We start from the raw sequence: 51,201 nt of genomic DNA, 5'->3' as shown, positions 1-51,201 counted from the left end.
TGCTCCTGTCGACGGGGCTTTTGCCGGTTCCGGGGCCGCCGCAGGGAGCCTTGTGGATCGAGCCCTCCACGCACACATCGCCCAGCCGCAGGCCCATGATGCGGTCATACGCGGCGATCGCTTCGTCGGCGAGGCTGCCGAACACGCCCGCGGCGGCCCATTCGTCGCGCGCGTGCGCAGCGTGGTGTCCGACACCGCTTCGTCGAGGATCATCTCCGCGGTCTCCCATGAGCAGCCCGTCACGAGCCGGATGACGATGCCGCGCAGGCACAGCCGGTCGCACACGCGACGCCGGTGGCAGCCCAACCGATGCCGGTCAGGTGTCCTGGGCAACAACGGCTCGGCCGCCGCCCAGATGACATCCACCACCGCCTTGCTCAAAGCGCGGCATGATGACCAAGCACCTCCACCATGTCGTCGGTTGTAATCGCACCCGGGCATCACAGCCGGACCAACACGACGACTGGTGGATGGTCGCCTATCCACGCGGCCTCTAGGGCCTGTCAGACGCTCTCTTGTCGAGCGGTGAGCGCGATTGGCTGTTGTGCGACGGTCTCGCATCGGTGGATGAGGGCTAAGCGCGCGCCTGGGTGGACAGATCAGGGATCGGCAAGGATGCGTCGTGCGGCGCGGGCTGCGGTGTCGGTGCGGGTGCTGCCGGTGACGCGCCGCACGTCGGCGCTGGGAGGTGCTGCCTGGGTGATGGCTGCCCGCACGCTGTTGGCGACTGCTGCGCTGCCGCCGATGATGATGACCTGGCTGGGCCGGTATTGGCTGATGAGCATTGCCGTGGCTGTCGACAGACCGCTTGGGGCGGTGTATGCGACCGCGGAGTTGTCGGTGGCCGCAGCGAGTGCTGCCGCGACGCCGATGTCGGGCGGGGACCAGCCGTTGGCGATGACCAAGGTGATGCCCTCGGGTGCGGACGCGGGGTTGCCCAGCACGCGTCGTGCGGCCTGCGCGGCAGTGTCGACACGGTCCGTGCCGGTCAGCCGCGAGATGCTCGCATCGCCGGCTGCTGCAGCGATCGCATCGTGCACTTGCTCGCTGATCGCTGCGGGGCCCCCGATGAGGACGACGCGCGCCACGTCGTAGTCGCGCAGCGCTGACGCGGAGACATCGGGCAGGCCGTCACGCCGAACATAGAGCACTGCGGAGCGTCCGCTGCGCGCAGCCAGCGCCGCCGCAGCACCGATGTCGGGCGGCGACCATCCATTCGCCACGATCAGGGTGACCCGGCCGGCCGCCGCAGGTGGCCCCAGAATCCGGCGCGCGGTGCCCGCGGCGGTGTCGGCACGGTCCGCGCCGGTGACCCGCGAAATGCCCGAATCGGGCGACGCCACGCGGATCTGGCTGCGGACGTCACGTGACACCGCAGCAATGCCGCCCACGATCACCACCTCAGCAGGCGACGCCTCGCGCAGCAGCAGCGCAGTCTCAGCCGACAACTCGTCCCCCGCGGTGTACACCACCACCGCACCGTCGGTGCGCGCAGCGAGCACCGACGCCACACCCACATCGGGCGGGCTCCACCCATTCGCGACCATGAACACCGCAACACCCACATCAAGATCACCACCACCACCACCACCACCACCGCTTCCGCTGCTGCCGCCAGGGCCGCCGGTGCCGATCGTGGTGGCGCGTTGGCGGCCCTGGTTGGGCGCCGCGAAGACCCACGGCCGCGCCTGCTTGATCGCCAGGATGTTGGCGACGGTGATCTTGAACTCGATCTCGATGGCGAACGGTTGGTTGGATCCGGGGTCGTACAGTTCCTCGAATTTCTCGTGGATCGCGGTGAGGTGCTCTGCGAGCTGTTTCATCTGCGCGTCGCTCATCAGCAGGGTGCCCGGCTCTACCTGGTTCGAGGTCGCCAGGATCTCGTAGAAGTCGCCGCTCTTGTGCAAGAGGATCTCCTCCGGCTCCGAGCTCGCGTCGGGGTTCGTCACCAGGTCCTCGCCGAGCTGCGAGTTGAGGTAGTAGTAGCTGTTCAGGCCGCTGATCGGGTCGAAGCTTGCAGCGACGCCGTTGGCCAGTTCGTCGGAGTAGTTGGGGTGCACCAGCACACCCATCGCGGTGGCCAGATGGTCGATTCGATGAAACTCACGCTCGATAAACGCGCGGTAGTTCCAGAGGCCGGCGAAGACCTGCTTCATGGATTTGTCGATGCCCTCATTCTCGGTCTCGCTCTGCTTCTGTGTGTTGGAGTCGTACAGCCCTGCGCCGCTGAAGCCCGGCAGATCCTCATTGTTGGTGCTGGAGCGGTAGCGCAGCGATCGCCCCGCCGGGAGGACCTCGGCGTGCATGGCGGTCAGCGCGTCGATCATCCATTGCGGACTCTCGGCTTCTTCGATCACCTCCCGGAGGTCATCCAGCATCTCATCCTGGATCTCGAAGTCCGCCTGGAATCTGGGATGAATCAGGATCGCCTCGACGGCGGCAATCAGCTTCGTGCCGGCAGGCAGCGTGAATCGGTCCTCCTCGGCGCCCTGGCCTTTACCGAACACCTTCTCCGCGGCCAGGACGGCATTCTTCATGAACTCGTCGTAGAAGTAGAACGGGATGGCGAACCCCTCGGGCACCGTGCCCGCGGTAAAGCCCAGCGTCCCCAGCACGGCCACATTGGCCGCCTTGACCCCGAACGCGCGCCAGTCGTCGAAGCCGATGTCGCTGAGCGGGGTGATCTCGGTGACCGAGAGGTCGCGTTCGGGGACCTGCGCGCGGGCGGGCCGGGACGCGGCGTGGTGCGCATTCACCTCTGCCAGCGTCGCCGCCCGCAGCTCGTAGCCGTCCGCTGTCACCTCGTAGCGCACGTAGCTGTCGATCAACGCGTCGATCGCATCCTTCCCGAGCGCGTCCTTGATGTACGCGTTGGGCACGCTGTCTTGCACCGCGCGCAGGTTGACATGGGAGAGCGGCGTTTGCGGCACCGTGGTGATGATCCCGCCGACCCGCGGCAGCTCGTTGGGCAGCGACTCGTAGATCACGATGTTGAGCGGACTGGGACGCTCGCCCGGGTCCATCACACGCAGCAGGCCGAAGCCGACCTCGGAGTTGAGGGCCAGGAAGTCCGTGTCGGGGAAGACGTCTTCGTTGAAGAGGAGCGGGATGCGCGATGCCCTGAGCGTTTCCAGGCCGGCCTGGTAGCCCGGCAGCCGGTGGTTTGGGATATACATCGGCATGTTGTCACCCAGCAGCGGCATCGCGGCGGTGAGCATCGTATGGGCACGGTCCAAGAGGTCGAACGTGTACCGGCCGTCGTAGCGATTCAACCAGAAGTAGTAGACGCCTTGCGTGCCGTCGGCCGCGACCAGGTCGGGGTCGTAGACGATCTCACCGAGGATGGCCCAGGGCAGGTCCGGATTCGTGTGGCCGATCGCGTCCAGGAACAAGACGACCGGATGCCGCAGGTGGGTCGTCGAGTTGATGAAGTAGAGCAGCGGGTGGTCGGTGTCCATGTCGAGCAGCGCGAACTTCACATATTCGTAGTCGGAGCCCGGCTCGGTGTAGGAGAGCTCCTCGAATGTGTCGCCATCGGGAATCGCCACCGCTCCGTCATTCCGTAAGATCGCGGGCGCCGCGTTCAGCGGGTTCATTCTGCCCAGGGCCGCGAGCTCGGACAGGTCGTCGTCACAGTCGCCGTCGATGTCGGCCGGGTCGGTGATGTCGTACTGCTCCACCCGGTAACGCGTGTAGGGCAGGGCTTCCACGTTCTCGCCGAGCGTGGTCGTGCCGGTCTTCCCCCACGTCACCGCGACCGGCGTCCACACCTCAGCGCCGTCCCGCCGGTGCGTCACGTAGAGCACGAAATAGACATCGGTCGTCGACGGGACCACGATCGGCACCGAAGTCACCGCGACCACCGTCGGCGTCGGCCCTACTTCCAAACACGGGTCATCTATCGCGAAGGTCGAGCCGTCGCCCGGCGGGGACCAGCCGCTCTCGCCCTCATCGTTGATGGCGCGCACCTGCACGTCGTAGCTGGTGTCGGGGTCGAGGCCGTCGATCGTCGCCACGATGCCAGTGCCCGTGTGCGGCCAGTCAGCCCATCGGCTGCCCTTGCTGTAGCGCACCTTGTAGCCGCTGAAATCCGGCCGGCCGGTCATGCTGGGAGCGATCCACGACACATCCAGGCTGTCCGTCTCGCCGCGCGTCGGCGACACCGACGGCGCGGCAGGCGGGGGCGGCGGCTCGTCCACATCGGTGATCTCGATTGTGACCGTCGCGCTTGCCTCGCCGCCGCGGGAGTCGTCGGCGGTCACCGTCAGCACATAGCTGTTCCCGCTGGCCTCGTGGTCGTAGGTGACGCCCGGCGCCGTGCTGATCTGCCCGCTGGCGGAGTCGATCCGAAACGACCCGGCGTCAGTGCCTTCCAGCGAATACGACAGCGTGTCATCGTCTGCGTCGGTCGCGGTCACCGCCGCGCCGACGGCGACGCCGGCTCCGCTGTTCTCCTCCAGGAGGCGCGTGAGCGTCGCCGGATCGAACACCGGTACGTTGTTGGGCTCGTCGTTGTCGGTGATCGTTACGGTCAGCGATGCGGGCGACAGCGGCAGCGTCGAGGTCGACGATGCCGCGATCGTCACGGTCTCGTCGTCGTCGTCGATCCGGTCGTCGACCGGCGTCAGCCTGAAGCTGGCCGTCCCTGACACCGCCCTCGCCGCGATCGTGAGCGTCGCCGTCGCCGATCCGACCGTGTAGTCGTCGCCCTCCGTCGCCGTGCCTGCCGCCAGCGTGAGCGACACCACCGTGTCGGTGGTCAGTCCCGCGCCGTCCAGCGTCCCCTCGACCGTCAGTGTCGCCGCGCCTGCGCCTTCGCCCACCGCCGATGGCGACACCTCGAGCACGATGCTTGTCGCCGCCTGCTCGTCGTCAACGACGGTGATGAGCTGTTGCGTGCCGATCGTCGAGCCGCCCAGCGTCGCCGTGACCAGGATGGTCTCGCCAACATCTAACTCGCTGTCGTCCAGCGCGCTGACCGTCGTCGACACCGAACTCCGACCGGCGGCGAGGGTCAGCGTCTCGTCGGCCACCGTGTAGTCCGTGCCCTTGGTCGCTGTGCCCGCGAAGCCGAGGTTGATCGTCTTCTCACTACTGAACGTCACGCCGCCGCTGCTGACAGACACCGTTGACGATGACACGGCCGCTTCCGTAATCGACGCCCGAGTCGCCGACAGTGCCCAGTTCGGTACGTCGTCGTTGGTGATCGTCACCGTGGTCGTTGCCGGGCTGCCCTCGATCACCGCCTCGGGCAGCGTGCCGAATGCCACCGTTACATCCTCGTCAGCCTCCACGAGATCGTCATCTCCGGCGCTGAAGCTGAACGTCGCCGACATCGCGCCGGCTGCGAACGTCACGCTCGCTGGCACGCCCGAGTAGTCGCTGCCGCTGATGCCGCTGCCGTCCGTCACGTTCAGCGGGACCACGACTTGACCCGAAAGCGCCTGGTCCAGGCTGACCGTCACCGTCACCGACTCGCCCTCGCCGACGCTGTACGACGACGATCCGAAACTGACTGGCGCCGGCGCCTCACGTGTCACTGTCAGCGTGTAGATCCGGGTCACGACGCCATCCCCGGCGGTCACTTTGACCTTGATCGTCTTGTCGCCCACGACGAGGTTCACCTGCTGCCCGTCGGTCACGCTGTCGGCGTCGAGCAGGGGCATGTCGGCGTCGTCCAGGAACTCGACCGTGGCGTTGGCCGCATCGACCGCCGTGGCGGTCACCGTGATCGTGGAAGCTGAATTCGCCACCGACACCGCATAGGCGGTCGTCAACCGTTGGAAGCTGGGGGACCAGGTGGGGGTCGATGTCCCGGCGCTGATGCTGAGCGCGCTCAGGTCAGGGTTGCCGGGCATGTTGTAGGCGTAAAGCTTGGCTTTGCGCCAGTCCACCACCCACATGGTGGTGCCGTTGGACCAGATGCCACGGGGGTCGTTGTTTCCGGCCGCCGCCAGGTCGTCGAAGTCTCTGACGGCGTCCCGCTGCCCGGTGGCCAGTTCGTAGGCGTAGAGCTTGTCATCCTCCTCGTCCGCCACCCACATGGTCGTGCGGTCGGACCAGATACCCCTAGGGCTTCTATTGTTGGCAGCATTCAGGGTGTCGAGCTTCCTGCCGGCCACCTCCTCCCCGCTGGCCAGCGTGTAGGCGTAGATCTCGTCGTCCTCTGGATCAGCCACCCACATGGTCGTGCGGTCGGACCAGATGCTCACGGGGGCGGTGTTCCCGGCGGAGACCAGGCTGTCGATATCCTTGTCGGCATCCCGTCGCCCGGTGGCCAGTGCGTAGGCGTAGATCTCTTCGTCCGACCGGTCCGACACCCACATGGTCGTACCGTTAGACCAGATGCCCCTGGGGTTTGTATTGTCGGCCGCCTCCAGGGCATCGAAGTCCCTGCCGGCGTTGTGCTGCCCGGTGGCCAGCGCATAGGCGTAGAGCTTGTTCTCCTCGTCGTCCACCACCCATATGATCGTGCCGTTGGACCAGATGCCACTGGGATCGATGTTCCCGGCCGCCTTCAGCGTGTCGAAGTCGTCCTCGGCCTTCCAGCCGAAGGGAGCGTCCGAGCCCCGGTTGATGCTGACGGTGTAGTCCCTGGTGTTGCCGCCGTCCCTGTCGGCGACGGTCACGGTCACGACGTTGCGGCCTACGCTCAGATCCACCTGGTGTCCGTCGGCCCCGTTGGCATCCGTACCGCTGTAGGTAACTGCGGCGCCGACGTCGAGGGCGACGCCTGCAACGGTCACCTGTGTCACCGTGTTGGCCACGCCGAACTGGTAGGACGTGGTATCGGCGTCGAACCCCGCCACGCTCTTGCCGTCCACGCTCAGAGCGCTCAGGTCGGTGCTGAGCGGTTCGCGGGTCACGATCATCGTGGAGGTCCGGGTCACGACGCCGTCATCGGCCGTCACCTTGACCTTGATCGTATTGTCGCCCACGACGAGGTTCACCTGCTGCCCGTCGTTCACGATATCGGCGTCGACCAGGGGCATGTCGGCGGCGTCCAGGAACTCGACCGTGGCGTTGCCCGCATCGACCGCTGTGGCGGTCACCGTGATCGTGGACACCGAATGCTCCACCGACGCCGCATAGGATTTAGTCACCCGGTGGAAGTTGGGGGTCAACGTGGGGGTCAAGGTCCCGGCGCTGAGGCTGAGCGCGCTCAGGTCGGGATTGCCGGGCATGTTGTAGGCGTGGATCTTCCCGGCAAAACGGTCCGACACCCACATGGTCGTGCCGTTGGACCAGATGCCCGCGGGGGAGGTGTTCTCGACCGCCAGGGCGACGAAGTCCCTGACCGAGTCCCGCTGCCCAGTGTCCAACGCATAGGCGAAGAGCTTTGTACGGTCCGACACCCACATGGTCGTGCCGTCGGACCAGAGGTCACCGGACCGAGCGTTCCCGTCCCCCAGCGCGGGGTCGATGTCCTTGTCGGGGTCCCGCTGCCGGTCGACCAGGTTGTAGGCGTAGATCCCGTCAAACACGGGGTCCGAGATCCATATGGTCCTGCCGTCGGACCAGAGGCCATAGACCCAATAGGGCCCACGTTGCATCGGGAGACGGATGGCGAGGAAGTCGTTGTCTTGGTCCCGCTCCACATTCATATTCACGTCATCCGGGACGTCGGGCCGCACGTAGGCGAAGGCCTTATCGCTGTTGTAGTCCACCACCCACATGGTCGCGCCGTCGGACCAGATGCCCCTGATGCTGGTGTTGCCGGGATAGATATGGGTGTTGAAGTCCTCGTCGGGATTCCGCTGCTTGGTGGCCAGCGTGTAGGCGAAGAGCTTTTCCTTCCGGTTCTCATCGTCCCCCACCCACATGGTCGTGCCGTCGGACCAGATGCCCCTGGCTGCGACGTTCTCGGCTGCCTCCAGGGTGTCGAAGTCGTCCTCGGCCTTCCAGCCGAAGGGGGCGTCCGACCCTCGGTTGACGCTGACGGTGTAGTCCCTGGTGCTGACGCCGTCACTGGCGGTGACGGTCACGGTCACGTCGTTGCGGCCCACGCTCAGATCCACCTGGTGTCCGTCGGCCCCGTCGGCGTCGGTCCCGCTGTAGGCCACCGTGGCGTCGGCGTTGGCGGCGACGCCCGCAACCGTCACCTGCGACACCGTGTTGGCCACGCCGAACTGGTAGGACGTGGTCTCGGCGTCGAACCCCGCCACGCTCTCGCCGCCCACGCTCAGAGCGCTCAGGTTGGCATCGGTCGATTCGGCATCGGGGAGAACCTGCCTGACGCCGTTCCCCGCCTCGGTCTGCGCGACGCTGGGAGCCGCAGGCGTGTCGGCCCGGACGTAGTTCGACTGCTCGCTGGTTTCGTGCGAGCCGGTGTTCGAGTCGATCGTCACGAACTGGCCGGGGGCGTGGACAGCCAGGTTGCGCCGCAGCACCTCGTAGCGGGTGATGGAGGAATCGCCGGGGTCGTCCCATTCGGAGTCCTCAGCGGTGCTGGTCTGAGCGACCGCCATGTGGTCGACCGTGAGCAAGCAGAGGGCGGCCAGCAGAACGCCGACCAGCGCTGGACGGAACCGGAAGACGTTCGACACCGCTCAGTTGCTGTTGCCGACCGGAGATGTGGCCGAACCCGGCCTTCCGCGGCGCCTTGGAGCGGCATTCGACTTCGGACGAACAACAGAACCAGAAAAAGCCGGCGGTCCTTCGCACCAACGCGACAGCAGGCTTACCGAGCACATATAGAAGTCACTGTTTCGTCACATTGGCCTTACTATTCTATCACATTTGTCCCGTGTCATCGTTTGTTGCTCAGGTTCGGGTTTGATTTCCGGACAAGGAGAAACAGATGACCAGACCGTCGAACAGGTCCCCGGAGCAGAAGCTCCAGGTGGTGATGAGTGTGCTGCGGGGCGAGCTGTCCGCGGCTGAGGCTGGCCGCAAGGCCGGAGTCAGTGAGCAGTCGGTGCACAACTGGAAGCGGGCATTGCTGGACTCCGGGCGGGAGGGCCTGGCTCAGGGCCGCAAGCGCCGGACGTCTCGCGAGGTCGAGCTCGAAGCGGAGAACGAGGAGCTCAAGGCCGCTTTGGGCGAAGCCCATGTGGAGTTGCGGGTGTGGAGGAAAGGGGCGGAGTATCTCCCCCCGTCGAGGACCTCGAGATGATCCGCACTGGCGCGGGCATGCCCATCACGAGGTTCGCGGCTCTCATCGGCGTGCCCCGGCGGACCTATCAGCACCGGTTGGCCAAGCATCGCGCCGGTGACCCGCCCAAGGGGCCGTGGCCGGCGCCGGTCGTGGACCGGATCGAGCCGGCGGTCGCGAAGCTGGCCGCGGAGTGGCCGGCTTGGGGGCATCGCAAGATATGGGCGATGGGCCGCCATGCCGGCTGGGAGTTCGGGTCCCAATCATCGGTCAGACGGGCAATGGCCCGCCGGGGGCTGCTGCAGCCGGTCCGCTACCAGGCCGAGCGTCGCCAGCTGGCCAAGGCCCGCAGAGCTGTCTTCGCTGACGTCCCGTCGAGACCGAACCGGGTATGGCAGGCCGATTTCTCGGAGTTCGAGACTGGAACCGAGGGCACCTGGCAGCTCGGCGGCGTGGTCGACTACGTCACCAAGCTCGTGTTGGCGTGCCCGGTGAGCGCAACCCAGACCGCCGGGGACCTGTGCGCCGCGTTCGACGCTGCCGAGACCCGCGCCAGCGAACTGCTGGGGCACCGGCTCGTCGAGGACTGCACCGACGACGACACCGGCGAGATCGACCCCGATCGTGATCGTGACCGACAACGGCCCGGCCATGAAATCAGCGGCCGTCGCCCGCTGGTTCGCCGACCGCTCCCACTTCTCGCACGTAAGAACCAGGCACCGGTCGCCGCACACAAACGGAGTGATCGAACGCTGGTTCGAAGCATTGAAATACGAACGGCTCTACCGCCACGACATCGCAGACGGCATCGGCCTCGCCGACCACGCCGCCGACTTCATCGACGAATACAACCGAATCCGACCCCACGAGAGCCTCGACTGGGCCCGCCCCCTCGACGCACACCAGCAAACCCCCGACACTCAAACCGAAACCCCCGAAACCTGAGCAACAAACTTGACACGGGACAAAACTCATCAACCACCGCAACCGATGGCAACCCCCACCCCCACCTATCCACTGACCCTCTAAGCGCAGTCTTGACGCGAGCAAGCCAAGGACCGCGGGCCGAGGCCCCGACCAGGCCTCGTCGCGACCGACCTCGACCGCAACGGCATCACCGGCGTCGAGAATCATGCGCCCCGTGTGGGTCGCTTCGCCCGAATCGGGACGGGACCTGACTCGGAGCCTTCGGGCGCTGCTGCGGGCGGTTCCGGTGCGCACAGCGGCCGGTGTCGTCGGTCCGCTGCTGGGGTCCTGGCCGACGCAGGCAGCGAGGTCGTCGAGGTGCCCCCGCACATGACAGCGGCAGCTCGGCGTCGTCAGCGCACTGGCTCCAAGACCGATCCCGGCGACGCGCTGGCGATCGCCCGGGTCGGTCTTCGCGAGCACTGCCTGCCCCCGCCGCGGCCCGATGGAGCCATCGAGGAGCTGCGCCGTTTGGTGCGCTATCGGCGAGAACTCGTCGCTGACCGCACCCGGCAGATCAACCAGCTTCACGCCGATCTCGAACAGCTGCGGCCCGGCTACCACCATGGCCTGGGCCGCCTGGGCAGCCCCCAGCTCTGGACCGTGCTGCCAGATGGCTGCGCGACAACCAAGGCGCCCGAGCCCAGATCGCCCGCAGCCGCACCCGCTCCTGCACCGGGCTCGGGGACACCCGCCGCCTCTGTCAAATGCAAGGTGGTTCGCGTCGCCGCATGAGGCGCGCTTCAGTGCTGCTCACGGCTTTTTCGTCTCATGTACAGCCTGTTCTTCATGCGTCGGTTGTCGCGTGCACACGATTCGCAGCGCAGCGCGCGTGGATCTCGGTGCTCAATGCTGCGCGCGCAGTCGACGCAGCACCGCTGTTGGGGGCGGCCTCTGCGTCTGCGATCACTTGAGCGCATCCGGGCTCGACGATGTTCGGGCAGGCACGACGAGCAGTACCTCGCCTGAGGCACCCGGTCGTCGATACGTGCCCGGCAGTTGCGGCAATGCTCCGGATTGGGATCGGGATCGGGAGTTCGGCCGTGCACAGCGCCTCCCCAGATGCCGTGCAGCAGCGAACGGGGCTGCCGCGCTGCCCATGCCCGACAGTCGTCTCGTACCGCACAGGAGCTGCATATCTCCAAAGCGTGTCGGGTCTCGGCTCGGGTCGACTCGGGGAACCACCATTCGGGAGGTGCACCACGGCATGCCGCGAGTTGCACGACTGCGTCCGGCAACGGCTCGAAGACTGCCATGTGGACTGGCGGCGTCATCGTCGGCGCTCAAGCTCGCGATGAGAGCCGGTGCGACGGATCGGCGCGCGTATGGCCAGGAGCAGGGACACGTCAATCGCGACATCACCAATCCCTGTGCCCACCTTGCGCTTGCGCAATCTAGTGACAACACATCACACGTTCCTATTGGAATCGACGCAGATGTCATGCCGTTTACGCATGAGCGATCGGTCCGAAACGGGTGCGATGCCAGCGCTTCGCATTGCGGTTGTGCGCTGCGGCCGCGCAGGGCGACCGGTGCCTTCCTCTGGGCGCATCGTGTCGCCCAGCACCGACGGGCGCCGTCGTCGAGGCGCTGATGCCGGACCGCGGACTCAGCCAAGAGCCGATGAGATGGCCACTGAGATCGTCGAGGAGCGCTGATTGCCCGACGACTGGCTCGCCCGGATGGCGGCACACCAACGCCGTCGCCACGACTCGGACGCCTCGCCGCTGCCGGCGATCGCATCCGGCGCCGCGTCGTGAAGTTGGCGGTCCGTCCGGCTGACTGGGGTCGGGCATACACCATCGAACACCGCGAGAGCAGGGTTCGTCGCCACATCGGCTCGATGAGCATCCGGACAGCAGGACATGTCGTCACGCTGATGCGACGGATGCCGTCAGCTGGGAAGCGGCGGCCGTACTGAGGCGCCTCGCACCGATCGTACCGAAGGGCGGGGTCGAGGGAGCCTGTCCAGAGGTTGACGTGCAAGCAGCGAACGTGGAGCGAGGTGAGCTGTTTGAGGCCGGTGGTGTCGACGTTGACATAGCGCGGCCGCGGCGACTCGCCGAACTCGTTGACTGCCGCCAGGGTCACCGAGTCATGAGATGCCGAAGTCGCCTCGAGCCCCGACGTCGCCCGCCGAATCCAATCCACCACCGCTGTGTCATAGCCTGCCCCTGAAACACTTCCGAACAGGCACGCTGATCATGCAAATTGCTCGACAGACTGATGTGTTCCCGATTGGTACACCGTTGGGTTCGTGCGAGGTGCTTCAATCACCGGGATGAAGACCAGTGGGCGCACTGTGGGGTGGATGACCGGGCTGGGAGCAATCTTGTCGGTGGCCCTGTTGGCGGCGTTGGCGACGATGCCGGCAGCAGCCCAGTCAGCGGCACCGGAGCGTCCTTCGGGGCTGGTGGCGACTTCGGTCACCCATGACTCGGCCGCAATCAGCTGGAACGATCCCGGCGACAGCACGATCACCGGCTACCGGATCCTGCGCCGTGACCGCGACGTCGACGCGCCGGGGGTGTTCGCCACGCTTGTGGAGGACACCGGCACTTCGGCGGTGTCCCATGTCGACGATTCGGTGGAACCGGAGCGGCGCTACGTCTACCGGGTCGTCGCCCTGGGCGCGGGCGGCGAGTCGCCCCGGTCGAGCTACGTCAATGTCGACACTCCCTCAGAGCCCACGGAGCCCGAGCGCGAAGAGCCCGCTGGGCCTGAAGTGTCCGAGCCCGACGATTCCGAGTCCATCGTTTATGTTGCGTCTTTCGAGCTTGATGGGGTCGATGGAGGTCGCCTGGGCGACCGGCCCCAAGCCGTCGAGGTTCATCGTCCGATGCAGGTGCCTGCGGCGCCGACCTACCTGCGGGCCAAGGCGCTCAACGACGGCACGGTGTTTCTGACCTGGGATGCACCCGACGACGACAGCGTCACCGGCTACCTGGTCGGGTGGCGTCGGCACCAGCCGGGCGAGCGGTTCAGCGTGACGGTGGAGACCGTGGTCGAGACTCAAAGCACGGAAACCGCCTTCTCTCACACCGCAGGGGTGCACGACGTGCTGCACGCCTACTGGGTCAAGGCGGTCAACGCCGCTGGTGCAAGCGGGCGGTCGAACTACGACAACGCGACGCCTTTTGTCGGCCAGTTCTGGGAGGTCGGATTCCACCTGCCCATCGTCCATCTCACCTTCGACGACGGTCCGAGCCCGACGATTACCCCTCAGATCTTGGATCTGCTCGCCGAATACGGCGCTCGGGCGACGTTCTTCGTGAACGGAACACGCGCAGCACTCCATCCGGAGCTGATCGCGAGGATCACCTCGGAAGGACACAGCGTCGGCAATCACGCTTGGCAGCACGAACGGCTGACCGAACTCTCGCGCGAGGACTTCAACAGCACGCTCACCCGCGCCCAGGATCTGCTCGGCGAGCGCGGCGTGCCGTGTATGCGCCCTCCCTACGGCGACATAGACAGCCGCACGAGCGCATGGGCATCGTCGCTGGGGCTAAGGGTCGTCACATGGTCGTTGAACAGCGGAGATTCCGCAGGCGCCAAAGCTGACACCATGATCTCGAGGCTGACCGACAATGTGTCGTATTTCGACGTTGTGCTGATGCACGACACCGGACAAGAGACAGTCGAGGCTGTCAGAGAGCTGCTGAAGCGCTGGGCCCAACTGGGCTTCGAATTCAAACCAGTCTGCGAACCGCCGGCCACAGCAGCCGTTCCCCTCAACACAGTCACGACCGAATCGCCGACCGTGCCGGTTGCTGAGGACGACCTTGGTCCCGGTGTCCCAGAGGCCCCCCAGAACCTGACCCCCGAGGGCGTCGCACCCCTGGTGGCTGAATTCGAGGATCTTCCCGCAAGCCACACCGGATCAGATCCGTTCACTGTGCGTCTCGCGTTCAGCGAACCCATCGCCAACGGCTACATACAAGTTCGGGATCGCTCAGTGGAAGTCACCGGAGGCTTGGTGCTCACCGCATCCCGAGTCGAACGACGCAAGGACCTGTGGGAGATCACCATCTTGCCCCGCACCACCGACCACGTCACCATCGTCGTGGCAGCCGCCACGGATTGCGCCACATGGGCACACATCTGCACCGACGCCGGAAAAAAGCTCTCCTACCGGCTTCAGCTCACCGTCCCCGGACCCTAGATTCTCACCGGAGCCACCCACGGTGACGGCTCGTCGGACTCCGCGGCGCAATGCCGCCGCTCAACCCGTCGTGCATCGCGGCCACTACACACCGCGTCGTTCGCAACATCTGAACGAGCACTGCCCGTCGGACGTCGAATGGGGCTTCGAGGAACAGTGAAACGGCTGCTCACTGCGGCTGCCGCCACACTGATGGCCGCTGCCCTCGTCCTGCCGCCCAAGCCGAAACAGTCGCCAGCCGGGAGTTGCCCGCCGAAGCCGTTGAACGCACACAGCCCAGGCTCGTGATCCATGGGCACTCGCATCAATCGAATCGCGAACGCGCCAACGACCAGACCCAAGCCGTCGGTCTCGCCGCGGACGGGACTCCCAGGAGCATGGCGCAGCTCGCATTCGATACTCCGCCCGATGTGTCGTTCGTGTCGTGATGCGGCTTCGTGGCTTCAGGCCGCGGGCCTGCCGAGACACCCGTCGAATTTCTTGCCTCAGGCACCGACAAGACGCCCGGCTGCGTGACATGCCAGACAAGACGAACATGGCGGGCCTGGTGAGCAACGAGTCAGCGGGCCGACTGCAGTGACTGATCCAGAGGGTGACGCCGGACGCTCCCGGCAGGACCAGATCGACCCGGCTAGGGCCGCGGCGCTCACCGAGCTTGGCGAGCGCCGCGCGGCTCAGGGCATGCACGCGAGGGTTTATGTGCGCGACGGGATGACGGCCGCCATGGTCCACCGTGACGGTGACACAGGGGCAACGATCGACGAGGCATTGGTCGAAGGCGCCGATCTCATCGAGACGCTGGCCGCTGAGATCGCCGAGGAGATGGGGCTGCCCGATGACTGGCTCGCCCACACCGGCGGCAAACCGACGCCGCCGTCGGCACCACCCCCGCCCCCACGACGCGGCCGACTCGCAGCCGCCTGCGACCGCATCGTGCGCAGGGTCGTGAAGACGGCAGTCCGGCTGGCCGGCTGGGGTCGGGCATACGCCCTCGAACACCCCGACAGCAGGGTCCGTCGGCACCTCGGCCAGTTGGGCATCCGCACAGCCGGATGCATTGTCAAGGTGGCGCGGAGGCTGCCGTCACCCGGGAAGCGGCCCGATGACGGTCATCATGGCGTGGCGGGAAGGCGACACGACCTCCACGATCGATGATGTGCTGCGCGACGAGCCTGCGATTGTCGGTGAGATCGCAGCGGAGGTTGCTGCGGAGCGGGGGTTGCCACCGGATTGGCTGTCTCGCATCGGCGAGGTTCTGGCACCGCCCCCGGGAAGACCGCTCCTGACCCTGAGCGGACACCTGACGTGGCGGTCTGCGGGCGTGACATCTCCCGACCGTGAACGGTCGGGGTTCTTGGGGAAGCGCTTCCGGACATAGCGCCCAGCACGATGAAGGGTCCCGAATAGAAAACCCGATCGCATACGTATCGGGTTTCTCTGCCCTTGGCTTCGGGCTCAGGCATTGTGGTTTTCGCCCCGAAGGGACCTCAGGTTGCTACCCCAACAAGTTTGGCGGTCCACAGGAGGATGTGGGGGTGAGTTCTGCTGCACACCGGGCTACAAGTCGGCGTCAGTGTCTGCCGCACCATTGCGGGCGGGGGGCGGGGGGTCTGAGCTTTGCGCGCAACACGGCCTCGGGGCCTTGTGTCACATGGAATAGTAAAGCAGCTATACTATTTTGTGTGACACAAGAGACGGTCGTGCTCGCCGCTCCAGGCGGCCTTCGCCGCTGTGTTCGTTTCCTGCGCCGCCGGCTCGGCTGGAATCAGGTGCAGTTGGCCGCGGCCGTCGGTCGGTCCCAGCAGTGGGTGTCCAGCTTTGAGAGCGGCCGTACCGACGCGTCGCTGGGCGATGTGGTGGCTGCGCTGTCGGCGTTGGAGGCCAGCGTCATCGTGCGGGCTTCGGGCGCACCGCCCGAAGAGGTGTAGCGCATGGCGGGGTCGACGCACTGCCTCTACGTATTCCTGCACGGCGAATTGGTCGGCCGCGCAGTGCGTTCGTTGCGAGGAGCCGTGCACTTTGGGTACCTCGACGACTATCCGCTGTCAGCCGCGCCTGTGTCGCTGTCGCTCCCGGTCGGTCAGCACAGCCGATTGGACATCTCGCCGTGGATCGACGGGCTGCTGCCGGACAACCCGCGCACTCGCTCGCGGTGGATGCAGGAACTGGAGGCGACCTCCACAGCCCCGTTCGACCTGCTGAGCACCCAGGCTGGGCTGGAGTGCGCGGGGGCGGTGCAGTTTCACCCGGACCCGGTGTTGCCCGACCCGCAACTGGCGGTCCTCTCGAGAGTCTCGGATTCCGAGTTGGCCGCGATGCTTCGCCTCATCGCGCAAGACGCAGAAGACGCCCCCACTGAAGGGCTGGGAGAACTGCGGCTGTCGCTCCCCGGCGCCCAGCCCAAGATGGCGTTGAGGCTCACCGTCGACGGGTGGCATTTGCCCACCGGCTCACTCGCGACGACCCATATTCTCAAGCCCCAGCGAGGGCATCTGAACTCGGCCTTGCGGGACTCCATAGCCGTGAACGAGCATCTGTGCCAGACGGCGGCCGGGACTCTCGGGCTGGAAGCGGCACGCACATCGCTGGCAGCATTCGAGGACGAGATCTGCCTGGTCGCCGAGCGTTTCGACCGCCATGAACGCGAAAGCGAAGTGCATCGCTCCCACTTTGAGGACCTGTGCCAAGCGCTGGGGTTGCGCCCGGACCTCAAGTATCAGTCGGACGGCGGGCCGACACCCGAGGCAGTCATCGGGCTGCTGCGGCACGAGACAGGCAGCGACGACCCTCGCAAGTTCTTCTTGTCTGTGTTCTACAACTGGCTGATCGGCAATGCCGACGGGCACTCCAAGAACTACGGGGTGCTGTTGGACGGCCGCGTTCCCAGGCTGGCCCCCTTGTACGACTTGAGTTCGGCCGTCGCCTGCGTGACGCCCGATGCCCAAACGATGCGTCCCGCGATGCGCTTCAATGAGCCGAGCCCAACGACAGTGCAGCAGTGGTCACAGATCGCCGCGTGAATCACACCGGGTTTGGTGGAGGCTCTGTTCCTTGAGAGGATGGAGCGATGCCAGGAAATGGGAGATATCCAGCCGAGCTGCGTGAGCGTGCGGTGAGAATGGTGCTCGACAACGAGCGCTGCTATGGGTCGCAGTGGGAGGCGATCTGCTCGGTCGCCGACAAGCTGGGCCCGACCCCGGAGACGGTGCGGCTGTGGGTGCGCCGCGCTGAGATCGACGGCGGGACCCGGGCCGGGGTGACCTCAGCGGAGCGGGCTCGGATCAAAGAGCTCGAAGGCGAGAACCGTGAGCTGCGCCGAGCGAACGAGATATTGAAGGCGGCGTCGGCTTTCTTCGGGGCGGAGCTCGACCGCCAGTCGAAGCGATAGTGGCGTTCATCGACGCCCATCGCGACCGGTTCGGGGTCGAGCCGATCTGCGCTGTGCTCGCCGAGCACGGCGTCGGGATCGCCCCGTCCACCTATTACGCAGCCAGGTGCCGGCCGCCGTCGGCGCGGGCGCAGCGCGACGCCTGGTTGTGCGGAGAGATCGCTCGTGTGCATCGCTCGTGTGCACCGGGACAATTACGACGCGTACGGGGCGGCCAAGGTGTGGGATCACCTCAACCGCGTCGAGGGCATCACGGTGGCTCGCTGCACTGTGGAGCGGCTGATGCGCCAGCTGAGCCTCGAAGGGACCCGCCGAGGCGCCACGGTGCGCACCACCACCAGCGACCCCGACGCCTGCCGGCCCGCGGACCTGGTGAACCGGGATTTCACAGTGCCGGCCCCGAACCGGCTGTGGCTCGCCGATCTCACCTACGTGCGCACCCGCAGCGGCTGGGTGTACGTGTCGTTCATGATCGACGCCTATTCGCGCCGGGTCCTGGGCTGGCAGGCGTCGTGGTCGCTGCGCACCGAGCTGGCGCTCGATGCCTTGGAGATGGCCATCTCGGGGCGCCGCCGCGACGGCCACAGCATCGAGGAGGTGACTCATCACAGCGACCGCGGGTCGCAATATCGCCTATTCGCGCCGGGTCCTGGGCTGGCAGGCGTCGTGGTCGCTGCGCACCGCTGGCGCTCGATGCCTTGGAGATGGCCATCTCGGGGCGCCGCCGCGACGGCCACATCGAGGAGGTGACTCATCACAGCGACCGCGGGTCGCAATATCTTTCCATTCGCCGACATCGTCGCCTCGGTCGGAACCCGAGGCGATTCCTATGACAACCCCGCGGCCTCGGTCGGAACCCGAGGCGATTCCTATGACAACGCCATGATCGAGAGCTTCAACGGCCTGTTCAAATGGGAGCTCGTCTACCCCCGGGGACCGTGGCAAGGACTGCGCGACGTCGAGTTCGCCACCCTCGAATACGTCGACTGGTACAACCACCGACGCAGCCACAGCGCCCTGCTGCCCGGCCGCGGCAGCTACACCACCCCCGCCGAACACGAAACCGCCTACTACCGTCAAACCGTCACAGCCACCCCGGCCGTGACTCAACAACCCGAGTCTCTACTGAACCCGGGGTGATTCATTGTGCATGGCCGTGGGTTCCAGACCAGGCCACTGCTGTCGTCGAGCTTCGGTGGATTGTCAAGGTCCGCGCAGGCCTGGTCGAGTTGTGTCTGGGTCAAGCCGACCGGCGGGTGCTTGGTGATGGATTTCTCGCCTTCTGATCCGGACAGGTCGGTGTCCGACAAGTTCACCCCGTTGAAGTTGGCGCCTTCCATATTGGTGCCGGGCAGATTGGCGTTCGACAGATCGGCATCCAAGAGGTTCGAGCGGGAGAGGTCCGGCGAACTCCATCGGTGGTTGCAAGTGAACGGTCATGATGACCGTTGCCAACACGTGCAACCGACCGATGGAGGTGTCCAGTATGGCAGCGAGGCTGAGTTTGGATGAGCGGGTGTTCATCGAGTCGTCGCTGGGGGCGGGCCGCAGCGTCGCGGACGCAGCGCAGCGGCTGGGCCGTGACCGGTCCACGGTGCATCGCGAGCTGGCCCGCTGCGGCGGGCGGGGGGCCTATGACGCCCGCGCGGCGCACGCGTGGGCGTGCGCGAGGGCGCGACGAGAGCGAACGCCCAAGCCGGCGCGCGATCGGGTGCTGGCCGCCGCGGTCGATGAGCGCTTGAAGCTGAGGTGGTCCCCGCACGCGACCGCGGCGGACCTGCGCGAGGCGGGCATGAGCGTGTGCGCGGAGACGATCTATCGGGCGTGCTACGCGAACGACCCGCGCAGCGGCCTGGCGGCGGGCACCTGGGCGAAGCTGCCGCGGCGCTGCCGGCGCCGTCGGCCGCGCAGCGTCGCGCAGGCCCAAAAGCCCAGCCCGCTGGGGCAATACCGGCCGATAGCCGACCGGCCCGCCGACGTCGAGGACCGCACGCAGCCAGGCCACTGGGAAGGCGACCTCATCGTCGCCAAAGCGAACCTCACCGCTGCGGTCACGCTCGCCGAGCGCACCAGCCGCCACGCGGTCACCGCAGCGCTGCCCCACGGCTACAGCGCGCCCCAGGTCGCCGCCGCGGTCGCCGCGGCGCTCGCTCGCCAGCCCGCCGCGCTCGTGCGCAGCCTCACCTGGGACCAAGGCCGCGAGATGGCCCGCTGGGCCGACATCGAAGCCGCGCTCGGCATCGAAGCGTTCTTCTGCGAGCCGCGCTCGCCGTGGCAGCGACCCACCAACGAGCACACCAACGCGCTGCTGCGCCGATGGCTCCCCAAAGGCACCAGCCTCGACATCGCGCAGCTGCGGCTCTCAGTCATCGAGGACAACCTCAACCACATGCCCCGCCGACTCCACAACTGGGCATCAGCCGCCGACATCTACACTCAACTCACTTGCAACCACCGGTAGAGCTTGCCTCCGCTTCCAAGGCGATTGCGTTTGCCAACTTGGCCTCGGGGAGACCTGCATTGGCGAGGTTCGCGCCTTGGAGGTTGACGCCGCTGAGGTTCGCTTGCAGCATTCTGGCGTCAGAGAAGTTCGTGCCGATGAGCAGGGTGAGACTGCGCATGACTGCATTGCCGACTTCAGCGAAATTGCCTTTCTGACCGGTGATCTCGGCCAGTTCTTGGCCTCGGACGACCCATGGGCTGGTGAAGTCGGTGTATTGCAGTTCCGACCCCGACAAGTCAGCGCGCATCAGGTCCGCTCCCCAGAATCTGCTGCCTCGCATGTCGATCTTGGACAGGTTGCCGTCGCGTAGCTCCAGCCTCACGAGGTTCGCCTGCCGAAGGTCCGGCATGTATTCGGCGTCGGCTTCCAACTCGATGCGTTCTGGGGTGCGGCTGCCGATGACCTCCATGGCAGCTTGCACATCCGGGCGAAGCGTCACACTGCACGGGTCGTCGTCCGGGAACTCGTCGAGTCGAGGTTCGGGCAAGGGGAACCTCACGAACGCGCACAGCAGCTTCATGGTCCTGATGTGCAGCTGCTGGGGGTCTTGCGCAGTCAGGGCTTGGAGTTCGTAGATCGCCCCTAGGCGAGCCGAGACGCTGTCGCTGCTCAGTCGTGCGCTCGCATCGGCGAAGCGGTTGTGGAGCAGTTCTTCCCAATCCTTGTCTTCGGTGAGGTACCGCGTTCTCTCACTGATCTGGAGTGCATCACGCGCGACGCGAAGGTTCTCCCGCGACGTGCGCGATTCACGCTCCGCGACCTTGATCCGCCTCCAAGTGAGATAGATCGCAACAAGCGGCAAGAAGATCAGACCGAAGTTCCGAAACGTCGCGCTGTTCGTCTCGCCGCCGTTGGTCTCGCCCAGCCAGTCCCAGGTGGCCAGATGCCAGTCCCATCGGGCGACTCCGACAGCGAGCACGGCGAGCACGGCCCAGAACAGGTACTTCTCCCAGTGGTAGCGGATCGAGTTCCACATAGCGCCTGCCATCTTGCCCGTATTCGGATTCTCCCGACAGCATGGCCAAGATGCCGATCACGGTGGACGATCTGGACATGGTCCGCGCTGGTTTGTGCTCAGCACGTCCGTTGGAGGAGCTGGCTGGCATTGACGAACGAGGTTGCCATCGCACCGCGCGGTGCACTCGACAGCCTGAGAGGGTTACCTGTGACACCCCTCTGGGAGGCTCGCCGCCAGACGCTGATGGAGGAATCGCATGGCTGCGAAGATTGAACCTGCTGACCGACAAGGGCCTCGCCTGCGCACGGGTACGCGCATTGTGAGCGAGCCCTGCTGCGTGTGCGACAAGGAGTTGAGCGATGAAGATGCGTTGATCGTCACCGACTGCGATCCCGTCGATTTCATGGACGGCCCCGGAGTCCTCAAGGGCTACGAGATTCGATGCGAGCACTGCATCGCGTTGCTCCCCGAGCGCCCGGTGTGCACGCGGCTGATGAATGAGTGCCCCACCTGTGGAGCGCACTACTGCCGACGCCACGCGCTGCAACTCGCGAGCAGTGCCGGTGCGACGACTGTGGCTGCCTTGGCATCACTGTGCGATTTCTGCAACGCGATCCGAGTCGAGATCGGCGTGTTCCCAGCCGACGACTGAAGCCAACCCTCAACCGCGAAAGGAACCCGATGGCGGCCGACCCAGCAGAGCTGTCCGATGAGGACTTGGAGCGCCTGCGTGTTCACTGTGACGAGTTCTACAAAGAGCGCTCGATCAGCACCTATTTCAACACGCGCCTCGCCGTGCTCGCCGCCGTCAACGAGCACCGAGAGCAATTTGTCGAGTGGGCGAATGAGGGCGTCAGCTTCCACGGCCTGGACATCCAGATTCCGAGCGTCGAAACCGACGACGCCGCCTCGGACCCGCCGTCAGCGAACTCTGATCCGCTGCAGTGGTACATCCAGACTGAGACGATCTCATTGCAGCATCACGCCCTCGAAACACTGCTGAGGCTGTATACGGGCCTCGTCGACGCAGCCGACTGGCTGCACCCGCTGATGGCCGTCACGGACCGGGACCGCAACCTGCCCGAGCTGGTCGAGCAGCACATCACACGCAAGACCAAGCGCGCCATGCGATCCGATGTCAGCTACCTCCTGCTCGGGCAATCCGAAGTGCCCGACGACGAGGACCGACTGGCGGTCCTAGACAACCTGGTAGGAATCCTGAAGGTGCTCGCACGCAAATGGCTCGACGGCCGCCGTCCCTACAACGCCATCAAGCACGGTCTGCTCATCTCTCAGAGCAACGCATCGCTCAGCCTCGGACCGACCCCGGATGACATGGTGACCATCGCAGACGGTCCGAGCATCGCGTTCTTGAACCACACGAACTGGGAACGTCAGCCGACCGACGAGGACAGCGAGGGCGCAAAGACGCGGCAATGGACTATCGAGACGAAATGGATCAGATTCGAACAGGCGAGCAAGCTCATCGCGGTGGCTTGCGTGCTGATCGACTGCCTGTGGTCGCTGGCGGTCGCGCGCTGGTCCCAAGAAGGCACCGACAAGGTCCGGCTCGCCATTCTCGACCCCGACAAAATCAACCCGAGAATGCTCCTCACCGCCGGCAACGGACCGCCTGGGCACAACATGTCGCGGAACCTGTTCACCGACACCAAGACAGACTGAACGGCTAGCAGCACCCAGGGGCTTGATACCACTGACGACGAATCCGGCAGCGTTTCAGCGGCTCAGCGACAGAGCACGGACGCTGACGGGATGAGCGAGCACGCGGGGGCGAATCCGTGTCCTGCGTCGCGCGGAGGAATCCGCGAATTCTGCCGTAATCTCCCACGGGCTATGAATCCCACGCGAATCGGTCATGATCCGACCGTCGACGACCCGGAGGGCTAGTCGTGATGGCAGCGCCGGTGATCGGCACAGCAGGCCTCGTCTTGGGAGTCGTCGGCGTGATCCTTCTGTACATCACCACCTCCCAGAACAAGATCGAAGCAGAGTTGTCATACAAGATCGTGAGAGAGTTCACGGAACCTGACGGAGAATCGCTACACCCGTTCACCCGTGACGAGCACGAGCGACGCCTCGAAAGGTCGCGACGCCGCATCGCTTCGAATGATCGACGGCGGCAATTTGGGCTTGGTCTCGTCGCGCTTGGAATCATCGCTCAAGGTGTTGCACTATGGCTGTGAGCCATGCACGGTCGATAGCCCGCTGCAGCGCCGCCAGCTCTGGAGCTGATCCGGGTGCTTACCGGATCGAGAAGCCCACTCGGGACAAATGTGCAGACAAGAAACAGAACCGAAGCGTGCTGGAGGTCAACGCCCGCTGCCGGCTCGTCGGCATCCCCGACACCGCGCACGACTGCACGTTCGCCTGCCGGTCACCCTTGCAGTGGGCGATCGGCAACCTCCGCCACAAACACGACAAGCCCTCAGGAATCACCGACGAGCCCTACAGCGCTCATCCACGTCTCCGTCGAGAGCACCCGTATCATCAATGGGCTGCCGTCGCCGCTGACGCAGCAAGACTGCTAGCCCTGATTATTCATGAGAATGCCTGAGCGGGTGTTTTGGTGTTTTGGGTGTGCCGTCGGGCCGTGTTTTCGGTTCCGGTGGGGGCTGTGTTTGGGGTTCGGTGCTCCGTTGGGGGTCCGGGGACGCGTTCGGGGCGTGTAGGGGCGTGCGAAGTCATCGCTCGGCGGCCGGTCGGGGTCGCGGTGTTGGTGTCAGTTGTGGCTGTGGGCGGCGAGCAGGGCTTTGGCTGCGGGCCAGCGCTCGGGGAGCTGCAGGGTGGTGCGCCGCCCGGAGCGTGTGATGCGTGCTGGGGTGTGCCACAGCTGCCAGCGGAGCGTTTTGGGTGCTGCTTTGGCGAGGTCGCCGTGCAGGCGAAGCTGTTGGAACCAGGCGACGAGCGCGAGGCCGATCACGGTCAGCGCGGTCCACGCGGCGTTGGCGTTCCAGTCGGTGAACGGCATGCGCGCCAGGCCGGAGTCTTTGAGGCGTTTGACGGTGTCGGCGACGCGGGCGTGTTGTCTCATGATTTTGTCGAGTTCGACGGGGTGGCCTTGGGCGTCGGTGACCAATCCCCAGTAGCGCCAGGACGAGGACTCGAACAGCGTGCGCTGCGCGCCGGGGTGGAACGGTTCGCGTCGCACGATCAGCCTTGTGCCCGTGGGCCACTCGGCGAGGTCGACGCTAGCGGTGAGCTCGGCGACCTGGGCGCGGCAGCGTCGCTGCTTGGGGTTGCGGGCCGCGGGCCGCCACATGTCGGGATCGGTGCGGGCCGTCGCGATGGCTGCGGTGATCGCCTCGTTGGACCGCGCGGTCAGCAAGTACACGACGTTTCGGTCCCGCAAGGCGGTTGCGAGGTTCTTCGAGCAGCCCGCCGAATCGGCCCGCAGCCAGATGTCTCGATGCGCCGAGGCCGCATCGTCGCCGGGCCGATGCCCCGAAGCGACTGCGGCGGGAGGCTGCGCGATGGCGCCGTCGAGCACTTCGAGGTGGTTCGCGATGTTGTTCGCGGCGGCGTTGCCGGGACGCTGCGCGATCCACAGCGGCTCCCCGTCGCCGGTCGCGCACAGCATCGGACCGAACCCGAACCCGCCCTTGTAATGGGGCGCGGCGCCTTGCTTGGTCTCGGTGTGCACCTCCACCAGCGTGGAATCGACGTCGAGCATCAGCGGCCCCGACGAAACGGCGTCGCCGTTGCGGGCGTGCCACACCCGGGCGCGCACGTCGGCGGCCGCCGCCCACACCTCGGCGAGCGTCGACGAGTCGATGTCGCGCAGCGCCCGGTACAGCGTCGAGTCCGACGCGACGTCCCCGAACAGATCCGGCTGGGCACGCAGATGCTCGATGTCGCTGCACGACTCCCCGCCGCCCGCGAGCATCAACAGCCCATGAGTCAGCACCGTGCCCCGGTCATGGGCCGGCGCGCGCTCCCCGCGACGCCCGAACGCTGCCGACAAGGCTGCGCCCAAGCCCAGCGAGTCCGCGAAACCCCCCAGAACGAACAGACCGGCATGAGCCGCGACGCCCTTCGCGCCCCCGGTCATCCACAACTTCGCGACACTGTTAGCGTTCACCTCGGAGATGCCTTTCTTTTCTGCAACTCGTGTGCATCAAGAACACACATCGTTGCAGGTCAGAAAGGCTTTTCCACGGACGCGCACACCCCCCGGCCACAATTCTGGTGAATAATCAGGGCTAGTGGTGCCCGTATTGCGGGTTCTTACTGGCGGTGGATGGCCTCAAGCACGTCGAGGCGGTTGGCCCGGCGGGCGGGGAAGACGGCGGCCATCAGCCCGGCTGCGGCCGAGACCAGCAGGTAGATCGCCAGCGTGGCCCACGGCACGGCAAGGGCAGAGATGATGTAGCCGGGGATGGCCACGGCGGCGACCAAGCCCGCAACCACCCCGGTGGCGATGCCGACCAGCCCGCCGAAGACAGCCACGATGACCCCCTCCAAGACGATCGCGCTCCAGATCTGCCATCTGTCCATGCCCACGGCTCGCAGCAGCCCCAGCTCCCGGGTCCGCTCGAACACCGACAGAGCCATGGTGTTGGAGATGCCCAGCACCGCGATCAGCAGCGCGATGACCAGGAACACGTTGATCACCGCGAGCAAGGTGTCGACCTGCGTGATCCTGCTCTCGCGGTATTGGGCCCTGTTCCGCACGTCGAGTTGCGGGTAGTCGGTGAGCGCCGCTTCCAGCGCGGCCCGAGCCTCTTGGAGACTGACCCCCGTGGTGGTGACGGCGGTGGCCAGACTGTCCTGGTCGCCGACTATGTAGCGGTCCCAGTCTTGGAGGTCGATAACCCAGGAGCTCAGCACCGAGTCCTCAGCGAACAAGGCCACCACGTTGAAGCTCGCCTCGCGCCTGCCGGGAAACTGCAGGCGTACCTGATCGCCCACCGCTAGGGCGAGTTCGTCGGCGTCATCAACGTGGACCATCACGTCGCCGGGACCGGCCCGTGCCAGGCTGCCGGACACGATGTCCGGCTCCACATGGCGGGAGAACGAGGCGAGGCTGGCGGCGGTGAGCACATGCTGCTCGCCGTCGGTGGTGCGCACCCCGCCGTTTCGGAACCGGAAGGCCTCCACCGACTCCAGCTCGGGCAACGCGGCCATCTTCCGAGTGGCCTCCGAGCTGAACTCCGACTCGCCGCTGCCGCATTCGCCGACGCACATCATCCATTCGGCCTGCACCGAGTCCTCCAACTGGTCGTACAGGGTCTGCTTGAACGACGTGCCCAGCACGGTGACCAGCGACACCATGGACAGCCCGATCATCAGCGCGGCTGCGGTGGTAGCGGTGCGGCGAGAGTTGCGGGCCGCGTTCAGCCGGGCCAAACGCCCGCTGATTGCGAACTTCCGGGCCGCGGGCCACCCCAAGAAGAGCGAGATCGGCCGGGCCATGGCCGGGCTGGCGATGTTCACGCCCAGCAGCACCAACAGCGTTCCCACGCCAAGCAGCACTACGAGCAGGAATGTCGGGGGATCGGACAGAAGGCCCACCACCAGAAGCACCAGCCCCGCCCCGCCGAACACCGATCCCATGACGATCGACCGGCCCCGGTCGTAGGGGTCGATGTCGGCGCCGTCGGCCAGCGCCGCCATGGGCGTCACCCGGCGGGCCCGCACGGCCGGCCAGATCGCGGCGATGAGGGTCACGCCGATGCCGACCACCAACGCGGCGAGGATGGTCCCCCCGTCGATGATCACATCGGTCGGCGGCATCTGAGCGCCTGCGATCCCCAGCGCGCCCACTATGGCCCTGGACACCACAACGCCGAGGCCGAACCCCACAACGGTGGCCACGACGCCCACCACCAGGGCCTCGACCGCCACCGTCTGGGCTACCTGGAGCCGGCCGGCCCCCAGCACCCGCAGCAGGCCCAGCTCTCTGACGCGCTGGTCCATGACCACAAGGAACGTGTTATAGGTGATGAACGCCGAGATGACCAGCACGATCACGGCGAACGCCAGCAACAGGTTGCGGAAAAGGTCCAAGACATCTCTGAACTCCTCTCCACGCTCATTGGTTTGCTGCTGCTGGGAGACGACCTCGATGGAGGGGCCCAGGGTGCGCTCGATGGACGCAGTCACCGCCGGCAGCGAGGCGCCCGGCGACAGCCCCACGTCGATGCGGTCGAAGCCGCCGCCGCCGTGCAGGAGCTGCCGGGCGACATCCGTGTCCCAGGCGACCCCCTGGAGCGCAATCCGGTAGTCGGGTTCCAAGAAGTAGTAGTAGCCGACCAGCTCGAACGAGTGAGTGCCGCTCGGGGTGGAGACCTGGTAGCGCTCGCCGATCTGGAAGCCGTGGTCAGCGGCGGTGTGGTGGTCCATGGCGAACTCGTCGGGCCCTGCGGGCCGGCGGCTGACGCCGTCGTCTAGCACGGAGAACGTGGCCAACGACTCGTCCTCGGGCCAGCCGCGCCCGATTTGACGGCCGAATCCGGGATCGAGGGCGTTGCCGTCGGCGTTGATAGCCACGGTTCCGAACTCGAACACCGCGCCCGAGGTCCTCTCCACCCCGTCGATCGCCTCCAACTGTTCCTTCACCGAGGGATCGAGCAGGGGCAAGTCCTCCATGAGGTCGCCCGCTTCGGACTGGGAACGGACCGAGAGGTCGACGTTCTCGTGGAGCCTCTCGGCCAAGTCATTGAAAGACGCGCGGAGGCCGTCGGTGGCGATCAGCACACCGACGGTAAGGGCCACCCCGATCACCACCGCCAGCGTGGTCATCGCAAACCGGACCTTGGCGCCCGCGATGCCGCGGACGCTGAAGCGTAGCAAGGTCATCGGACCGCTACCGAATCAGGACGCACCGGCGTGGGGGATACCCCTGACATGGCCCGACATCAATCATCCATGTCCTCCATGAATTCCAGGACTTCGTCCATCGTGGCCCCCCCGGGTGTGCTCCGGACGAAGTGGCCCACTTGCAGGATCTTGATGTAGTCGAGCATCTCCACGGCGGTGGGGTTGAGCATCTCGCCTCGGAGGCTCCCGTCACCCAAAAACACTGCCCGATCGGCGTAGGACGCCGCCTTGACGTCGTGGGTGACCATCACGACGGTCCGGCCCAGATCGTCCACCGCTTGGCGCATGAACCGCATGACATCGGTTCCAGACCGGGAGTCAAGATTGCCGCTGGGCTCATCGGCGAAGATGATCTCCGCCTTGCTGGCCAGCGCCCTTGACAACGCCACCCGCTGCTGCTGGCCGCCGGACAGCTCGTTGGGCCGGTGGGCCAAACGGTCGCCCAGGCCCATCGTGGCGATCACGCTGTCCACCCACTCCCGGTCGGGCTCACGCCGGGCCAGGTCCATTGGCAAGGTGATGTTCTCAATGGCGGTCAGCGTGGGAACCAGGTTGAAAGCCTGGAAGACGAACCCCAGCCGGTCGCGGCGCAGCCTGGTCAGCTCTCTGTCGGAGAGGGTGCTCAGATCGGTGTCGCCGATGAAGGCCTGGCCCTCGGTGAGGTCGTCGAGAGCGGCCATGCAGTGCATGAGCGTGGACTTGCCCGACCCCGACGGGCCCATGATCGCGGTGAAGCACCCTCTCTCGAAAGTGATGTCCACATTGTCGAGGGCTCGGACCTCGGTCTCGCCCGATCCGTAGATCTTGACCGCGCCCACCACCCGGGCAGCAGCAACGGACTCCGCGGGCTGGGTGGCCGCGTCACTCATGGCATCCGACGGGCGACGACCACCGTGCAGGGTCCTGGTCTGGGTGCGGTCTGTCATTGGGCATTGTTGACGGTGAGGGCGCAGGTGCCGGTCCATGCCTCGTCGGCGTCGGCGTCGACGAGGCAGCAGCCGTCGGCGTCGGTGGACACGATCCTGCCCCGCGAGTCGTACACACCGCCCAGCCGCGGGTCGTCTAGCGCGTCCGATCCTGTGCCCTCCACGGTGATGGCATACTCCGCGCCGCCCACCAGCCACGCCTGGAACCAATCCCGGTCGTCGCGGAAGTCGATCTCGCCGTCCTCGGACTCGCCCACCAGCACCGACCCCAACGTCGAGTCGTCACCCGGGTAGTCGTCCGGCGGCGGCGGCGCGTTGCCCACCTTGCTCACCGACAACCGATACGTGCCCACGCCATTGGGCCCCCTATCGACGACAGCGCCCGCGGTCAGGTCACAGGTGTCCGACACCAGCGGCGCGAACTCCACCTCTGCCTCCAGATCGCCCGACCAGCTGTTGCCGCCAGATGTGCCCGCTAACCGTATCCCGTGCTGGTCGTAGATCCTGAGGATCTTCGGATCCCACAGCGTCACCCCCGTCACCGGGCCGAACCCGATCGACACGCCAGTCTGATTGAACCGGTACGTCTTGTTCGCTGCCAGATCCACCGCGAACCAATCCGAGTCGCCGTCGACCTCGAAGTTGCCCCGCTTCGAGCCCGGGACGCTCAGCGAGCACGCCGACGCCGCGTCCTGGCCGCAGTCGTCGGGAACACCGTCGGTCACATCGTCCGCGAACAGGTTGTACGTGCCCCCCTGCCAGTCGTTCTGGACACCGACTGACGTGTGTCTGACGTGATGTCGCTTCGGCTGGGGGATTCAGCCCGCATGTTCGGGTCCTCGGGGTGGGTGGTTTCGATGGTAGGCGATGCGTTGTCGGCGGGCTCGGGCGAGGCCGTCGCGTCGGGCGGCTCGGATGGTGTCTCCTTGGCCGCGGTGTTCTTGGTCGGGGGTGAGGTAGCCGATGCCGGCGTGCAGTCGGATGGTGTTGCAGCGCTCGCGTTGGATTTCGAGCTCGGCGCGGAGCACGTCGATGTCGTCGATGAGTTCGAGGTGGGGCTGTTCGGTCTTGAGGTGCCCGAACAGGCTCTCGATCCAGGCTTGGCCGGTCGGGGTGCCGGGCCGGCCGTAGTGGGTGGCGAGCCAGCACAGCGCCATGAACTCCCGTGTCGTCCCCGAGCGCATCTGAGGGCCGTTGTCCGACATCACCAAAAGCACCGGCACTCCGTCGGAGTCGGGGTCCCATGGGGTGCTTTGGGGGTTGCGCTGTTCGATGACGTCATCGAGGCCTTCTGCGCGCAGTGCCCGGTTGAACACAGCCTGGACCTCGATGCTGGTCTCATCGGCCGAAGTGACGTCGGCGATCGGTTTGCGGGAGATCACGTCGCAGATCACCGTGGTGGCCGCCCCGGCTCGGGTCCAATGCGTCGTGTCGCAGGTCCAGATCCGGTTCGGGGCTTGCTCGACCCACGCCGGCCACGGCCTGCGAGGCGAGCGTGCATGCCGCTTGGGACCGCGAAAGCGCAGGTCGCGGCGCTCGAGCACCCGTCGCACGCCCGACGGGTCGGCCCAGAACCGACCCAGCCACGACCCCCGGTGAGCGAGCTTGCGATGCGATGAGTCGATGTCGCCCCACTCGTTGAACACCGCCACGATCCCGTCTTGCTCATCGGGGGTGAGCCCGTGGACCGCGCCCCCGACCGGCGCCGCGTCGTCGAGGCCCTCACCGCTCGCGACGCGGCCACGCCACCGCTCGAGGCGGCGCTGGGACAGCTCCAGGCGCACGCACGCCGCCCGGGTGCTCCACCCGGCCGCCTCGGCACACACGACCAAATCCATCAGCGCTGTCTTGGCGGCCGCATCCACCCGACGCGGGACCCGGCCACTCAGCCCCAACGCTCTTTTCCCTCCGCCAACGTCAACCTCACCGCCATCTCGGCCAACGCTGTGCGCAGACGCTCGACCTCGGCCCCCGCCGCCTCGGCCTCCACATCTCGCTGCTTGTCCCGCCGGCCCGGACGCGACCGCGCCAGCACATCGAGCGCGCCCTGCCGCGCCACCTCGCGCAGCTTCGCTGCCGTCGACCGGTCCACACGCGCCCGATCGGCCGCCTCGCTCACCGTGGTCTCCCCACGCACGAGCACGAGCAGCATCCAGATCCTCAACGCCCGGTCAAGAACCCTCCCATGCAGGCTGAAACCAACCGCCACCAGCGACACAAAGTCAGACGCAACACATCCCCGATGGGGAGAAGGGCGCGTTGTTGCGCCGGGAGGGCTTGTATTGGTCGTTGATCTCGGAGTGGCGCAAGCAGGCTGCTCGTACTTCTCCTGCGGCGCCAAGAACCGCTTCCTCTTCACACCAGGCTCGATACTCAACAGAACCCCTCAACGCCCGGTCAAGAACCCTCCCATGCAGGCTGAAACCAACCGCCACCAGCGACACAAACTCAGCCGCAACACATCCCCGATGGGGAGAAGGGCGCGTTGTTGCGCCGGGAGGGCTTGTATTGGTCGTTGATCTCGGAGTGGCGCAAGCAGGCTGCTGCTGGCGCGGTCGAGGGGCTCAGCAACAAGCGCGGCCGGTCCGGTCCCGACGCCGTCCCCGGGATCATCGCATTGCCGCGTTGGAGGCCGACAATGAGCGTGGCCGGCAGCGTCTGGGGACCGCCGAGAAGGTGATCGAGGCGCAGGGAAAAGTCTCGGCGCTCTCCGAAGAGCTCTCCAAGAGCGCGGACACCGATCCGAGGTCGAAGCCGTGATCGCGCCCGCCGTTGCTGAGCTCGAAGCGCACATGGCGACAACGGCGGCGTGTGCTGTGCTGGGCGTCGGGACTCGGTGCGCGATGTGGAGCTGGAACAGGCTCGGGCCGAGGCGGAGCGTCTTCGTGCGGCGTTGGCGGAGATGGCGGTGCGGCTGACGCTGTTGGAGGGAAAAGGGCATTGGGGCTGAGCGGCCGGGTCCCTGCCAGGGTGGACGCGGCCGACAAGGCAGCACTGCTGGGCCTGGTCGGGCGCGCTGAGGCCGCGGGATGGAGCACCGGTGCTGCATGCGGGGGCTTGGAGCTGTCGGTGCGTCGCGTCCAGGCCGGTCCCGGGCGACGCAGTGCCGGCGACGCCGACCCGAACCGGACTCGGCCGCGGTCATCGAGCGGCGCCGGGCAGCCCATCCCCGAGCGCTCAGCGACGACGAGCGGGCCGAGGTGCTCGAGGTCTTGCACTCGGACCGGTTCGTGGACGAGTCCCCGACCACGGTGTGGGCGACCCTGCTCGACGAGGGCCGCTACTTGGCGTCACCAGCCACGATGTACCGGCTCCTGCGAGCCGCCCATGGCACCGTGATCGAGCGCCGCCGCCAGGCCGCCCACCCTCCGAGGTCCCGCCCCGAGCTCGCCGCGCAGGCCCCCAACGACATCTGGTCATGGGACATCACCGGGCTGCGCGGCCCCGCCAACGGAACTTCTTCTGCGTCTGCGTGCTGTTGGACCTGTTCTCGCGCTACGTGCCGGGCTGGATGCTCGCCACCGTCGAGAACGCCCAGCTCGCCCGCCGCCTCATCGACGAGACCGTCGCCCGCCACGACGTCGACCCCAAGGCGTTGACGATCCATTCCGACCGAGGCGTCCCCGCCGCGAAACCAGTCGCTCAGCTGCTCGCCACCCTGGAGATCACCAGATCGGTGACCCGGCCCCGCACCCCCAACGACAACCCGTACTCCGAATCGCAGTTCCGCACCATGAAATACCGGCCACAGTTCCCCGGCAGGTTCGCCGGCATCGACGACGCCCGAGCCTTCAGCGTCGGCTTCTTCGCGATGGCACAACTACCAGCACCGCCACTCCGGCATCGGCTACCGCACTCCCGCCAGCGTCTACCACCGCACCGCCGCCGAGATCCGCCAACACCGCACCCAAGTCCTGAACCAGGCGTTCGCCGCCCACCCCGAACGCTTCGTCGCAGGCCGGCCAACCCCAACCGAACTCCCCGAGATCGTCTACATCAACCCACCCAAGAAGACCACCAGCACCCACCAAATCACCAACAAACTTGTGTCACCAAGGTTGACAGGCGCCGCGGCGCTCCAAGGCGGAGATCGACCTGCCAGTCGTCGCTGCCGGTGCTCCAGGCGCGCTCAACGACGGTGTCGTAGTTCAGCGTGGTCAGATGAGAACGCTCGCGGTCGACGAACTCCAAAAACTCGGACAGCCACTCAGCAGGATTCGGCTCGCGCACGATCTGAAGCTCGATGTCGCTGATGTGCTTCGCGATCCACTGTGTCGCTCGCTGGAACACTCCGTGAGCGGAACTGTTCTCTGAGTCGCTGCAGTAGGGCTGCGGAACGGCCGCCGAATCGAACCACGACTCCAGGTCGTCGAAACGCTCGATGCCTGACTCGACCGAAAACGGCCAGTCCTCGTCAAGCGCGGCTTCCTTGAGGCCCACCAACATCTCAGCGGTGGTCGGCATCCGCGGGTCGACCGCCTTCGAGAAGCCCGCCCCCAGCAGGAAGGTGAACCCGCTGCGTTGTTGAGATCGTGCAGCCTGCCTTGTCATGTGAGTACCTCCATGAGCACCTCGACCCAGCGGTGCTTTCTGACACTGCTTGGACAGCATCCCGCGGCCATGGCCATCGGCACACGACCCGCTCGTCGGACGGCAGGTGTCCGCTGGCGAGGACGTCCGGCTGGCCTTCAGGAGCGGCGAGGCAGCCGTGAGCCGCGGCGTCTTGCTGCGCGAGCGTCCCCGGACTGGTCACTTGTGGGTTGGCGCTGCTGAGCGGCCGACCTCGGTCGGCACTACGACAGTCGTTTGATGCTCAGCTGGTAGTGACCCCCTTCGAGCGACAATTTGTGGCCTTTGAACATGTCCGTGGCCCTGTATTCGCTGCTGTGCCCGCTCAAGTTGATGTTGTAGAGGTTCGTTATGCCGGCCACGACGATGTAGTAGTCGCCGGTCGTGGGAACTGTGAATTCCAGGCGTTTTGTGAAGGGAACTTGGGTGCCCGGCACGATTGACAGGCCGTTGTCTCGCACCACTCCCATCAGCTGCAGACCTGACGGGAAGCTTCTGTGCACGCGCGGATTGCGGGAGATGATTTGGTCGAATATTTCTCGGCTTTCCAGGGTGATCTCGTATCTTCTGCCGCTTCTCAGATATGTATCGAACCAGTCGTGATCGTTCTCCGCCCCGATCCCAAGACGGTCGCCAAACCCAGCCTCCCTGTACTCGCGGCTCTTCCAGGTTTGGATGACGCCGCCGACGGAAGCGCCGCTGAATCCCGGATCGTAGAATACGAATGATGTTGTATCCCCTGGCGTGTTGGGCTCGTCTTGACGGGATCCAAGATTCCCGCTGCCTCGCACTGAGTACTGTTGGGGGTCCGTAAAGAGCTGAGTTCGACTCACTCTGTACAAGTTGACCGCGTAGCTGCCCGTCAGGGCCAGTTCACTGCCGACACCCACGAAGTACTCGCGGCTGCGCCCCGGGGTCAGCGTCATCACAGCATCGACGAACGCACCGTTCGGGTAGTGGGGTTGCAGGGGCCGGATGTGCTCCGCACTTGCCTGATCAATTTCGCCCTGCCGGTTCAGGGACAATCGCCTGAAGTAGTCCACGTAGCCGATCCCAGCCCTGCGCAATCCTTGGTCCCGGTTGGCGGTGAAGGGAATCTTTGTGCCGCTGCCGGTGTACAAGCCCACGATCTGCGGGTCTTTCACCGCGTGGGCTTGGGTGTTGTCTCCGAAGACTTCGCTCGTGACGGCGATCACGTACTCGTTGCCGACGAGCAGCGTGGGCGTTCTGTACCAGTCGACGTCCTGGCTGCGTTCGATGTTGCCTTCCGCACGGAATACCGGCCTTTCGATGTTGGTGTATCCAACAGCGCCGCCGGCTTCCTCGAATGCGCAGGTGGTGTTCGTGCCGGCCCTGCAGTCGTCGGCCTTGGGGGCGACGGTGACGGTGTAGGTGCCCGTCGCGCCGCCGCTGCCGCCGACTTCGACGTAGATCGTGATCACCCGCTTGTAACGGGTGGGGCTGCCCTCGGTGGTGTCGAGGCTGCCGGACGACCCGGGGTTCAGTGCGTACGCGGTGTTGATGTCGACGGTGGTCGCCGCAGGGGATAAGACAATCAATTCGAGGTTGGGGTGGTGCCACTTGAGTTGGGCCGTGCTGCCCAGCTTGGCGTCGCCGCTGCCGCCGTCCACGGTCGCGGTGTACATGGTGTTGGTCGCCAGTCGCATCTTGAACACGTCGACGTCGCCCGCCGTCTCGATGCTGCCGCTCTTGGGCGTGCCGATCGCGATCGTGCAGCTCGTTCCCGTGCCGCTGGAGCAGTCGTCCGAGTTCTGCCTCGGGGTTACGCCGGTCTTCGGGGTGATGGTGGATCGAGGCCCCCTCGCCGATCTCTGAGGGGCACCTGTCTCCGCGGTGCTGGAGTCATCCCCCGAATCGCCAGTCTCCTTAGTCTCCTCAGAGCCACCTGAGTCATCGGAGTCCTCGGTTGCGCCAGAGTCGACGGGAGCATCGTCGGGCTGGGCGGGTGTGTCGACGTTGAGATAGCCGGACTGGTCGCTGAGCCCTTGGGCGTTGCGGGCCTTGACGCGGTAGACGTACCTGGTGGAAGGACTCGTCTGGGTGTCGGTGTAGGACGCGTCGGCCGACCCGGTGTCGTCGACGACGACTTCGAACTCGGGCGCGCCGCTGCCGTCTCCATAGTCGTCGCCGTCGCGGTTGCGCCTGAGCACCTGATAGCCCGTGATCGAGGAATCGACGGGGTCGTCCCAGCTCAACGTGACGCTGTCATGGGAAACCGAATCGTCGCTCAGACCCGTCGGACTGGCCGGCACGGTGACTGCCGGAGGCGGATCGTTGGCGCTGTCGGGTCCCGGGATGCGGGCCTCGATCTCGTCGGCGTTGGTCAGGGGCTGGTCGTCGGAGGTGCAGATCGCGCCGAGATCCTCACATGACGCGGTGACTCTCAAGGTGACGATGACGTTCTCGCCGGTGGGGTCGCCGTTGTCGTCGACCGAGGGCGCGATGGTGATGTTCCAGCGGTCGTCGTGGCCGGCGGCCACGCGGCTCGCCGACGCGACGGTGCCGCCGGCGACCAAGAGCGCGTCGTCGCGCAGAGTCTCATAGCTCAAAAGAGGCTCGACGGTGAACTTCAGAGTGAGGCTGAACTCGGTGCCGTCGTGGGAGGTGGGCACGTCCTCGAACAAAGCGGTCAACGGCGTGGTGCCGTGCGCGCCCGGAGCCGTCAGCATCGCCGCGACCAGAGCCAGCACCAGCGCAACCGCGAAGCGCCGCCGGCCGGTCCCACGGCACGCCCGCGTACTCACATCGGTCCGGGCTCCGGCGTGGGTGGGCTTGCGGCGCTCAACGAGGGGCCAAGGGGGATTCACCATTCATCTCTCCAGAAATACCGAAAAGGGCTTAGGACGCCCTGAGAATGTAACAGCATGTCACTCAGGCGTAACATACTGTTACTCTGAAGTGGCGGCGAGGTTCCTCTCGACTGTTCCGCGGCCGGCACCGCATGCTCCCCAGACATCGGGCTCGACCGCAAGAGTGGTGAAGCTGAAACGGTGGTTGGCGACAGCTTCGTAGGCCTTCAAGCGTCGCGGGTTCCAGCGGGAGAGGTCACCCGCCATCTCGGTGGCTCCGATGACTGCCGCCTCGGGCGTTTGCGCGACATACCGATCCGCGTCTGCGGGGGAGGCGCAGGAATCGAGCAACGCCTCGATCAGGGCGCGCCGGCGATCAGGACCGGGCTGGTGCCAGTGCGGTATGCCGTGAGCGGGCAGCGTGGTCGTCACCGTGCCAGCAGCAATGGCGGGCAGCTGTCGTGTGAGGCGCCAGTCCGCGTCGTCGGCGGCCGCGAGCTCGGCCGGTGCGGGGGTCCGGTCTCGCGACGACGGCCGCCGGGCAGCCGCCGGCCGACATGCGCTCCACAAAGACGACATCCCGACCCGTGCCGCCCACCGTTGTCGATGGCCAAGCCCGAGGGGGTGTTGCGCAAGGAGTCGGCGCCCAGTTAAGCGAAAGCCAATGTCGCGACGAATACGCCGACCTCATGACCGTGACTCACATGGGCTGCCTCATCCCCACCGCGATGGAGATCCCCGACATTGAGATCGTCCGCCTCGTGACACTCACTGATGGCGAGAACGATGCCGCGGGGCAGGTGAGGGAGCGATGATCGGGGCACCCGCCGCACTCAGGAACGCTGTGTCCGACGCGCTCGTGGGAGAGGTCGCCGAGCAGTGGCTGCCGCCCTTCGGGATTCTCGAACACGCGGGCGTCGTCGAACGCCGAAACCGTGCTTTGCGGCGGACCCAGTCGACTTGCGTCCCGAGCCCGTCCCGAACTGTCACGCAGCTGCCGGCGCCAACGCGTCAAGTGTGACCCGGGACAGCACACGGATTCGTGCCAGCAGGTGCGGCAGCAATCTCGGCGGAAGTCGCACCGGATATCCGGCTCCTCGTCCACTGCCGCCCGGAGTCAAGCAAGCTGACCGCGCGAGACCCACGGCACACCGCTCCGACAATCCCTCAGGGTGGCTCAGGTCATCAGCGGGAACTACGTGCGGGCGGCCCGGCCAGTGGCGTGACGATCGTGTCGAAGTAGTTGTGCACGAGTTCCTCCAGGTATTCGAGCCGCTTCTGCAATGCGACCGGTCCGCGGCCGAGGATCTCACGCTTGATCGCGAATCGACCAAGCACGCCCATCACCACTCCCGTGAGGGCCACGAGCCGCTCGGCGGCCTCATCATCAAGGGCATCGTCCGCGAACGTCACGTCTAGGTTGAAGGCCTCACGCGAGCGAGACGTATAACGACGCTGGTGTTCCTCGCCGATGCTGCGGAACGGCCTGTAGCTGTCCAACAGCGTGAGGTACCGGTGGGCATCGCTGTTGTGCTCGAAATGCGTGATCAGCGACCCGAGCGCGGCCCTGGCGGCCTCGACTGGCCCCGCTCCCGCGGGCACTGCCCCCCGGGCCTTGGTAGCCAGCTTCGTGATCATCCGCCCGGCAACCTCGAAGGCCAACTCGTCGCGCCCCTCGAAGTAGCGATAGAACGTGGTCCGAGTCACGCCGACGTGCCGAGCAATGTCGATGACGGTCGTGGCCGCGATGCCGCGCTCAAGAAACAACGCCTCGGCCGCATCGATGATCTCGGATCTGCGACTCGAAGATTCGCCCGCACGCTCGGCGCGATGTCGCGCAAGACCACCGCGTTCGGCCATGCTTCTCGCCTCGCCCCTCCATAACAGAATACCTCAACCGCCGACCCGCATGTGGGGGCCGGAAGGGACGTGCGCGTATTTCAATCAACTTCCGTTACCACAGGTCAGTGACCTGCTTAGAGGCTGCGCCAATAGGTGACGGCGCTTTCGGCGCATCTTGCGGAAGCCGTGAATGGCGTCAGCGAACCCGCAGGTCAGGGCGTTGCAAGCCCCGCGGTTAAGTCGAGCGCTTCCGCAGGTCAGCGCCTATTGGCGCAGCCTCTAAGTCTCTTTTCATTTTTCCCGCGTCCATCTAAAGGTGGTTTCTTGTGCAGCCAAACGGATTTCGAGTTTACCGGGATTGCCGTGGCCAATTGACGTGGACATATAGGTTGGTCGCGAGGTGATGGGTTGAGCCTCCTGTGCGAGCGTGGTGTTTGAGAGAACAACCACGACGACTGGAGGCTCGATGTCTCACGCCAATGCTCGCTTGACGCCCGCTGGGCGTCGGTTGTCGGTCCAACAAATCGAGCCGGCACGACTCAACCGACGCTGAAGCTGCCGCGGAGGCTCCAAGGCTCGCCGCGCGAGCCAACGAAACCCGCGCGAGCCCTGCCGGAGCAAGACCGCACCACCGACAGCGTCGAAGCCTGCTGGGACACGCGCTATAGGGGACCAGCGGTTGATGACAGACTGCCGCAGAAGGCCGAGCACTACTGCAGCAGAGGCAAGCCTCACAGCGTCTGGGGCTCACCACGCTGGGCGAGTCCCAGACTGAGGGCCTCAAGCGCGTCGATTGTCTTGCTGGCGTAGTTTCGAGCCGGGAAGCGGCTCGCTGCTGCGATGACAGCGTCGAGACGTTGCTGAATCGGGCATCTCGAATGGGGCGCTCCCATTCGCAACGCGCACAGACCTTCTGTAGGACGGCCTCCGATCAAATTGGACCGGTACGTTCGTCTCGATAAGGTACCAAGCGGACGAGCCAAGTTTGCAAGCGGCTATTGCGACCGCCAGTACCATTTGCACGGTGAGTGCCTCGCCGGGGGGCTGGATTAGTTTGCGTGGGAGGATAAAGGTTGATGACTCGAATCCACGACGAGTGCTTCAAATACGCTAGCGCAAACCAATACGTCCTGGTCCGGTACGCTCAGGGAGATTGGCAAACTCGCGATGCGGAATTGATGCTGTATCTAGGGGTTCCTAGGAAACCGCCTCTAGTGGGTGTAGGACTGACTGAGCGGGCCGTCAACTGCCTGCGGAGTGTGGATCGGGAAACCCGAAATGTCACCCCTACTATCTCACGCGCAGGGGCAATGATGCGGGTCGCTGTTGGCAGAGACGACATCCCTTGTGCTGCCTTCGTGCCAGGTGACGATGCTCCCGAGTTACAGGCCTATTTGCGTTGGCCCGAATCTGTCACCCATCCTGCTTTTTCACAGGCACTGCTGGACTTCAAGGGCGGTATACTGCCCACGCGCGACGCAGGCTCCTCCCGTATGGTTCTCATCGTGAAAACGAAGAGAGAAATCGCTGTAACAGCTCGGTTGCGAAGATTTTTCCGCTTTTACCTGGCCCCTCTGCGCGCTGGTGATGTGGACACTTTCGGTTTGATTTCAGCTTTCTTCGATAACCACGATGAACCGCTTGTAATCCGGACACCGCTCTTCGACGATGAGTTGACCCACAATTTCTTGCAAGTGCTGTCGTCGGACTCGTTCGACATATACTTCTTTGACGAATACAATCGGATTTTAGTTGGCTTCCGTGCCGAGAACCCGGATGCCGCTCGCTTTCGACACTATGTGAACACGATCCGATTCGTGCCGGGTACCCTGGAGTTCGCCCGTCAGTTCGACGACGACATGATCTTGTGGTTTGGGACTCGGTCAACAGCCGAAGACGATGCCTCCCTCAGAATCAACCTGCTTGAGATGCCGACTGTTGACAACTTGCAGGAACAAGGCCAGGACTCTCCGGGCGATTTGAATGAACCTGACATTGAGATAGGGCTGCATCGGGCCTTCAACCATGACGATGTCTTCCGGAACCCAGTACGAGCAGACAACGGACGAGAATTCGTGGACGTGCTTGTGGCCACTAAAGGGACTGTGCTGCTGATTCAGGCCAAGGACAGCCCGGTCACCGAGGCGAGCCTTGAACGTAGCATTGATCGCAAGAAGGCCACTACCGACAAGCATGTCAAGAAGGCTGCCGCCCAACTGAAGGGATCGATCAACCACCTCCGATCTGGCAGCTCGATCGACATCATCACAGATGGGCAACCCTGCGAACTCTCCAGTTCCGGTCGCGAGGTCTTCGGCCTCGTGATCGTCAAGGAACTATTTGGTCCGGAACGGTCGGCCTGCAGTCGACTAGTCCTCTCCGTTTTCGAAAAGACTGACGTTCCCTGTCTACTTCTTGACTACATGGAGTTCCAAGAGCTGACGCACTTCCGACCCACCGAGGAGAGTCTCGTGGGCACGCTTAAGCAAATGTTCGCAGCCGCACGCGAGCATGGTTTGTTCCCGCGCTCACGCTTTGGCTTGGTTGCGGATGGGCCGACGATGCACTCGCTACCGGACGTTGCCGCCAGCTGGCGAAATTCGCCTCCGTCAGCGTCGGGGACTGCCGCAACTGCGGGTTGAGCCTTCCAAGACTAACTACATCTCGAAGATGTCTCCGTGCATCGTCAAGTTGGTGGGGAGGGAACCTTAGGCAACGGAATCGGCAACTGGTTAGAACTCCAAAACGAGCTTCAAGGTGAAGGTTCTAGATGTCGCTTCGCGTGAGGTTGTGCGCGCTATACGGATGGGTCACCAACAGCCTGTGGTGTCGGTGACAATTGTGCTCGCGGAACCTGCGGTGGCGGCGAACCCTTCGGTCCGTTCTCGATCGGAACACTCGCGCGTGAAGGAACTCCTCGTCTTGGTGCCTCAATCTGACGCCGCGAGTGTTGCGTTTTGGCCTGTCGGGTACCCAAGCTCGAATCCAGCGTGGGTAGGACTGTGTGGAGGGCGATACCCTCTCTGACCTGCGAGTTCGCGATTTCGTTTGTGGAGTTCAGCGTGTCGATTTGTGGAGCTCAGGGTCACTGCCAGATTTGTAGGGTCTGACCTGCAGAAACTATCTGGCCGGGACCCCACGCCGGGCTTCTGGCACGGCTGGTCAACCTCGACCATCGCGTCCGGGTTCATCTTTATCGCGCTCAGGATGAGCCGCTGAGCGTCGTGGCTCGGTGTGAACTTGCCGTCGTAGTCGCTCTTGACGACATGCGGCGCTCTGGTGCTGGCGCCTCGGTGAGCGAGGTAACGCCCGTATGGGTTCAGTGGCCGTTCGGGGGTCAGGTTGCTTGGATCACTTGGGCGTCGTGTCCGTTGGAGGCACCGTCTCGCATTCGTCGCGTGTTCTCGGATTCGTGCCATTCGGCTGCTTCTGGCGTGTCGGTGAACTCGGTCACAACAGCCAGTCCGTCTTCTGCGTTGAGGGCATCATGGACTTCTTGCGGAGTCGCATAGAAGAACTCTCTGAGCCTTCGTCTTTTTTTGGGATTCGGGCTGCTGGGCTCGGCGGGGTCAGGTTAGTAGCAGGCCGCGGGCTTCGAAGTTGGCGTAGTTGGTGAAGCCGTGGGCTCGGCGTCGCAGGACTTGGAGCAGGTTGTTCGTTCCCTCGATGCGTCCGTTGCTGGGCCGTCCTGTGTGGTGCCAGTCGAGGATCTGGGCATGCCAGGCGAGGAACGTGTCGACGGTGTCGCTGAACTCGGGTATCTGGCCGGTGCTGTAGATGTCCGCGAACCGGTCCAGGGCTGCCATCGCGCCGTCGTGGTCGTCGGCGAGATAGAGCTGGTGCAGCTCGCCGAGCGCTTCCGTTGGAGGCACCGTCTCGCATTCGTCGCGTGTTCTCGGATTCGTGCCATTCGGCTGCTTCTGGCGTGTCGGTGAACTCGGTCACAACAGCCAGTCCGTCTTCTGCGTTGAGGGCATCATGGACTTCTTGCGGAGTCGCATAGAAGAACTCTCTCCGCCGGTTCACGAGGTTGACGCGCTGGCCGGCGAACCGATCGTGCAGCCGTTTCTCCAAGTCCACTGCGTCTTCGGAGAAGATCATTGCGTGCAGGTCGTATCCGAAGGGAACTGAAGCGTCGCCGAGTTCCTTGACCCGGTCCATCGGATCGAGCCTGCGTGTCATGCCGATCTTGACCATGCGCTCGCCGAGTGAACCGGTGTCGGAGATCACATAGACGTGCCCGGCACGGACATTCGCGACCCGCTGTTCCACCGACTCCATTGAGACATCCAGCTCTTCCAGCTTTTCTTTCAGTTCTGCCATCTCGGCGGCCTTGGATCCGGTGTCGTCGTCTTGCTGCTGGAGCTTGCGCAGAACGCCCAGATAGTGATTGCGTTCCTTCTCCAGACGCTTCCTCTCGTTTTCCAGCTCTTTACGCGCCCTGGCCTCCTCACGCAGGCGTGCCCGTTCCTCCTTGGCCGCCTCCTTCTCTCCCTCTCTCATCTGCAGCCAATCTGCGACCAACTCCAGTTCCTTCACGCGCAGAGCGTGGTACGAACCGCTGATCGCTATTTCCATCGGCTGCGCACCGAGACGGTTGATGGCATTGCGAGACTTCTCCAGCCGCGAAATGGAAGCGTCAAGCCGGAACGGCCGCATCTTGTCCACCAGCATGTCTGCCTCATTGTTGTAGGCCCTCAGCAGCAGCCTCGACGTGTCCTTGATCATCTTGCGACCCTTGGCCTCCGAGTCGTTCACCGTCCACCTGTTCTTCGTGGTCGCGACGGCCCTGCCGTCCTTGGCGCTCGCCTTGATCTCATCACGGACGGCTTTCAGTCGGTCCTTGTACTCGTCAGAGTTCTCCATCGGATGCTGATAGTCATACACGCCGACCTCCTGCAGGATCGCCGCATCGCGCATCGCGACGACACGATCCTTCAGCTCTCGATGCTCTGCGGCCATCTGCTGGTGCTGCTCGCTCAGCGCCGCATGAGATTCCTTGAGCTGCTCATGCATGTGGAGCGCTACTTCGTAGCCGTCAGGCAGATAGCCCCGCACGGCATCAATGAAATCGAACACTCGATGCAACTCGGCTCGAAGAACTCCGATTTCGTCCTCCATGGACTTCTTGCCACCGATCCGCTTGTGGCTGACCGCTTCTGGGAGGCGAAACGTCTCAGTGCCGAATGAGAGGATGCGGTGATTCGTCATGAGGCGAGATGATGGCACATCAGAGCTAGCGGAATCTCAGTATTTCTTGATGACTGCCAGTCCTCGCCCAGACGCGAAACCGGCGAGTAAGGAACCGCTGCGTCGGATCGCCAGGAACAGGCTGGCAGACCCGACACGTTCGAGAGCAGCTGGCGGCGGGCGGCGGACAGGACCCTTGCTATCCGTCGACGGCCAACCTGGCGACGCTGCAGAAACTGTGGGCCGCGAACGGTTCAAGCTGGGGCGCGGGCTACGAGACGCAGATCGGCGTCGAGTGCGTCTGCGATCCGCTGCAGAGTGCGTGCCGTCGGACTGGTCGAGCCGCGCTCGATCCGGCTGATGTCCGCTTGGCTCATGTTGCAGCGTCGAGCCAGCTGGGCTTGGGTCAGACCGTGCTTCTCGCGCAGGTCCATGACTTGAAGCGCAATCTTGTATGCCTGCGCGAAGATCTCGCCTTGCGCCACGGCATCTGAACCAAGGCGTGCTCGGCGCGATGCGACCACTTCGTCGTATGTGGGTGGCATCAGCGACCTCCTCCTCGCGAACCAGTATAGGAAATTCGCCATATAATGTCAATCACGACGTCGCCGTTCTCGGCGTTGGCGCTCCTTGAATTGCGTCAGCAGCTTCTGCTGTGGCCGGACGGACTACGGAACGGAAGCCTGCGTAGCCAAGACGCCGACCAAGGTCTGCTGGTCGCATGGGGCGGCGTCAACCAGCCCGCCCGCAGAGAAATGCGCAGCCAGAGCTGGAATCCAAACCGGTCGGCACCCATCAGATTCGGTATTGAACAGAAGAAGACCTCGTGGTCGGCTGCGACCGACACTGTCACCCGCCTCGCGACACCCGTCAAGTGGACAGGCATCAAGGCTGCCGTCGACAAGTGCTTGAAGGGGGCTCACCTCGAGGTGTGAACCGCTCGGGCGGCGGCGCTAGGTCACTTCGGTGGTGTCGAGGGCGACGATGTCCAGACCCAGGGTGGCCGCGACGGTGTCGAGGAATTCGACGCACTTGGCGAACCATTCGATGCCGCCGGGTTGGCGTTCCCGTGAGGCCCTGCGCGGACCTGCGTGACCGGCGTCATCGAGCAACGGGTGAAACGTGCGCTCCAACTCCCGGACAACGGCCGTCGTCGACGGCTGGTGGGGCAGATACAGCCACAAGATCCGGCGCGGATCAGGAGCAGCGCTCGTGTTGGCAAACTGGTCGATGCGCGCCTGGATGTACTTCGCAGCCGACCCAACCTTGAACAGCGTTCGGTCCGGCAGCCGCTCCCGATGAGAAGTTGTCGCGCGACAATTCCTAACTGCATCGATTGAGTGGAGGATCAAGAATGACCGAAACGCCGACGTGTCCTGAATGCGAAGGCCGCGATGGTTGGCACAAGGCCGGTTGTTCTTATACCGGCGCTACGCCGCCGCCCGGTCAATCGTCGACATCCGAACCAGCAACGCGCGCAACAGATCCACTCGAGTCAGCGGCTCGCAAACCGACAACACCGCCGGAGAAACAACGCAGCGCTGTCGCCTCCGGATTCGGCGGCTGCTTCGGCGTTGGTCTCGCCGTCGTCGCCGTTGGGGTCGCGATCTTCGTGATTCTGATGTTGGTTGCCGTTGGAAGCACCCGATAGCGCTTACTCCCTTGAGCACGAGGAACCGGGCAAATCAGGCTTTTCGCGTTCTAGACGTGTCAACGTTTCGGGCCTCAATCGCCGAGATTCTCCGATCCTCACAGCAACTCATCGGTGCATCGTGCCCTAATCCGAAACGACCGGCCTCATCTTCGAGCCGCTTGCGAAATGAACGACTTGACCAGCGTGTACGCGCATGAACGCAGCTCGCAGAACATGTACCGGCACAGTGCTGAAACGAAGACACGAAGACCGATGTGGGACGAAACGCCATCACGGGCATCGAGCACCCCCACAGCGTTTCGGCTCATCGAAGTCCCGTCGACGCCAAAGCGGTCACACCGTCTCTGACCTGCACCAACACCCGCAGAACAACACCCTGACCAACCGTCAGTTCATCGTCGAGTGTGATCGACGCCGAAAACCAGTGTTGCGTTGCGTCTGATTTCGCCGCGGAGAGTTGGTTGATAAATGATCCAAGTCTGGTTGTGTTCTCGCTGACGCGTGAAGGAGCATCAGATGACGATCGGCGAGGGGCGGCGCCGACCCAAGAGGCTGTCCGCGGAGACGATGTGGGAGATCTGCTTGCAGGTCACGAGCGGAGCGGTCGCCCAGGCCGACGCTGCCCGGAGGTGGGGGGTCGATGTGTCGACGGTGATCACCATCGGTCGCACGGTGAAGGACGCGGCGCTGGCGGCGCTGGCCCGCAGGCCGGGCCGGCCGGCTGCCGAGCGGAACTGGGAGCTCGAAGAAGCCCAGGCGGAGATCGGCCGGCTCGCCGAGGCGGTCAAGGCCCAGGCGATCGAGTTGGCCATCGTGCGGGGAAAATCCGGCTGGGACTGAGCGGGCCGGTCCCCGCAGGAGTCCCCGCCGAGGCTAAAGAGCTGGTCCTCAACACCGTCGACGACGCCGTTGCCGCCGGGTTCTCACACACTTGGGCTGCGGGCGTGTGGCAGGTCTGCGACGACCGGGTGCACCGCTGGCGGGCCCGCCGGCGGGAGCTGGGCACCCTGTGCGATCTGGCCCCCGCAGGCGCGCCGGTGCACGCCTTGCTGGCCGATGAGGTCGCGGAGATCCTCGTCGTCGCCGAGGAGTGGGGGCCAATCGACCGATCACACCGCAAGCTCGCCCACCGTGGCTCCTATGTGGACAGGGTGTGGGTGGCACCCTCGACGTTGCGGCGTGTTCTCGCTGCTCACGGGCTTGTGCTGCCCGAGCGGGCACCGGCGCCGAAGCGGCCGAGGACACCGTGGCCGCACTGGCTGGTCTGGGAACCGAACCGGATCCGGGTCTGGGACGTGACCCGCTTCGGGCGGGCCCGGCGCTGTGTGCTCGCGATCGTCGACATGGTCTCGCGCTGCTGGACCGCCACGCTGGTCTCGACCGAGGAGACCTCCACCCAAGTGCGGGTCGTGTTCGACCAGGCGCTGGTGGCCCAAGGCCTCGACGAGCTGCCCGCCGACGACCGCCTCGATCTCGACGTCGACGACCCCGACCGGCCGATCCTGCTCGCCGTGTCCGACAACGGCCCGGCAATGACCAGCCACGACACCCGCGCCTGCATGGCGATGATGGCCATCGCCCAGCACCACGGCCGGCCCCGCACACCCACCGGCCAAGCCTGGATCGAGAGCTTCTTCGGCCACATCACCCACGAATGGCCCCACCTGTGCTCGATCACCGACCCGGCGCTGCCCGACACCGAGCCGGCGCGCATCCGGATCGACTACAACGAAGTCCGACTGCACGAAGCGATCGGCTGCGTCACCCCCAACGACGAACACCACCAACGAGGAGAAACGATCCGCGAGGCCCGCCGGCGGGGCCTCCAGCGAGCCCGAACACGACGGCTCGAACACAACCGCCGGACCGCTGCCAACAAACCTGAGAACACGGCATGACTTGGTTCATTTCTGAGCCGATCTCCGCGGAAGAGTCAGACACACCTCACCCAGCATCCCGCGCGCACACCCCCAACACGCGGAAATCCACACGAATTATTCAGCAGTCTCCTAGAGAGCGAACTACGCGCTACTCGCGGGATGATGGTCCGGCACCGTGAGGTGTGTACCAACCCGCGTTGCGCGTGCGGGGCGGTCGCTGAGCGGGCACCGGCCATGCAGGTCCGCACCGAAGCGCCCCTAAAACGTCGACGTGGTGACGGCGTTACTGACTCATTCGGGGCCGTCGAGTGCCCGTGCGGGTCCGAGGTGGCGATGGCCGATACCGAGATGACGGCCGACGGCGGGCCGACGTGCCGAGGGTGCGCCAGACTGGGGACGTGAATGCCCGAGTCCACATTGACGAACAGCACCTGCCGAACGGTTACTTAGTCGTCATCGAACGCAATCGGCTGCGGTTCCTCGCTCTCGTCCTGCTAGCGGTCTGCGTAGCTCTGACCGTGTTCTTGGTAGTAGCCGGTCTGCTCGACACGCGGGAGGTTCACTGCGACCGTCTCGCAAGGGGTGAGACCTGCATTGGCCGACAGTTCAGCCACTCAGCGGCCTGGTGGTGGGGGGCGGCGATCTGCGTGGCACCGATTCCCTTCCTGCTGTTGGCGCGGTTCTTGATCGACCCCTATAGGCCGGTTGTGCTCGGTTCGGGCGACAAACGCTGGAGAGCACCGAGGGAACCGGACAAGTCCGCTCCTGATCCGGGCGCGGCCATTGATGCGACAGACCGCGACAAGCTCGCGCCGTAGGGTTCGATTCCCTACCCTGCAAGTCGTGAGGGCTGCCGACGGCCGCGGAGGTTCCGCATTGCTGGGGAATAAGCGGCGTAATTCTGGCGGAAATGGCGCAATCGGCGAGCCCGATATGCACTCTGACCTGCGGGTTTGCCCCTCCGCATCACGCGACGCCACCTCCACTCGCCGCTGAGTGGCTAGTCAGCGTCGCCCTCGGCATGAGTGGCGTCGCCATCCCGCGATAGGAATGGGAGGCCGTCAGCGCGAAATGAGTGCCTGTATCTCGGGCAGCTCGAGAATCTGCTCGATCGTCGACAACGTGTAAGTGCGGCCTTGCGTCGCCAAGACGACATCGCAGAGCGCATTCGGGCGTTCGGTCCATCCCTTGCCGTCAATCAACGCGCATGCTCTCAGCCCACGTTCGTTAGCAGCCGTCACCAGGGTTCGGATTCGCGCAGCCTTGTCGTGGGCGGTGCCACCGTCTTCTGCCACCTTGGACTCGACAACAAGCGTGGGCGAGTCATCAGGAATGATGAAGTCCGGTCCCGGCCTGAGGCCAAACCGAGCTGCGGTCTCCGCGGCGCCAGCCGCTCTGCGCTTCGTCCGGTGGTACGGCACCCCGTGTGCGTCCAGCAAGTCTTGGAGCGGAATCTCCAGGACGGCATCTCCCTTGACTTCGGAATACGCGTCTTGCACCTGTCGCCAAACTCCGCCGACGTACCGCTGGAAGAGCAGCGTTGAGTAAGGAACGCCACCGGTGTGATCACGCACGCTCTGCCACCCGCTGACCGTGTCGCGCTTGTCGAGTTTGGAATGGAAATACGTCGTCACGCGTGGTGGCACAGGCAGCAGATCACGGTTCATCATCGCCAGCACCGCGCCCGCAATCGACCCGACGATTCGTCGCCTCGTAGCTGTCAGCCGTTCCGGTGGAGCGCTTCGCTCGAGACTCTTGAGCGATCCGCCGGCCACGTTCGATTCGGGATCGTGAAGACGGATGGCAACCGCCAGCTCGTTGTGCGTCAGCCCAAGGATCATGCGCAGAGGGGCCAACGCCGCTGGGCATTCAAGAAGCGTCGCTCTCAGCGATGCCTCGTCGACGCACGTGAAGTTCTCGGTGCCCACCGCAAGTGCTGCGTACGCCTCGTCGAAGGCGTCTTCGGCGAACATCAAATCGCCTCTCGGAACGAGATGAAACGAGGGACTGAGATGCGTGAGGTAGCTCTGGGTCAAGAGTTGGCGCGAAGCCTCGGCATCTTCTCCATGCTTCGCGAGCGTCACACCGACGGCTTGCAGGCGCGCTACCGGGCTCGGGTCCGAGCCCGCTGCGCGGAGTATCCGCTCTTCGGAGTCCGAGAGCGCCATGCTCAACCCGCGAGCCGCAGTTCGCCCGGCTCAGACTCGCATTGATCGCTCGCGACGCGCTGCGCTGACACCTCGACGTACTCGCGGTGCAGCTCGACCCCGCCTGCGAGACGGCCATGGCGTCGCGCTACGACGACGGTGGTCCCCGAGCCCGCGAACGGATCCACGATGAGGCCCCCACGCGGGCAAACGGCCCGGACGAAGAACGCAGCGAGCCCCTCCGGCATCACTGCCGTGTGCTGGCCCGCGGGACCCCAGTGCTGGTTGTACGTCTGGCTGGCCTCGATGACGTTGCCCGGGTCGGCGCCGCCCTTGTCGTAGGTGAATCGTCGGTCGCGGCCGAACCCGGCCTCGGTGTTTCGCCGGCCGTTCTGGTCGCGACGACGGCGGGCGATTTCTTGCTCGCTCGCCCGGTACGGCACCCGGATGCCGTCGAGGTCGAAGTACGGCTGGCTGCCCTTAGCGAAGTGGTACACGTACTCGAAGCTGTCTTTCGTTCGCGGCCCGAACCGGCCCGGAATAGCGTTGGGCTTCGACCAGATGTAGGTCTCGAGCCAGCGCCAGCCCATCCGCTGAAGCTCGAGCACCAACTCGTAGACGTAGGGGTGCCGCTGTCCTCTGAGCTCGCCGCTCGCAGCCACGCGGTTCTTGATGTTCAGCACGAACGAGCCGGTTTCTGCGGTTGCGCGCAGCATCGCTTCGGCGAACGGTGCGAACCACTCCACATAGCGATCCGGATGGATCTCGGAATAGCGCCGTGCGTTCGCGTAGGGGGGCGAGGTGAAGAAGAGATCGACGGATCCAGCCGGAAGGCACACGAGCCAATCGGCAGCGTCGCCCCACACGACGCCTTCCTCGACGAGTTGCGCCAATGCGACATCGGGGTCACGGGGGGCAGCGGGAGCTACGCCCGAAGTGTCGTCGCCTTCCACGTGGCCGACAGTAGCGACACCCAGTAACACGAACAGCGACCTGAATCACCCCGGGACCCCAAAGCCTCCACGAAACAGTGAAGATGTGCGCGGGAGCGGGCCGTCGACGTGTGACTTGTCACAAAACTGGCCCCGCATGTTGCAGGTGCCTTGCCTGGGACACGTCGACGTTGTCGGCCCGCTCTCGGACTTGCCAGCTGCGGCCGGTCCGGAACGAGCGACGTGACTTCATAGGAACCTGTGCCAACGCAAACTGGCGACATATCAACGCCGTGATACGCGAACGGACCAAGGACCGCCCCGCCAAGATGATCTGAACCGGTTCACGCCTGGGGTAGTGCGCCGCCCAACGACGAGTGCGTGGGACCGGCGCGGGGATCGCGACGGGTCCATCGTCCGGCCTCAACTGTGCTGAAGAAGTCCGACGCCATCTGGTTGAACACGCCGGGCTCCTCGAGGTTGATCCCATGACCGGTGCGCGGGGCAATCCACAGGCCGGCACGCGGCAGAACCCTCTTGAGGAAGACGTTCGTCTCGATGACCGGGTCGTCCTCATCGCCGACGGCCAACAGCACCGGAACGTCGAGCTGGCGCAGCTCAGCTTCGAAGTCGTACAGCGACGGGCGCCCGGCCTGGAAATTGCGCATCGTCAGCCCAGAGCCGACCGCCGAATGTTCTGACAGGTACTGCTTGAACTCCTCCCAGCCCCTCGGGTCTTTGTTCTGGAGCTGAACACGGGTAGCGCCAACAGCGAGCCGATCCGCGGCGACCTCCATCCCGTCGTTCATCATCGCCTCGGCGGCCGCGCGGATCTCGCTGAGGAACGCTGCCCGGGTGTCCCCGAACGCGCCGGACCCACCACTCGCGAACAGCAGGGACGTGACCCGCTCCGGATACCGCAACGCAAACATCAGCCCCGTGTAGGCACCCATGCTGAGGCCGACGATATGGGCGCGCTCGATTCCGAAGCTGTCAAGGACCGCCCGCAAGTCCTCTCTTTCGCGCTCGAATGTGTACGCCGAATCGCTCTCCGGAACATCCGACGGCGGATAGCCACGGGCGTTGTAGGTGACACATCGATGGCTTTGGCTGAACCGCCGAACCTGGCCCTCCCACGTGCGGCAGTCGGCCGCGAACTCGTGCAACCAGACGATGGGATACCCGGTGCCTGTTTCCTCCGCGTACAGCTCTACTCCGTCACCTTGTACCAGTGGCATGCCGAAACCTCCGCTTGTTCTCCCGGTCAGGATGCATCAAGCACGGCAACCGCGGCCATGAAGACCTTGCGAGACCTGAGCGACCTCCAGGCCCACCGC

46 protein-coding genes, 3 pseudogenes and 1 other annotated feature are annotated in these 51,201 nt (G+C 65.2%); of the genes and pseudogenes, 25 read left to right on the top strand and 24 right to left on the bottom strand.

What is annotated here, in order from left to right; all coding sequences use genetic code 11:
* The 3 genes and pseudogenes from ACPXYO_RS07935 to ACPXYO_RS07925 form a co-directional block, all read right to left on the bottom strand.
* Positions 1–229 (bottom strand): annotated as a pseudogene (locus ACPXYO_RS07935) (hypothetical protein); the annotation flags it as partial.
* Between the two features lie 53 nt (positions 230–282).
* Positions 283–441: pseudogene (locus ACPXYO_RS07930) on the bottom strand (hypothetical protein); the annotation flags it as partial.
* A gap of 158 nt (positions 442–599) precedes the next feature.
* Positions 600–8,546, bottom strand: a complete 7,947-nt coding sequence (locus ACPXYO_RS07925) for a cadherin-like beta sandwich domain-containing protein (protein ID WP_423918595.1) — start codon at positions 8,544–8,546, stop codon at positions 600–602.
* Positions 8,547–8,800: 254 nt separating this feature from the next.
* Here ACPXYO_RS07925 and ACPXYO_RS07920 point away from each other — a divergent pair, with 254 nt between their 5' ends.
* Positions 8,801–9,115 (top strand): helix-turn-helix domain-containing protein, encoded by a 315-nt coding sequence (locus ACPXYO_RS07920; RefSeq protein ID WP_423918593.1) that lies wholly within the window; start codon positions 8,801–8,803, stop codon positions 9,113–9,115.
* 242 nt (positions 9,116–9,357) lie between these two features.
* Here ACPXYO_RS07920 and ACPXYO_RS07915 read toward each other — a convergent pair whose 3' ends face one another.
* A complete protein-coding gene (locus ACPXYO_RS07915) occupies positions 9,358–9,747 on the bottom strand; it encodes a hypothetical protein (RefSeq protein ID WP_423918590.1) in 390 nt (129 codons plus the stop codon).
* Here ACPXYO_RS07915 and ACPXYO_RS07910 point away from each other — a divergent pair.
* Positions 9,746–10,039: an integrase core domain-containing protein gene (locus tag ACPXYO_RS07910; RefSeq protein ID WP_423918588.1), complete on the top strand. Its 294-nt coding sequence runs from the start codon at positions 9,746–9,748 to the stop codon at positions 10,037–10,039. The two genes, ACPXYO_RS07915 and ACPXYO_RS07910, sit on opposite strands and share 2 nt — an antisense overlap.
* Positions 10,040–10,237: 198 nt before the next feature.
* Complete coding sequence (locus tag ACPXYO_RS07905) at positions 10,238–10,795, top strand: IS110 family transposase (RefSeq protein WP_423918585.1); 558 nt, start codon at positions 10,238–10,240, stop codon at positions 10,793–10,795.
* Positions 10,796–10,803: 8 nt separating this feature from the next.
* Here the strand turns inward: ACPXYO_RS07905 and ACPXYO_RS07900 are convergent, their stop codons facing one another.
* Complete coding sequence (locus ACPXYO_RS07900; protein WP_423918751.1) at positions 10,804–11,316, bottom strand: WhiB family transcriptional regulator; 513 nt, start codon at positions 11,314–11,316, stop codon at positions 10,804–10,806.
* Positions 11,317–11,514: 198 nt separating this feature from the next.
* Between ACPXYO_RS07900 and ACPXYO_RS07895 the strand changes: the two genes are divergently transcribed.
* The 9 genes from ACPXYO_RS07895 to ACPXYO_RS07855 all read left to right on the top strand — a co-directional run bounded on the left by ACPXYO_RS07895 (position 11,515) and on the right by ACPXYO_RS07855 (position 18,753).
* Positions 11,515–11,718: a hypothetical protein gene (locus tag ACPXYO_RS07895; RefSeq protein WP_423918582.1), complete on the top strand. Its 204-nt coding sequence runs from the start codon at positions 11,515–11,517 to the stop codon at positions 11,716–11,718.
* Positions 11,719–12,341: 623 nt separating this feature from the next.
* Complete coding sequence (locus tag ACPXYO_RS07890) at positions 12,342–14,225, top strand: polysaccharide deacetylase family protein (protein WP_423918579.1); 1,884 nt, start codon at positions 12,342–12,344, stop codon at positions 14,223–14,225.
* Between the two features lie 576 nt (positions 14,226–14,801).
* Positions 14,802–15,380 (top strand): hypothetical protein, encoded by a 579-nt coding sequence (locus ACPXYO_RS07885; RefSeq protein ID WP_423918576.1) that lies wholly within the window; start codon positions 14,802–14,804, stop codon positions 15,378–15,380.
* The gene (locus tag ACPXYO_RS07880) at positions 15,328–15,603 is read left to right on the top strand and encodes a hypothetical protein (protein WP_423918574.1); all 276 of its coding nucleotides are present in this window, start codon (positions 15,328–15,330) and stop codon (positions 15,601–15,603) included. Before ACPXYO_RS07885 ends, ACPXYO_RS07880 begins: the two co-directional genes overlap by 53 nt.
* Before the next feature lie 304 nt (positions 15,604–15,907).
* Entirely contained in the window at positions 15,908–16,153 is a 246-nt protein-coding gene (locus ACPXYO_RS07875) for a helix-turn-helix transcriptional regulator (protein WP_423916870.1), read from the top strand.
* 3 nt (positions 16,154–16,156) lie between these two features.
* On the top strand, positions 16,157–17,245 hold the full coding sequence (locus ACPXYO_RS07870; RefSeq protein ID WP_423918572.1) for a HipA domain-containing protein: 1,089 nt from the start codon (positions 16,157–16,159) through the stop codon (positions 17,243–17,245).
* Between the two features lie 47 nt (positions 17,246–17,292).
* Positions 17,293–17,613, top strand: a complete 321-nt coding sequence (locus tag ACPXYO_RS07865) for a transposase (RefSeq protein WP_423918569.1) — start codon at positions 17,293–17,295, stop codon at positions 17,611–17,613.
* Positions 17,571–17,699, top strand: a sequence feature (AL1L pseudoknot). Its footprint overlaps the gene before it by 43 nt.
* Positions 17,632–18,363, top strand: coding sequence for an IS3 family transposase (locus ACPXYO_RS07860; RefSeq protein WP_423918748.1), 732 nt, complete (start codon positions 17,632–17,634; stop codon positions 18,361–18,363). (Overlaps the previous feature by 68 nt.)
* Positions 18,364–18,366: 3 nt before the next feature.
* Complete coding sequence (locus ACPXYO_RS07855) at positions 18,367–18,753, top strand: integrase core domain-containing protein (RefSeq protein ID WP_423918745.1); 387 nt, start codon at positions 18,367–18,369, stop codon at positions 18,751–18,753.
* On the opposite strand, the gene ACPXYO_RS07850 is transcribed toward ACPXYO_RS07855, so the two are convergent.
* Positions 18,720–18,995 (bottom strand): pentapeptide repeat-containing protein, encoded by a 276-nt coding sequence (locus ACPXYO_RS07850; RefSeq protein ID WP_423918566.1) that lies wholly within the window; start codon positions 18,993–18,995, stop codon positions 18,720–18,722. The genes ACPXYO_RS07855 and ACPXYO_RS07850 overlap by 34 nt on opposite strands.
* 104 nt (positions 18,996–19,099) lie before the next feature.
* Here ACPXYO_RS07850 and ACPXYO_RS07845 point away from each other — a divergent pair, with 104 nt between their 5' ends.
* The gene (locus ACPXYO_RS07845; RefSeq protein WP_423918563.1) at positions 19,100–20,074 is read left to right on the top strand and encodes an IS30 family transposase; all 975 of its coding nucleotides are present in this window, start codon (positions 19,100–19,102) and stop codon (positions 20,072–20,074) included.
* Here the strand turns inward: ACPXYO_RS07845 and ACPXYO_RS07840 are convergent.
* Entirely contained in the window at positions 20,055–21,104 is a 1,050-nt protein-coding gene (locus ACPXYO_RS07840) for a pentapeptide repeat-containing protein (RefSeq protein WP_423918560.1), read from the bottom strand. The genes ACPXYO_RS07845 and ACPXYO_RS07840 overlap by 20 nt on opposite strands.
* 226 nt (positions 21,105–21,330) lie before the next feature.
* On the opposite strand from ACPXYO_RS07840, the gene ACPXYO_RS07835 reads away from it, so the two are divergent.
* From ACPXYO_RS07835 to ACPXYO_RS07825, 3 genes are all read left to right on the top strand, one after another.
* Positions 21,331–21,726, top strand: coding sequence for a hypothetical protein (locus ACPXYO_RS07835; protein ID WP_423918557.1), 396 nt, complete (start codon positions 21,331–21,333; stop codon positions 21,724–21,726).
* A 29-nt stretch (positions 21,727–21,755) separates the two neighbouring features.
* Complete coding sequence (locus ACPXYO_RS07830; protein WP_423918555.1) at positions 21,756–22,757, top strand: hypothetical protein; 1,002 nt, start codon at positions 21,756–21,758, stop codon at positions 22,755–22,757.
* Positions 22,758–22,987: 230 nt separating this feature from the next.
* The gene (locus tag ACPXYO_RS07825) at positions 22,988–23,278 is read left to right on the top strand and encodes a hypothetical protein (protein WP_423918553.1); all 291 of its coding nucleotides are present in this window, start codon (positions 22,988–22,990) and stop codon (positions 23,276–23,278) included.
* Positions 23,279–23,814: 536 nt separating this feature from the next.
* Here the strand turns inward: ACPXYO_RS07825 and ACPXYO_RS07820 are convergent.
* From ACPXYO_RS07820 to ACPXYO_RS07795, 6 genes are all read right to left on the bottom strand, one after another.
* Positions 23,815–25,173, bottom strand: coding sequence for an IS1380 family transposase (locus ACPXYO_RS07820; protein WP_423918550.1), 1,359 nt, complete (start codon positions 25,171–25,173; stop codon positions 23,815–23,817).
* A gap of 146 nt (positions 25,174–25,319) precedes the next feature.
* On the bottom strand, positions 25,320–27,893 hold the full coding sequence (locus tag ACPXYO_RS07815; protein WP_423918548.1) for an ABC transporter permease: 2,574 nt from the start codon (positions 27,891–27,893) through the stop codon (positions 25,320–25,322).
* Between the two features lie 59 nt (positions 27,894–27,952).
* A complete protein-coding gene (locus ACPXYO_RS07810; protein WP_423918545.1) occupies positions 27,953–28,783 on the bottom strand; it encodes an ABC transporter ATP-binding protein in 831 nt (276 codons plus the stop codon).
* 53 nt (positions 28,784–28,836) lie between these two features.
* Positions 28,837–29,565, bottom strand: coding sequence for a hypothetical protein (locus ACPXYO_RS07805; RefSeq protein ID WP_423918542.1), 729 nt, complete (start codon positions 29,563–29,565; stop codon positions 28,837–28,839).
* A gap of 93 nt (positions 29,566–29,658) precedes the next feature.
* Complete coding sequence (locus ACPXYO_RS07800; protein WP_423918539.1) at positions 29,659–30,678, bottom strand: integrase core domain-containing protein; 1,020 nt, start codon at positions 30,676–30,678, stop codon at positions 29,659–29,661.
* A gap of 47 nt (positions 30,679–30,725) precedes the next feature.
* Positions 30,726–30,992 carry a hypothetical protein gene (locus tag ACPXYO_RS07795; protein ID WP_423918536.1) on the bottom strand — a complete coding sequence of 89 codons (267 nt, stop codon included), beginning with the start codon at positions 30,990–30,992 and terminating at the stop codon, positions 30,726–30,728.
* Between the two features lie 92 nt (positions 30,993–31,084).
* Between ACPXYO_RS07795 and ACPXYO_RS07790 the strand changes: the two are divergent.
* The 3 genes and pseudogenes from ACPXYO_RS07790 to ACPXYO_RS07780 form a co-directional block, all read left to right on the top strand.
* Positions 31,085–31,183, top strand: a pseudogene (locus ACPXYO_RS07790) (transposase); the annotation flags it as partial.
* A gap of 282 nt (positions 31,184–31,465) precedes the next feature.
* Positions 31,466–31,600: a hypothetical protein gene (locus ACPXYO_RS07785; RefSeq protein WP_423918534.1), complete on the top strand. Its 135-nt coding sequence runs from the start codon at positions 31,466–31,468 to the stop codon at positions 31,598–31,600.
* Between the two features lie 658 nt (positions 31,601–32,258).
* Positions 32,259–32,987 (top strand): transposase, encoded by a 729-nt coding sequence (locus ACPXYO_RS07780; protein WP_423918532.1) that lies wholly within the window; start codon positions 32,259–32,261, stop codon positions 32,985–32,987.
* On the opposite strand, the gene ACPXYO_RS07775 is transcribed toward ACPXYO_RS07780, so the two are convergent.
* From ACPXYO_RS07775 to ACPXYO_RS07765, 3 genes are all read right to left on the bottom strand, one after another.
* Positions 32,873–33,391 (bottom strand): hypothetical protein, encoded by a 519-nt coding sequence (locus ACPXYO_RS07775; protein ID WP_423918529.1) that lies wholly within the window; start codon positions 33,389–33,391, stop codon positions 32,873–32,875. The two genes, ACPXYO_RS07780 and ACPXYO_RS07775, sit on opposite strands and share 115 nt — an antisense overlap.
* Before the next feature lie 242 nt (positions 33,392–33,633).
* On the bottom strand, positions 33,634–36,240 hold the full coding sequence (locus ACPXYO_RS07770; protein WP_423918526.1) for a fibronectin type III domain-containing protein: 2,607 nt from the start codon (positions 36,238–36,240) through the stop codon (positions 33,634–33,636).
* Between the two features lie 78 nt (positions 36,241–36,318).
* Positions 36,319–36,651: a hypothetical protein gene (locus ACPXYO_RS07765; protein ID WP_423918523.1), complete on the bottom strand. Its 333-nt coding sequence runs from the start codon at positions 36,649–36,651 to the stop codon at positions 36,319–36,321.
* Positions 36,652–36,776: 125 nt separating this feature from the next.
* Here ACPXYO_RS07765 and ACPXYO_RS07760 point away from each other — a divergent pair, with 125 nt between their 5' ends.
* On the top strand, positions 36,777–37,034 hold the full coding sequence (locus tag ACPXYO_RS07760; protein ID WP_423918520.1) for a molybdopterin cofactor-binding domain-containing protein: 258 nt from the start codon (positions 36,777–36,779) through the stop codon (positions 37,032–37,034).
* 370 nt (positions 37,035–37,404) lie between these two features.
* On the opposite strand, the gene ACPXYO_RS07755 is transcribed toward ACPXYO_RS07760, so the two are convergent.
* Complete coding sequence (locus tag ACPXYO_RS07755; protein ID WP_423918517.1) at positions 37,405–38,079, bottom strand: TetR/AcrR family transcriptional regulator; 675 nt, start codon at positions 38,077–38,079, stop codon at positions 37,405–37,407.
* 1,340 nt (positions 38,080–39,419) lie between these two features.
* Between ACPXYO_RS07755 and ACPXYO_RS07750 the strand changes: the two genes are divergently transcribed.
* Positions 39,420–40,703, top strand: coding sequence for a hypothetical protein (locus ACPXYO_RS07750; RefSeq protein WP_423918514.1), 1,284 nt, complete (start codon positions 39,420–39,422; stop codon positions 40,701–40,703).
* Between the two features lie 808 nt (positions 40,704–41,511).
* Here ACPXYO_RS07750 and ACPXYO_RS07745 read toward each other — a convergent pair.
* Positions 41,512–43,272: a DUF4041 domain-containing protein gene (locus ACPXYO_RS07745; protein ID WP_423918511.1), complete on the bottom strand. Its 1,761-nt coding sequence runs from the start codon at positions 43,270–43,272 to the stop codon at positions 41,512–41,514.
* A gap of 233 nt (positions 43,273–43,505) precedes the next feature.
* Complete coding sequence (locus ACPXYO_RS07740) at positions 43,506–43,796, bottom strand: helix-turn-helix domain-containing protein (protein WP_423918508.1); 291 nt, start codon at positions 43,794–43,796, stop codon at positions 43,506–43,508.
* Between the two features lie 45 nt (positions 43,797–43,841).
* On the opposite strand from ACPXYO_RS07740, the gene ACPXYO_RS07735 reads away from it, so the two are divergent.
* Positions 43,842–44,186 (top strand): hypothetical protein, encoded by a 345-nt coding sequence (locus ACPXYO_RS07735; protein WP_423918505.1) that lies wholly within the window; start codon positions 43,842–43,844, stop codon positions 44,184–44,186.
* A gap of 18 nt (positions 44,187–44,204) precedes the next feature.
* Here the strand turns inward: ACPXYO_RS07735 and ACPXYO_RS07730 are convergent, their stop codons facing one another.
* Complete coding sequence (locus tag ACPXYO_RS07730) at positions 44,205–44,603, bottom strand: hypothetical protein (protein ID WP_423918502.1); 399 nt, start codon at positions 44,601–44,603, stop codon at positions 44,205–44,207.
* Between the two features lie 445 nt (positions 44,604–45,048).
* Positions 45,049–45,213, bottom strand: a complete 165-nt coding sequence (locus ACPXYO_RS07725) for a hypothetical protein (RefSeq protein WP_423918501.1) — start codon at positions 45,211–45,213, stop codon at positions 45,049–45,051.
* Between the two features lie 208 nt (positions 45,214–45,421).
* On the opposite strand from ACPXYO_RS07725, the gene ACPXYO_RS07720 reads away from it, so the two are divergent.
* From ACPXYO_RS07720 to ACPXYO_RS07710, 3 genes are all read left to right on the top strand, one after another.
* Complete coding sequence (locus ACPXYO_RS07720) at positions 45,422–45,745, top strand: helix-turn-helix domain-containing protein (protein WP_423918499.1); 324 nt, start codon at positions 45,422–45,424, stop codon at positions 45,743–45,745.
* Positions 45,746–45,849: 104 nt separating this feature from the next.
* Complete coding sequence (locus tag ACPXYO_RS07715) at positions 45,850–46,803, top strand: DDE-type integrase/transposase/recombinase (RefSeq protein WP_423918497.1); 954 nt, start codon at positions 45,850–45,852, stop codon at positions 46,801–46,803.
* Positions 46,804–47,183: 380 nt separating this feature from the next.
* Positions 47,184–47,603: a hypothetical protein gene (locus tag ACPXYO_RS07710; RefSeq protein WP_423918494.1), complete on the top strand. Its 420-nt coding sequence runs from the start codon at positions 47,184–47,186 to the stop codon at positions 47,601–47,603.
* A 243-nt stretch (positions 47,604–47,846) separates the two neighbouring features.
* On the opposite strand, the gene ACPXYO_RS07705 is transcribed toward ACPXYO_RS07710, so the two are convergent.
* The 3 genes from ACPXYO_RS07705 to ACPXYO_RS07695 all read right to left on the bottom strand — a co-directional run bounded on the left by ACPXYO_RS07705 (position 47,847) and on the right by ACPXYO_RS07695 (position 51,102).
* A complete protein-coding gene (locus ACPXYO_RS07705; protein ID WP_423918491.1) occupies positions 47,847–48,953 on the bottom strand; it encodes a hypothetical protein in 1,107 nt (368 codons plus the stop codon).
* Between the two features lie 2 nt (positions 48,954–48,955).
* On the bottom strand, positions 48,956–49,885 hold the full coding sequence (locus tag ACPXYO_RS07700; protein WP_423918488.1) for a DNA-methyltransferase: 930 nt from the start codon (positions 49,883–49,885) through the stop codon (positions 48,956–48,958).
* 323 nt (positions 49,886–50,208) lie between these two features.
* Positions 50,209–51,102 carry an alpha/beta fold hydrolase gene (locus tag ACPXYO_RS07695; RefSeq protein WP_423918485.1) on the bottom strand — a complete coding sequence of 298 codons (894 nt, stop codon included), beginning with the start codon at positions 51,100–51,102 and terminating at the stop codon, positions 50,209–50,211.
* Positions 51,103–51,201: the final 99 nt, after the last annotated feature.

This window comes from Candidatus Poriferisodalis sp., assembly GCF_965237655.1.
GTDB lineage: Bacteria > Actinomycetota > Acidimicrobiia > Acidimicrobiales > Poriferisodalaceae > Poriferisodalis.
Note: the sequence above shows the minus strand (reverse complement) of the source record. Positions and strands in the feature narration are given on the sequence as shown.

Excerpts from the sequence above, each read along its gene's own strand:
- ACPXYO_RS07900 (WP_423918751.1), bottom strand. The coding sequence starts at position 11,316 with ATGGCAGTCTTCGAGCCGTTGCCGGACGCAGTCGTGCAACTCGCGGCA.
- ACPXYO_RS07705 (WP_423918491.1), bottom strand. The coding sequence starts at position 48,953 with ATGGCGCTCTCGGACTCCGAAGAGCGGATACTCCGCGCAGCGGGCTCG.
- ACPXYO_RS07740 (WP_423918508.1), bottom strand. The coding sequence starts at position 43,796 with ATGCCACCCACATACGACGAAGTGGTCGCATCGCGCCGAGCACGCCTT.
- ACPXYO_RS07830 (WP_423918555.1), top strand. The coding sequence starts at position 21,756 with ATGGCGGCCGACCCAGCAGAGCTGTCCGATGAGGACTTGGAGCGCCTG.
- ACPXYO_RS07920 (WP_423918593.1), top strand. The coding sequence starts at position 8,801 with ATGACCAGACCGTCGAACAGGTCCCCGGAGCAGAAGCTCCAGGTGGTG.
- ACPXYO_RS07840 (WP_423918560.1), bottom strand. The coding sequence starts at position 21,104 with ATGGCAGGCGCTATGTGGAACTCGATCCGCTACCACTGGGAGAAGTAC.
- ACPXYO_RS07910 (WP_423918588.1), top strand. The coding sequence starts at position 9,746 with ATGAAATCAGCGGCCGTCGCCCGCTGGTTCGCCGACCGCTCCCACTTC.
- ACPXYO_RS07725 (WP_423918501.1), bottom strand. The coding sequence starts at position 45,213 with ATGAGCCGAAACGCTGTGGGGGTGCTCGATGCCCGTGATGGCGTTTCG.
- ACPXYO_RS07895 (WP_423918582.1), top strand. The coding sequence starts at position 11,515 with ATGAGCGATCGGTCCGAAACGGGTGCGATGCCAGCGCTTCGCATTGCG.
- ACPXYO_RS07795 (WP_423918536.1), bottom strand. The coding sequence starts at position 30,992 with ATGCTGCTCGTGCTCGTGCGTGGGGAGACCACGGTGAGCGAGGCGGCC.
- ACPXYO_RS07835 (WP_423918557.1), top strand. The coding sequence starts at position 21,331 with ATGGCTGCGAAGATTGAACCTGCTGACCGACAAGGGCCTCGCCTGCGC.
- ACPXYO_RS07825 (WP_423918553.1), top strand. The coding sequence starts at position 22,988 with ATGGCAGCGCCGGTGATCGGCACAGCAGGCCTCGTCTTGGGAGTCGTC.
- ACPXYO_RS07735 (WP_423918505.1), top strand. The coding sequence starts at position 43,842 with ATGTCAATCACGACGTCGCCGTTCTCGGCGTTGGCGCTCCTTGAATTG.
- ACPXYO_RS07890 (WP_423918579.1), top strand. The coding sequence starts at position 12,342 with ATGAAGACCAGTGGGCGCACTGTGGGGTGGATGACCGGGCTGGGAGCA.
- ACPXYO_RS07810 (WP_423918545.1), bottom strand. The coding sequence starts at position 28,783 with ATGAGTGACGCGGCCACCCAGCCCGCGGAGTCCGTTGCTGCTGCCCGG.
- ACPXYO_RS07775 (WP_423918529.1), bottom strand. The coding sequence starts at position 33,391 with ATGACAAGGCAGGCTGCACGATCTCAACAACGCAGCGGGTTCACCTTC.
- ACPXYO_RS07745 (WP_423918511.1), bottom strand. The coding sequence starts at position 43,272 with ATGACGAATCACCGCATCCTCTCATTCGGCACTGAGACGTTTCGCCTC.
- ACPXYO_RS07755 (WP_423918517.1), bottom strand. The coding sequence starts at position 38,079 with ATGGCCGAACGCGGTGGTCTTGCGCGACATCGCGCCGAGCGTGCGGGC.
- ACPXYO_RS07865 (WP_423918569.1), top strand. The coding sequence starts at position 17,293 with ATGCCAGGAAATGGGAGATATCCAGCCGAGCTGCGTGAGCGTGCGGTG.
- ACPXYO_RS07800 (WP_423918539.1), bottom strand. The coding sequence starts at position 30,678 with ATGGATTTGGTCGTGTGTGCCGAGGCGGCCGGGTGGAGCACCCGGGCG.
- ACPXYO_RS07815 (WP_423918548.1), bottom strand. The coding sequence starts at position 27,893 with ATGACCTTGCTACGCTTCAGCGTCCGCGGCATCGCGGGCGCCAAGGTC.
- ACPXYO_RS07720 (WP_423918499.1), top strand. The coding sequence starts at position 45,422 with ATGACGATCGGCGAGGGGCGGCGCCGACCCAAGAGGCTGTCCGCGGAG.
- ACPXYO_RS07695 (WP_423918485.1), bottom strand. The coding sequence starts at position 51,102 with ATGCCACTGGTACAAGGTGACGGAGTAGAGCTGTACGCGGAGGAAACA.
- ACPXYO_RS07845 (WP_423918563.1), top strand. The coding sequence starts at position 19,100 with ATGGCAGCGAGGCTGAGTTTGGATGAGCGGGTGTTCATCGAGTCGTCG.
- ACPXYO_RS07770 (WP_423918526.1), bottom strand. The coding sequence starts at position 36,240 with ATGGTGAATCCCCCTTGGCCCCTCGTTGAGCGCCGCAAGCCCACCCAC.
- ACPXYO_RS07760 (WP_423918520.1), top strand. The coding sequence starts at position 36,777 with ATGCGCTCCACAAAGACGACATCCCGACCCGTGCCGCCCACCGTTGTC.
- ACPXYO_RS07780 (WP_423918532.1), top strand. The coding sequence starts at position 32,259 with ATGGGACATCACCGGGCTGCGCGGCCCCGCCAACGGAACTTCTTCTGC.
- ACPXYO_RS07870 (WP_423918572.1), top strand. The coding sequence starts at position 16,157 with ATGGCGGGGTCGACGCACTGCCTCTACGTATTCCTGCACGGCGAATTG.
- ACPXYO_RS07880 (WP_423918574.1), top strand. The coding sequence starts at position 15,328 with ATGACGGTCATCATGGCGTGGCGGGAAGGCGACACGACCTCCACGATC.
- ACPXYO_RS07915 (WP_423918590.1), bottom strand. The coding sequence starts at position 9,747 with ATGGCCGGGCCGTTGTCGGTCACGATCACGATCGGGGTCGATCTCGCC.